This is a genomic window from Coralloluteibacterium thermophilum (assembly GCF_042654365.1).
Classification (GTDB): domain Bacteria; phylum Pseudomonadota; class Gammaproteobacteria; order Xanthomonadales; family Xanthomonadaceae; genus Coralloluteibacterium; species Coralloluteibacterium thermophilum.
On record NZ_JBHSGG010000014.1, the window covers coordinates 1 to 55,907 of the forward strand.

The window sequence follows — 55,907 nt, forward strand, 5'->3', positions numbered from 1 at the left end:
GGCACCCGAGCCCGCGCCCCAGCCGCCGCCGCCGCCGCCGCCGCCGCCGCCGGCACGACAGCCGGCCCCCGCGCCACCGGTCGTCGCCGACGAAGCCCCGCCGGAACCGGCGGAAGCGGCGCCCGCCGCGGAACGCGCGGAGGTCGAGCCGGTTCCGCCGCAGGCCGAGGAGCCGCCGACCCAGGCGCCGGCCCTGCAGGAGCCCGAGCCCATCGCCCAGCCGGAACGCATCACGCTCGAACCCGAGCTGGAGACCGTCCGCCCCGAGCCCTTGCCGCTCGATCTCGGGCCGGTCGCCTATCCGCCGCCCCTGGAGGTCGCGCTGCCCGAGCCCGCGCCGGCGGTCGAGCCGGAAACGGCCGAGGCCCTGGCCGCGCTCGAGCAGGCGGTCGTCGAGACGCCGGCGGAGCCCGCGCCGGAGCCCGAGCCCGTGCCCGCCGAGCCGGAGGCGACGGCGGACGCTCCCGAGCCCACGGCCGCGGAGCCGGAGGTCGCGGCCGACGTGCCCGAGGTCGAGCAGCCGGACGTTGTGTCCGAGCCCGTCCCGCCACTGGAGCTGACGGTCGAGCGCGAAGCGCCGCCACGGCCCGTTCCGCTCGACATCGCGGTCGAGGACGTGCCGGTGCGCACTGAGCTGGCGCCGCCGACGCTGGAGATCGCGCAGGAGGAGCCCGCGGAGCCGGCTCCGGCCGCACCCGCGGAGGCGCCCGCGCCCGACGAACCGGCGACGGCCGTCGTCGATGCGCCCGATCCGGAGGCGGCACCCAGCCCGGCCGCTGTGGCGTCCGAGGCGTCCGAGGCGCCCGCACAGATCGCCGCGGACGCGCCCGCCGCAGTGCCGGCCGAGGCGGAGGCGCCCGCACGCGATCCCGCGCCCGCGGCCGACGACTGGGACGCGGCGGCGCAGCCGCGCCCGGGCGTGTCCCTCAGCGAGAGCAGCCTGCCGCGCCTGTACACCAAGGACGGCGCGCTCAACGTGGACGGGACGCTGGCCGAGCGCATCGACGACGCGGCCGCGGCCGAGGCGGGCGTCACCGACTTCCACATCCCGAATCTGGACAAGGTCGGCACCTTCCGCCGCCCGCCGCCGATCGACTACGAGCCGACGCGCTTCGACGATTACTGGGTGCCGCACCGCAACCTGCTGGAGGAGTGGGTCGCACAGGGCATCAGGCAGGTCTCGATCCCGATCCCCGGGACGGGCTACCGCCTGGTGTGCGTGGTGTCGGTCCTGCAGTTCGGCGGCGGCTGCGGTCTCGCCTCGACGGGGCAGCCGCGCAATCCGCGTCCGCCGCCGGACGTGCCGGTGCCCAGCCTGCGTCTGCCCGACGCGCCGCCGCCCGGGGTCGTGCCGCCCGCCGATCCTTCGGTGTGCCGCGCGCTGCGCCAGGCGGTGCTCGGCGCGCGCAGCGCCTCGGAGCTGGAGTCGGCGCGTGCGGCGGCGATCGCCCGCGGCTGTACGTCCTGACCCCGAAACGGCGAAGGCCCCGCCGGAGCGGGGCCTTCGTCGAAGCCGGTCGTGCGTGTCGCGGTCAGCGCATGCGGCTGAGGTCGACCAGGCTGCCCTGCTGCGATGCGTAGTAGGCGGAGATCTCGCGGATGTCGCTGTCGCTCAGGTTCTGCGCGAAGGGCTGCATCTGCGGGTTCTGGCGCGCGCCGGAACGGTAATCGTGCAGCGCCTTCTCCAGGTAGTCCTGGTACTGCCCGGCCAGCTTGGGATAGCTCGCGTCCAGCGTCTCGTTGCCGGTCGCGCCGTGGCACTGGGCGCAGGCCTTGGCCTTCTCGGGGATGTCGGCCGGGAAGCCCTGGCCGAACGCCGGGGAGGCGGCCGCCAGCAGCAGGGCGGTCAGGGAAGCGTGGATGCGGACGTTCATCGGGCACCTCCGCCCAGGGTGGAGAGGTAGGCGGCGAGATCGGCGATGTCCTGGTCCGAGAAGCTCTCGGCCTGGGCGCGCATGGTCGGGTGGCGACGGTTGCCGTCGCGGTACTCGATCAGGGCGGCGGCGAGGTAGGCCTCGTTCTGCCCGCCGATCAGCGGCACGTGGTAGTGCGGGTAGGCGTTGCGGTAGCCCGCGACGCCGTGGCAGCCGCTGCAGGTGAAGGCGAGGACGTTTCCGCGCTCCACGTCGCCCACCACGGCGGGCGGCTGCTGCGGATTGCCCGGAGACTGCTCGACGATCGACTCCGCAGTCTCGACGGCGGCCTGGGCCTCGGCGGTCGTCGCGTCGTCTTCCTGGGCGCGCGGGGCGGAGAGGGCCAGCAGACACAAGGTCAGGCCGGCGGCGAGTTGCAAGGTTGGCTTCATCGACGGTGGTCCGGGACGTGGCGGTGCAAAACAAAGCGGCAAGTATAGCCGGCGTGCAACGGGTTTCCGCCAGCATCGGGCGGCGGGAGGCCCGGATCGCGCGGCCGTGCCGTGCGCGGGTGCCGGCCGGACGGGTGCGTGCCGCGACCGCGCGGCGATTCCGGCAGGCGCCCCACATCGCGGCCCGGCGCTGCCGGGGAGCCGCTTCGATGGCCTTTGCTCGAAAGCCCCGGAAGCCGGAACGCCGCATGGCGCCTCATCCGGGCGCGCGCCGCTCTGCCACGCGCGCGGTCCAGTGCGTGCGCCGCCCGCCGCGCAGGCGCCTTTCCGCAATGCCGCGGTGGGATACTCCCGGCCCCGCTTCCAGCCTCCCCGTGCCGGGTCCTGACCTTCGGCACATATCGGCGTGCTCGCAGGTCATTACTGTTTTACATGCCTACAACACCAAAACGATCACGAGCCCCCATGAACGCCACCCACCCATCCCGCTTCCGCCCGTTCATGCTCGCTGCCTGCTGCGGGATGGCGCTCGCCGCCTGTGGCGGCAAGGGCGGGGAGAACGCGCCCGGCGATGCGGCAGCCCCGGCCAAGGCCGCCGCGGCCGTGCCGGTCGAGGCGGCACTGGTCGCGCGGCGTCCCATCGCGGCCAGCTACATCACGACCGCCGCGCTGGAGGCGCCGGGCGAGGCGCAGGTGGTGGCGAAGACCTCCGGCGTGCTGCTCGAGCTGATGGCGGAGGAGGGCGACCGCGTACGCGCCGGACAGGTGCTCGCGCGCATCGACCCCGACCGCCCGCGGCTCGACGTGGCGCGGACCGAGGCCACCCTGCGCAAGCTCGAGAGCAACTACGCGCGCTCCCAGCAGCTGGCCGAGCGCGGCCTGGTCAGCGCCGACGCGAACGAGCAGCTCCGCTACGACCTCGCGGCCGCCCGCGCGGCCTACGAGATGGCGCGCCTGGAGCTGTCCTACACCACGATCACCGCGCCCATCGACGGCGTGATCGCGCAGCGCATGGTCAAGACCGGCAACCTGATCCAGTTGAACAGCGCGCTGTTCCGCATCGTCGACGACTCGGCACTGGAGGCGGTGCTCAACGTGCCGGAGCGCGAGATGGCGATCATGAAGCCCGGGCAGGCCGTCAGCCTGCGCGCGGACGCGATGCCGGGCCGGGTGTTCGAGGGGCGCGTGGCGCGGGTGAGTCCGGTCGTCGATGCCGGCAGTGGCACCTTCCGCGTGGTCGCCGCCTTCGACGGCGGCGGCGAGCTCCGGCCCGGCATGTTCGGCCGCATCGCGGTCACCTACGACCAGCGCGAGGACGCGCTGACGGTGCCGCGCGCGGCCCTGCTCGAGGACGAGGGAACGCCCGCCGTCTATGCGGTCCGCGACGGCAAGGCGGTGCGCACCGCCGTGGAGGTCGGCTACACCAGCAGCGACCTGGTGGAGATCCGCGGCGGTCTGGCCGACGGTGAGCGGGTGGTCACCGCCGGCCGTCTCGCCCTGCGCGACGGCGCCTCCGTCGAGGTGATCGGCGATGGCGGCCCCGCCCAGGTCGCCGGGGCGGAGCCGGCCGCGGCCGCCGCTGCAGCGGCCGGAGCGCCCCGGCAATGAGCCTGATCGAGACCTCCACCCGCCGCCGCGTGACGGTGGCGATGGCGACCGTCACCCTGGTGCTGTTCGGCCTGATCGCGCTGCGCGACCTCAAGGTCAACCTGCTGCCGGACCTGAGCTATCCCACGCTCACCGTGCGCACCGAATACACCGGCGCCGCGCCCTCCGAGATCGAGACCCTGCTGACCGAGCCGGTGGAGGAGGCGGTCGGCGTGGTCAAGAACCTGCGCAAGCTGCGTTCGGTCTCGCGCACCGGCCAGAGCGACGTCGTGCTCGAGTTCGCCTGGGGCACGGACATGGACCGCGCGGGCCTGGAGGTGCGCGACAAGCTCGAGACGCTCAACCTGCCGCTCGAGGCGAAGGCGCCGGTGCTGCTGCGCTTCAACCCCTCGAACGAGCCGATCATGCGGCTGGTGCTCTCCGCCGCCGCGGACGACCCCGCCACCCGCATCGCCACGCTGACGCGGCTGCGCCGCTATGCGGACGAGGAACTCAAGAAGCGCCTGGAGCCGGTCGGCGGCGTCGCTGCGATCAAGGTGTCCGGCGGCCTCGAGGACGAAGTGCAGGTGCTGATCGACCAGCAGCGCCTGGCCCAGCTCGACATCCCGATCGCCACCGTCATCGACCGTCTCCGGCAGGAGAACATCAACGCCTCCGGCGGCCGGCTGGAGGAGGGTTCGCAGCGCTACCTGGTGCGCACGGTCAACCAGTTCGCCAGCATCGAGCAGATCGGCGACATGCTGGTCACCACCCGCGCCCAGGGCGGCGGCAACAGCGCGCAGCAGGAGGCGGCGGCCGCCGCCGCGCGCGTGGCCGCGCTCACCGGTTCGCCCGACGCGCTCGCCGCGGCGGCCAGCGCGCAGTCGGCCGCGTCCAGCCAGGGCGCAGGCACCGCGGCCGGCGGCCTGCCGGTGCGGCTGCGCGAGATCGCCACGGTCGCGCAGGGCTACAAGGAGCGGGAGGCCATCATCCGGCTCGGCGGGCAGGAGGCGGTCGAGCTGGCGATCTACAAGGAAGGCGACGCCAACACCGTGACGGTGGCCGACGCGGTCTCGGCGGCCCTGGCCCGCGTGCGCGCCGAGCTTCCCGAGGACGCGACCCTGACGGTGGTCGAGGACCAGTCGATCTTCATCCGCAAGGCGCTGGCCGACGTGCGCTTCGACGCCCTGATCGGCGGCCTGCTGGCGATCCTGATCATCTTCTTCTTCCTGCGCGACAGCTGGAGCACGTTCGTCATCTCGCTGTCGCTGCCGGTCTCCATCGTCGCGACCTTCTTCTTCATGCAGCAGTTCGGGCTGAGCCTCAACGTCATGTCGCTCGGCGGCCTGGCCCTGGCGACCGGACTGGTGGTCGACGACTCCATCGTGGTGCTGGAGTCCATCGCCAAGGCGCGCGAGCGCGGGCTGTCGATCCTCGCCGCGGCGGTCGAGGGCGCGAAGGAGGTGAGCATGGCGGTCGTCGCCTCCACGCTCACCATCGTCGCCGTGTTCCTGCCGCTGGTGTTCGTCGAGGGCGTCGCCGGCCAGCTGTTCAAGGACCAGGCGCTGACCGTGTCCATCGCGATCATGGTCTCGCTGGTGGTCTCGCTGACCCTGGTGCCCATGCTGAGCTCGCTCAAGGGCCGGGCGCCGCTGGCCTTCCCGGAGGAGGCGCCGCGTGCGCCCTGGCAGCCGCGCGCGCGCTGGCTGCTGCCGCTCGCCCTGGTGCGCCGTGGCATCGGGTGGTTCGTCAGGACGGCCACCTTCGTCGTCGGCTACGTCGTCACCACGGTCTTCCGCGCGGTGGGGCGCGTGCTGGGCGGGGCGCTCGGCATCGCCGGCACCTGGGCGATGAAGCCCTACGACCGTGCGGCCGCAGGCTATGGGCGCCTGCTGCCGCGGGCGATGCAGCGCCCCGGGCTCGTGCTCGGCGTCGCCGGGGCCGCCTTCCTCGGCGCCATGGCGCTGGTGCCCACCCTGGGTCTGGACCTGATCCCGCAGCTCGCCCAGGACCGCTTCGAGATGACCGTGAAGCTGCCCTCGGGAACCCGCCTGTCCGAGACCGACGCGCTGATGCGCGAGGTGCAGGCGCGGCATTCGGGCGACCCGGGCATCCACGCGCTCTACGGCGTGGCCGGCAGCGGTACGCGGCTCGACGCGAACCCCACCGAATCCGGCGAGAACATCGGCAAGCTCACCGTGGTGCTGGCGCAGGGCGAGGGCAGCGACACCGAAGCGGCGCAGATCGAGCGGCTGCGGGAGACCATGGCCGACTACCCGCGCGCCGAGGTCAAGTTCGGGCGCCCGGAACTCTTCAGCTTCTCCAAGCCGCTGGAGATCGAGCTGCGCGGCAACGACCTCGACCGGCTGGAGCCGGCGGGCCGCAAGCTCGCGGCCATGCTCGCCGGGTCGGACCGCTTCGCCGACGTCGAGTCGAGCGTGCAGGAGGGCTTTCCCGAGATCCAGATCCGCTTCGACCAGGAGCGCGCGGCGGCGCTGGGCCTGACCACCCGGCAGATCGCCGACATCGTCGTGCGCAACGTGCGCGGCGAGGTGGCGACCCGCTACAGCTTCCGCGACCGCAAGATCGACGTGCTGGTGCGCGCGCAGGAGGGCGATCGCGCCTCCGTCGCCGACATCCGCCGCCTCATCGTCAACCCGCAGAGCGCGCGTCCGGTCACGCTGGACGCCGTGGCCGAGGTGGAGGCCACCACCGGGCCCAGCGAGATCCACCGCGCCAACCAGGTGCGCGTCGCGGTGGTGTCGGCGAACCTGCGCTACGGCGACCTCGGCACCGCGGTCGAGGAAGTGCGGCGCATGGTCGCCGCCGACCCGCTCGGCGCCGGCGTGAGCCTGCACGTGGGCGGGCAGGGCGAGGAACTGCAGGACTCGGTGCGTTCGCTGTTGTTCGCCTTCGGGCTGGCGATCTTCCTGGTCTACCTGGTGATGGCCTCCCAGTTCGAGTCGTTGCTGCATCCCTTCGTGATCCTGTTCACCGTGCCGCTGGCCATGGTCGGCGCGGTGCTGGCGCTGGCGATGACGCGCTCCTCGCTCTCGGTGGTGGTGTTCATCGGCCTGATCCTGCTCGTCGGCATCGTGGTCAAGAACGCGATCATCCTGATCGACAAGGTGAACCAGCTGCGCGAGGCGGGCGTGCCCAAGCTCGAGGCCATCCTCGAAGGCGCGACCTCGCGCCTGCGCCCGATCGCGATGACCACGTTGACCGCGCTGTTCGGCTTCATGCCGCTGGCGCTGGCGAGCGGCGAGGGCGCCGAGGTGCGCGCGCCGATGGCGATCACCATCATCGGCGGCCTCGCGGTGTCGACCCTGCTGACCCTCGTGGTCATCCCGGTGGTCTACAACCTGCTCGACCGCCGGCCGGACGAGTACTACGTGCGGCGTGCGGCGCCCATCGCGTCCTACGACGACGAGGGCGTGGTCGGCGAAGGCGTACGCGCATGAACGCGCCCGCCCCGCCCCCGCAGGACGGGCGCCCCGAGCGCGGCGGCTGGTCCGTCGCCGCGCTGAGCCTGAAGCGCCCGGTCACCGCGATCATGTTCTTCGTGACGCTGGTGGTCATCGGCCTGCTCGCCGCCCTGCGCCTGCCGCTCGAACAGTGGCCGGAGATCAGCCCGCCCTTCGTCGTGGTGGAGCTGCCGTATCCCGGCTCGAACCCGCAGGAGGTCGAGACCAACCTCGTGCGACCGGTGGAGGAGGCGCTGGCGACGCTTCCCGGCATCAAGCGTCTGCGCTCGTTCGCGCGGGCCGATGGCGGCACCGTGGTGGTGGAACTCAGCGACTGGGACCGCGACGTGCAGATTGCCGCGGCGCAGGCGCGCGAGAAGCTGGACGCGATCCGGGACGAACTGCCGGACGACCTGCAGCGCTATTACGTGCGCAACTTCTCGAGCACCGACCAGCCGGTGCTGCGCGTGCGCCTGGCCAGCAACCGCGACCTGACCACCGCCTACGACCTGCTCGACCGGGAGATGAAGCGCCGCATCGAGCGCCTGCCCGGGGTGGCGCGGGTGGAGATCTCGGGGGCGCCGCCGAACGAGATCGAGGTCGCGCTCGACCCGGACCGCCTCGCCGCCCACGGCATCGCCCTGAACAGCCTCGCCGAGCGCCTGCGCGCCACCAACTTCTCGGTGTCGGCCGGCATGATCGACGACGACCACGGGCGCCGCCTGCGCGTGCAGCCGGTGGGGGAGCTGCGCGATCTGGACGAGCTGCGCGGCCTGGTCGTCGCCGACAACGGGCTGCGCCTGGGCGACGTGGCCGAGGTGCGCTTCAAGGCGCAGCGGGTGGACTACGGGCGCCGCCTGGACGGCCGGCCGGCGGTGGGCATCGACGTCTACCGCGAACGCACCGCCAACCTGGTCGAGGTGTCGCGCGCGACCCTGCGCGAACTCGACGCCATCGCCGAGGAGCCCGCCTTCGAGGGCATCCGCTTCAACCTGATCGAGAACCAGGGCGACAACGTTACCAGTTCGCTCAAGGAGCTGGGCGAGTTCGGCGCGATCGGCATCCTGCTGTCGGTCGTGGTGCTGTTCTACTTCCTGCGCCACTGGCCGTCGACGCTGATGGTGACGCTGGCGATCCCTATCTGCTTCGTCATCACCCTGGGCTTCATGTACTTCTTCGGGATGACGCTCAACATCCTGACGATGATGGGCCTGCTGCTGGGCGTCGGCATGCTGGTCGACAACGCGGTGGTGGTGGTCGAGAGCATCTACCAGGAGCGCGAGAAGGTGCCCGGCGACCCCGCGCGCGCATCGCTCGTGGGCACGCGCAACGTCGCCATCGCGCTGTCGGCCGGCACGCTCTGCCACTGCATCGTGTTCCTGCCCAACCTGTTCGGCCCGTCCAACAACATCAGCATCTTCATGGTGCAGCTGGCGGTGACGATCTCGGTCTCGCTGCTGGCCTCCTGGCTGGTGGCCGTCAGTCTGATTCCGATGATCTCCGCGCGCCTGAAGACGCCGCCGGCGGCCGTCGCGCGCAAGGGCGCCGTCGCGAGACTGCAGTCGGGGTACGCGCGCCTGCTGCGCTTCACCCTGGAGCACCGGGGGCTGTCGGTCGCCGGGATCGTGCTGATCGTGCTGGTCAGCCTGGTGCCGGCGAAGATGACCCGGTTCGACATGTTCGCCGACGAGGGCGGCCGCGAGGCGCAGATCGGCTACAACTGGCGCGGCTCCTACTCGCTCGCGCAGATGTCGGAGGAGATCCGGCGCGTGGAGGACTGGCTGGACGCCAACCGCGAGCGCCTGGAGATCACCCAGATCTACTCCTGGTACAGCGAGCAGGGCGGCGCCGCGACCATGCTCCGGTTCGCGGAGAAGGGGCGCGACGTGAAGGCGATCATGGAGGACATCCGCGAGGGCGCCCCGAAGTCGGCGCGCATGCGGCTGAACTTCCAGCAGGGCGGCGACGGCGGCGGCGATCCGAACGCGGTGCGGGTGAGCCTGGTGGGCGATTCGCCCGAGGCGCTGCGGGAGATCGCCGAGTCGATCGTGCCCATGCTGGCGACGCGGCCGGAACTGCGCGACGTGCGTGCCGACGCCGGCGACGGCAGCAGCGAGCTGATGGTCCGGGTCGACCGCGAGCGCGCTGCGCAGTACGGCTTCGGCGTGCAGGAAGTGTCGAACTTCGTCGGCATCGCGCTGCGCGGCACCCAGCTCCGCGACTTCCGCCGCGGCGAGACAGAGGTGCCGATCTGGGTGCGCTTCGCGGGCGCCGAGCAGTTCCGCGTCGAGGACCTGTCCGGGCTGACCCTGCGCGCGGACGACGGCCGCAGCGTGCCGCTGCTGTCCCTGGTCGAGGTGGACGTGCGGCCCTCGGCGAGCCGCATCTCGCGCACCGACCGCCAGACCATGCTCGGCATCGACGTCAACCTGGCGGAAGGCGTCACCGTGCCGGACGCGCGCAGGGCCATGGAGGCGGTGCTGGGGACGGTCACGCTGCCCGACGGCTACCGCTGGACCTTCGACGGCGCCTTCCAGCAGAACGACGACGCCGGTGCGCAGATGATGTTCAACCTGCTGCTCGCCATGGTGATGATCTACGTGGTCATGGCGGCGGTGTTCGAGTCGCTGCTGTTCCCGGCCGCGATCATGTCCGGCGTGCTGTTCTCCATCCTCGGCGTCTTCTGGCTGTTCGCACTCACCGGCACCGTGTTCTCGGTCATGGCCTTCATCGGCATCCTGGTGCTGATGGGCGTGGTGGTGAACAACGGCATCGTGATGGTGGAGCACATCAACGCGTTGCGCCGCTCGGGGATGAGCCGCACCGACGCCCTGGTGGAGGGCAGCCGCGAGCGCCTGCGGCCGATCCTGATGACCATGGGCACGGCCATCCTCGGCATGCTGCCGCTGTGCGTGGCGACCACCCAGCTCGGTGGCGGAGGCCCGCCGTACTACCCGATGGCGCGAGCCATCGCCGGCGGCCTCGCGTTCTCCACCGTGGTGAGCCTGCTGTTCCTGCCGACGATCTACGCCATCCTCGACGACCTGAGCACGGGCACCCGGCGCATCCTCGGCCGGGCGCGTGCGCGCGCGCCGCTGGCGCCGCACGCGGGCTGAGGGCGGAAAGGGCGGGGAGCGCGTGCGCGTCGCTTCCCGCCGCTCGGACACCGGCGCGAGAGGCGCTGGGCAGGGGGCGGCGGGCCCGTGTGCACCCCGGAACACGCGCGGAAGGGGCGCCGAAGGGCGCGCCGCACCCGCGCCTCAGAACAATTGGCGCAGCATCGACAGGCCGCCGGTCCACACGCCGATCGCGGTGCCGAGGCTGGTCAGGAAGAAGTTCAGCAGAATGCGCGACACACGGTTGCGCCACCAGCCGCGGAGCGTGGCGACGTCGTCGCGCAGCGCCATGAAGTCTGCGTAGGTCGGCTTGCGCACCCAGGTCTCGACCAGGGCGCTGACCGTGCCAGAGGCGAGCGCGGGGTGCAGCGGCGTGAGCGGCGAGGCGACGAAGGCGGCGAGGATGCTCAGCGGATGGCCGCCGGCGATGGCGCAGCCGGCGGCACCGAGCAGTCCGGTCGCCAGGATCCAGTGCAGCAGCAGGGTCCCGCCGAGATCGACACCGCCCTGGAGGAAGCCCCAGGCGAAGCCGCCCACGACCAGGATCACCAGCGCGAGGGTGAACCAGGGGATGCGGCTGCCCTCCGGGATGGCGCGGAGCTCCTCGCGAACGGCCTCGGGGGCCCCGGTCTGCGTGCGCAGGTGCTCGCCCACGCCCTTGAGGTGGCCGGCCCCCAGGACCGCGAGCACGTTGCGCGCCCCGTGGCGCTGCGCATCCTCGCGCAGCGCGGCGGCCATGTAGGTGTCGCGCTCGGCGATCAGGCTGCGGTACAGCGCCGGGTTCTCGCGCGCGAACTCGCCGAAGCTGCTCTCGAGCATGTCGCCGGTCTTGAGCGCCTCGATGTCGGCCTCGCTGACCTCCTCGTCGCCGAACAGGCTGAGGAAGAGGCTGGCGCTCAGCTTGGCGCGGCCCCAGAAGCCCAGCTGCGCCATCGTGCGGCGGAAGGTGATGCCGACGTCGCGGTCGATCAGCGCCAGCGTCACGCCGTGCTCCTGCGCGCGCCGCGCCGCGGCCTTGAGTTCGGCGCCCGGTTCGACCCCGAGCTGCTCGGAAAGCCTGCGCTGGTAGGCAGCCAGTCCCAGGTTGGCGGCGAACACCGGCATCCTGCCGCTGCGGATCACCTGCACCAGGTCCAGCTTGGCCATGGCGTCGGGGTCGTCGAGTGCGCGGTGGCGCTGCTCGTCGAGTTCGACCGCGACCATGTCGTAGTGCGCCCCGTCCAGCAGCGCCTCGACGGTCTCCACGCTGCTGCGCGAGACGTGGGCGGTGCCGAGGAGTGTGTAGCGCACGCCGTCGCGTTCGACAATGGCATGCGGCTGTCCCTCGAGCGGAGCGTCGTTCCGGGCGGGGCCGGAGGGAGAGGCGGAACGGTCGTCGGGGCTCATGCGGTCTCGATGCGGGGGCGCGCGGACTGCGCGCCGTGGGCGACGATCAGTCGCGATAGCGGCGCAGGAGGTCGCCGTAGGCGTCGATGCGGCGGTCGCGCAGGAACGGCCAGATGCGGCGCACCTGCTCGCTGCGGCCCAGGTCCACCTCGGCGCGCAGGATCTGCGGGCGGTCGGTGGACGCCTCGGCGAGCACCTCGCCCTGCGGGCCGAGGACGTGGCTCGAGCCCCAGAAGTCGATGCCGGAGGCGCCGAGGGGGGAGGGTTCGTGACCGATGCGGTTGCACGAGAGCACCGGCAGGCCGTTGGCCACCGCGTGGCCGCGATGGCTCAGGATCCATGCCTCGCGCTGGCGCGCCTTCTCGTCGTCGGCATCGTCCGGATCCCAGCCGATCGCCGTGGGATACAGCAGCAGCTCGGCGCCGGCCAGCGCCATCAGGCGCGCGCCCTCCGGGTACCACTGGTCCCAGCACACCAGCACGCCGAGGCGGCCGACCGAGGTGTCGATCGGCTCGAAGCCCAGGTCGCCGGGCGTGAAGTAGAACTTCTCGTAGAAGCCGGGGTCGTCCGGGATGTGCATCTTCCGGTACTTGCCGGCGAGGCTGCCGTCGCTTTCCAGCACCACCGCGGTGTTGTGGTAGAGCCCGGCCGCGCGGCGCTCGAACAGCGACGCCACGATGACCACCCCGTGCTGCTTCGCGAGCGCGCCCAGGCGCTCGGTGCTGGGGCCCGGGATGGGCTCGGCCAGGTCGAACTCGCAGACGTTCTCGTGCTGGCAGAAGTAGGCGCCGTTGTGCAGCTCCTGCAGCAGGACCAGCCGTGCGCCGCCGCGGGCGGCCTCGGCGATGCGCTCGGCGATGACCGCGAGGTTGGCCTCGGCATCGCCGTGGTTGCGCTCCTGGACGAGCGCGACGGGCAGGGTGCGGTGGGACATCGGGAAGCTCCTGGGGCACGACCGCCGCAGGCGCGGCGGTCGGCGGTGATCGGGACGGTTCAGACCAGCCCGTGCGGCAACTGCATCGTGACGCAGTGCAGGCTGCCGTTCTGCCAGATCAGCGGGCGGCAGGGGACCGGGACGATCTCGTGGTCCGGGAAGGCATTTTCAAGCACGGCCTGCGCGGCGGCGTCGGCCGGATCGTCGTAGGCGGGCATCAGGACCGCGCCGTTGACGATCAGGAAGTTGGCGTAGGAGGCGGCCAGGCGGCGCTCGCCGTCCCGGATCGGGCGCGCCCACGGCAGCGGGAACAGCCGGTAGGGCCGGCCGTCGCGCGTGCGCAGGGCGGCGATCTCCGCGGCCATGGCAGCGAGCTCCGCATGGTGGCTGTCGGCCGGGTCGTCGCAGGCCTGGAAGACGATGGCGTCGGGCGCGGCGAAGCGGGCGAGGGTGTCGATGTGGGCGTCGGTGTCGTCGCCCTCGAGGTAGCCGTGGTCCAGCCACAGCACGCGGTCCACCCGCAGCGCGCGGCGGAGGATGGCGGCGACCGCGTCGCGGTCCGCCTCCGGGTGGCGTTCGTGCAGGCAGCGCCAGGTGGAGAGCAGGGTGCCTTGGCCGTCGGTCTCGATGGCGCCGCCCTCGAGCGCGAAATCGATGGTTTCCAGCTCCGCGCCGCCGAACAGCCCCTGCGCGTGCAGACCCTGTACGAGCTGGTCGTCGCGGGTGGCGTCGAACTTCCCGCCCCAGCCGGTGAAGCGGAAGTCGAGCAGGCGGAAGCGCCCCTCGCCGGCGAGGGTGATCGGCCCCGAGTCGCGCAGCCAGGTGTCGTCGTAGGGGATCTCGACGAAGCGCAGGCGCGCCTCGGCGACGCCCGCGGCAGCCAGCCGCCGCGCCGCGCGCGCACGGACCTCCGCGTCGGCGACGCAGACGATCACCTGCTGGCGAGCGGCGATGGCGGCCACCAGCTTCTCGTAGCTGCCCTCGACCGCCTCCAGGCGCTCGGCCCAGTCGGTGTCCTGGTGCGGCCACGCCACCACCACCGCGGACTGGGGCTCCCACTCCGCGGGAAAACGGAACGTCGTCATGAAGACCTTAGTAGGCGGGCTTGGGGCCGATCTCGTTGGCCATGGCCTGGTTGGCCACCACGTCGATCACCCGGTCGCGCTCGAAGTAGACGGTGAACTCGGGATAGACCCAGCGGTTGATGGTGGGCCACTGCGCCTTCTGTCCGCCGCGCGGCTCCAGCCTGCTCGCCGGGGCGCCGTAGCGGGCCTCGACCTGGGCGGCCGTGGTGCCGCGGCTCGGCATGTCGAGCGGCTTGGCCGCCACGCGATCGATCAGCAGGGTGTCGGCCTGCGCGGGCAGGACGACGGCGGCGGACACCATGAGACCAAGCAGGACGGCGCGAAGCATCGGCGATTCTCCGGAGGGGCGCGGGGTGGTTGCGGTGCGGCACGTTCTAGCAGAAGCGGCATGCCGCCGCCATCGAGCCGCGTCGCGGATACGAAAAAGGCCGCTTCCGCGGCCTCGTCGTGCTCACGGCGGCGCGTGGCCGCCGGAGGCTTCAGCGCTGGCGCGCCTTGAAACGCGGGTTCGACTTGCAGATCACGAAGACCTTGCCGCGACGGCGCACGACCTTGCAGTCGCGATGCCGGCTCTTGGCCGACTTCAGGGAGGACAGGACTTTCATGGCGCACTCTCGGCGGGTGTTGGCAAGCCCGCGAGTATAGCGGGAGATTCGGCCTGCGATCAACGGCATGCCCGGGCGCGCGCGGAGCGGGCGGTAGACTAGCGCCTCCTCCCTTGCAAGAAGGCGCCCATGAGCGATCCCGCCGTTCCCGTCCTGACCATCGACGGCCCCTCCGGTTCCGGCAAGGGCACCATCAGCCGCGCGGTCGCCGCGCGGCTGGGCTGGCACTACCTCGATTCGGGCGCGCTCTATCGCGCGGTGGGGCTCGCCGCCGGCTGGGCCGACATCGACTTCTCCGACCATGCGGCGCTGGTGCGCTGCACCTTCGACACCCGGGTCGAGTTCGTGGGCGAGGGCAGCGAGGAGCCCCGCGTCCTGGTGAACGGGACGGACGCCACCCCCGAGCTGCGGACCGAGATCACCGGCGCCGCGGCCTCCGCGATCGCCGCCATTCCCGAGGTGCGGGCCGCGCTGCGCGACCGCCAGCGGGCGTTCCGGCAGCTCCCGGGCCTGGTCGCCGACGGTCGCGACATGGGCACCGTCATCTTCCCCGAGGCCCGCTACAAGGTGTTCCTGACCGCCAGCGCCGAGGAACGTGCCGAGCGGCGATATAAGCAGTTGAAGGAGAAGGGGGTTTCGGTTACTCTCGCCGGTCTGCTGCGCGAGATTCTCGCCCGCGACGCCCGCGACGCCCAGCGTGCGGTGGCGCCGCTCCGGCCCGCCGAGGACGCGGTGCTGGTCGACACCACCGGTACGCCGGTCGACGTCGTGGTCCAGCGCGTGCTCGACCTGGTCGTCCCGACGGCCTGATCGGCCGTCGCCGGCGCCCGATGCCTGCATCGCACGCAGCAGACGCCCCCGGACCGTCGTCCGGTCAACCCACCAGCGGCGATCCCTCGCCGCACAACAGGTGGAGCGTGCGCCGAGCGGCGTCCGCTCCGTGTGTTCAACCGAGACATTCAACATGACCGAATCATTTGCCGAACTGTTCGAACAGAGCCAGGCCAGTCTGGCCAAGCTCAAGCCCGGCTCCATCGTCACCGGCACCGTCGTCGAGGTCCGCGACGACGTGGTGGTGGTGCACGCCGGCCTGAAGTCCGAGGGCATCGTCCCGATCGAACAGTTCCGGAACGAGCAGGGCGAGGTCGAGATCAAGGTCGGCGACCAGGTCAAGGTCGCGCTCGACGCGCTCGAGAACGGCTTCGGCGAGACCGTGCTGTCGCGCGAGAAGGCCAAGCGCGCCATGGTGTGGGACGAGCTCGAGCAGGCGCTCGAGGAGAACGCCACCATCACCGGCCGCATCAGCGGCAAGGTCAAGGGCGGCTTCACCGTCGACATCAAGGACGTGCGCGCGTTCCTGCCCGGCTCGCTGGTCGACGTGCGCCCCGTGCGCGATCCCAGCTACCTCGAGGGCAAGGAACTCGAGTTCAAGCTCATCAAGCTCGACCGCAAGCGCAACAACGTGGTCGTCTCCCGCCGCGCGGTGGTCGAGAGCGAGCACTCCGAGGAGCGCGAGGCGCTGCTCGAGCGCCTGCAGGAAGGCGCGATCATCAAGGGCGTGGTCAAGAACCTCACCGACTACGGTGCGTTCGTCGATCTGGGCGGCATCGACGGCCTGCTGCACATCACCGACATGGCCTGGAAGCGCGTGCGCCATCCGTCCGAGGTGGTCAACGTCGGCGACGAGCTCGACGTCCGCGTGCTCAAGTTCGACCGCGAGCGCAACCGCGTCAGCCTCGGCCTGAAGCAGCTGGGCGAGGATCCGTGGGACAACATCTCGCGTCGCTACCCGACCGGCGCCCGCATGCACGGCAAGGTCTCCAACGTCACCGACTACGGCGCGTTCGTCGAGATCGAGCCGGGCGTCGAGGGCCTGGTGCACGTGTCCGAGATGGACTGGACCAACAAGAACGTCAACCCGTCCAAGGTCGTGCAGGTCGGCGACGAGGTCGAGGTCATGGTGCTCGACGTGGACGAGGAGCGTCGCCGCATCTCGCTCGGCATCAAACAGTGCCAGTCGAACCCGTGGGAAGCCTTCTCGGCGATGCACAAGAAGGGCGACAAGGTCTCCGGCCAGATCAAGTCGATCACCGACTTCGGCATCTTCATCGGCCTGGAAGGCGGCATCGACGGTCTGGTGCACCTGTCCGACATCTCCTGGAACGCCACCGGCGAGGACATCGTCCGCCAGTTCAAGAAGGGCGACGAGCTCGAGGCAGTGGTGCTTGCGGTCGATCCGGAGCGCGAGCGCATCTCGCTGGGCGTGAAGCAGCTGGAGCAGGATCCGTTCGGCCAGTTCATGGCGGCGAATCCGAAGAACAGCATCGTCACCGGTACCGTCAAGGAAGTGGACGCACGCGGTGCGACCATCCAGCTCGGCGACGGCATCGAGGGCTACCTGCGCGCGAACGACATCGCCAAGGAGCGCGTGGACGACGCCACCCAGTACCTGAAGGTGGGCGACACCGTCGAGGCCAAGTTCATCGGCATGGATCGCAAGGGCCGCTCGCTGCAGCTCTCGATCCGCGCCAAGGACGAGGCCGACGTGCAGGAAGCGCTGGCCGAGTACTCGGCATCCAGCGCCGCTGCCGCCACCGGCACCACCAAGCTCGGCGCGCTGCTCCGCGAGCAGCTCGGCAACAAGTCCGAGTAAGGCTGCCGTTCCAAGCAAGACCGCCCGCGGCCCGGCTCAGCCGGGCCGCGGGACCTTCATGGCCGTGTCCACCCCATGTCCTCGATGACCAAGTCCGAACTGATCGAGACGCTCGCGCGTCAGCAGGCCCACCTGAAGGCCGACGACGTCGATCTCTCCGTCAAGACCCTGCTGGAGATGATGAGCAGCGCGCTCGCCAACGGCGACCGCATCGAGATCCGCGGGTTCGGCAGCTTTTCCCTGCACTTCCGGCCGCCCCGCATCGGCCGCAATCCCAAGACCGGCGAGTCCGTCGCGCTTCCGGGCAAGCACGTCCCGCACTTCAAGCCGGGCAAGGAACTGCGCGAGCGCGTGAACAACGCGCCGGTAGACGCTTCCCGCAATTAAACCGCCTCGGCTAGACTGCGCGGCAAGTTCTTGAGCGCAAAGGGCCTGGCGATGCGCATAGTGCAATGGATGGTCGCGATCCTGTGCGTCGGCATCGGGGTCGTCTTCGGCGCATTGAATTCCCATACCGTCGCCCTCGACTTCGGCCTCCGGCAGATCGAGGCCGCTCCGGTCGGGCTGTCGCTGCTGGTCGCGCTCCTGCTGGGCGCCATCGTCGGCGGCCTGGTGCTCGAACTGGGCGTGATCTGGCCGCTGCGGCGCAGGCTCCGCCAGCAGGCGTCGGCCACGGTTGCGGACGGCCAGTCTCCGGACGCCGCGGACCTGTCCGCACCGTGAACGGTTTCGTCTGGCTCCTGCTGGCGCTGCTGCCCGTGGCGGCGGCGAGCGGCTGGTGGGCGGGACGCCGCGGCGGCGTTCGCGTCCAGGGCCAGCGCGCGAGCACGCTGGCGAGCACCTATTTCCGCGGCCTCAACTACATCCTCAACGAGCAGCAGGACAAGGCGATCGAGGTCTTCCTCGAGATCGCCGAGGTCGACAAGGACACGCTCGAGACGCAGTTCGCGCTCGGTCACCTGTTCCGGCGCCGCGGCGAGGTCGACCGCGCGATCCGCCTGCACCAGGGCCTCATCGCGCGGCCGGGCCTGTCCGACGAGCAGAAGACGCGCGCCATCCTCGCGCTGGGCGAGGACTACATGCGTGCCGGCCTGCTGGACCGCGCGGAGACGCTCTTCAGCGACCTGGTGCAGTTGCGCATCCACGCGCCGCGGGCGCTCAAGCACCTCATCTCGATCTACCAGGCCGAGCGCGACTGGACCAAGGCCATCGAGCACGCACGCCGCTACGAGGCGATCGCCGACGAGCCGATGGGTCCCCTGATCGCCCAGTTCCACTGCGAGCTCGCCGAGCAGGCGCGGCTGCGCGGCGATGTCGAAGGCGCGCGCCGCGAGCTTGCCGACGCCTATGCGGCGGACAGCCATTGCGTGCGCGCGGGGCTGATCGAGGCGCGACTGGAGGTGGCTGCGGGCAACGACCAGGCCGCCATCCGTGCCTTCGAGCGCGCGGCGCGGCACGACGTCGACTATCTGCCCGAGATCCTGCCCCCGCTGCTGGCGTGCTACGAGCGCCGGGCCGAAAGCGCGCGTGCGCGCGCCTTCCTCTCCGAGATGATCGAGCACTACAGCGGGGTGTCGCCGATCCTCGCGCTGACCCGTCTTCTGGAGCACGAGGAAGGCCGCGCAGCGGCGCTGCGTTTTCTGACCACGCAGGTGCGCCAGCGGCCGTCGGTGCGCGGAGAGGGCGCGCTGATCGACCTGACGCTGAATGCCGGCGCGGATCCGGCCGCGGCGCTGCAGACGCTCAAGCAGATCAACGACCAGCTCATCGTGCGCAGCCCGACCTACCGCTGTTCGCGTTGCGGGTTCGGCGCGCGTTCCCACCACTGGCAGTGCCCCAGCTGCAAGAGCTGGGACACGATCAAGCCGGTCCGCAACATGGTGAGCGATTGACCGCGGCCGAGCCCGCTGCCGTCGCGCTGCCGCTTCTGGCGCTGCCCGTCGCCGCGGCCGTCTCGGCCGCGATCACCTGGACGGTACGGAGCTGGGCGCTGCGCAGGCGCATCCTGGACCTGCCGGGGCGGCGCCGCTCCCACGTCGTGGCGACGCCGCGGGCCGGCGGCATCGGCTTCGTCGTCGTCGCGCTGCTCGGCATCCTGGCAGGTGCCGCACTGCAGCCGGCGCACGCCGCGCAGTTCGCGGCCGTCGGCATCGGGCTGGCGATGGTCGCGGGCATCGGCGCGGCCGACGACGTCCGGTCGGTGCCGGCGCGCTGGCGTCTGCTCGTCCACCTGCTTGCCGCCGGGGTATGCTGCGCCGCCCTGATCGGCGTGCCCACCGACCTGCCGTCGCTGGCTCTGCTGTGCATCGCGGTCTTCTTCGTGACCGGCCTGGTCAACGCGTGGAATTTCATGGACGGAATCGACGGCCTCGCGGGATCGCAGGCGCTCCTGGTCGCGGCATTCATCGCGCTGCTCGCATGGCCCACCGCCGCGGCCTCCGTGGCGGCGGTGCTCGCGGCGGGCGTCGCCGGCTTCCTTCCCTTCAACGCACCGCGTGCGCGCATCTTCATGGGCGACGTGGGAAGCGGTGCGCTCGGGTTCCTGCTGGCCGCCCTGCTGGTATGGACCGTGCAGGACGGGCAGCTGTCGTGGCCTCTCGCGCTGTTGGCGGTGAGTGCATTCGGGCTTGACGCTGGCTTGACCCTGCTGAAGCGGATACTCCAGCGCCGCACCTGGTGGGAGGGGCACCGCGAGCACCTCTACCAATGGATGGCGCGCCGCTGCGCACGCCACTGGCCCGTGACGCGGGCCTATGCGCTCTGGACCGCGACGGTTTGCCTGCTCGCGTCGTATCTGGTGCAGCTTCCCTTCGAATGGCAGTTGAGCGTGAGCGTGATCGTCATGACTAGCGGTGCGGCCATCTGGATGTGGACGCGTCGCCGGCTCCGGGCCGGAGCGCGTCGGGTGGCTGGATGAACTTGCTGCGCGAGCGTTTCTCGCCGTGGGGGCCGCGGCTGGCGATCATCGTCCACGACCTCGCCTGGGCCGGCGCCTGCTGGGTCGGGCTCATGCTCCTGCGCTACAGCTACGCCGAGGGCGGTCCGTCCCTGGAGCATCTGCGTGGCCAGGTCCTGCTGGTGCTGGCCCTGCAGGGCCTGGTGTTCTGGCGGGTCGGCCTCTATCGAGGCCTATGGCGGTTCGCGAGCGTCCCGGACCTGATCAACATTCTCAAGGCGTCGGTGATCGGTGCGGTACTGATCCTCGTGGCGCTCTTCTTCAACTATCGCGCGGAGGAGCTGCCGCGGACGGTCCTCGCGCTGTATCCGCTGACGCTGGCCTTCCTGCTGGGCACCCCGCGCCTGCTGTACCGGACCTGGAAGGACGGCCAGATGCGGCGGACCGGGGGCGAGAGCCGCGTGCGCCTGCTCGTGCTGGGCGCCGGGCATGCGGGCGAGGCCCTGCTGCGCGACCTGCAGCGCGATCCGCGGTATGCGCCGATCGGGCTGCTGGACGACGACAGGCGCCTGCACGGCGCCAAGGTCCACGGCGTCCCCGTTCTCGGCGGCATCGACGGTCTCGGCGAGATCGCGCACGAGACCGCCGCCGGCATGCTGGTCATCGCCATGCCGTCGGCCACGCCCGAGCAGATGCGGGAGATCGTCGCGCGCTGCGACGAGACGGGCCTGCCGTTCCGCACCGTGCCCCGGCTCGACGACGTGCTGGAAGGCCGCTACGCGCCCGGCGAGCTCAAGGAGGTGGCGATCGAGGATCTCCTCGGGCGCGACCCGGTGCTGCCGGAGTGGGCGCCGGTCAGGCGCTGGATCGGTGGGCGCGCGGTGCTGGTGACCGGCGCGGGCGGCTCGATCGGCTCCGAGCTGTGCCGGCAGTGCGCCCAGCTGGGCGTGGCGCGCCTGATCCTGGTCGAGCGTTCCGAGCTCCTGCTCCTGAGGATCGCCACCGAGCTGCAGGAGACCCATCCGGATCTTCAGGTGCTGCCGGTCCTCGGCGACTGCGGCGACACCGCGCTGATGCGCCGCACGCTCCGCCGGACGCGTCCGCAGGCGGTCTTCCACGCCGCCGCCTACAAGCAGGTCCCCCTGCTCGAGGAGCACGTCCGCGAAGCGGTGCGCAACAACACGCTGGCGACGGCGACGATGGCGCGTCTTTCGCGCGAGACCGGCGTGGGAACCTTCGTGCTCATCTCGACCGACAAGGCGGTGAACCCGGTCAACGTGCTCGGCGCCTCCAAGCGGCTCGCCGAGCTCGCCTGCCAGATGTTCGCGCAGGGCGCGACCACGCAGTTCGTCACGGTGCGCTTCGGCAACGTGCTGGACTCGGCGGGCAGCGTGGTCCCGCTGTTCCGCGAGCAGATCCGCAGCGGCGGTCCGGTGACGGTCACCCATCCCGAGGTCACCCGCTACTTCATGACCATTCCCGAGGCCTGCCAGCTGATCCTGCAGGCGGCGGCGATGGACTCCCAGGAGGCGATCTACACCCTGGACATGGGCGAGCCGGTGCCGATCCGGGTGCTCGCCGAGCAGATGATCCGGCTCGCGGGCAAGCGTCCCGGCAGCGAGATCCCCATCGAGTACACGGGGCTGCGGCCGGGGGAGCGCCTTCACGAGACCCTCTTCCACGCCGATGAAGACTATCGCGGCACGGCCCACGCCAAGATCATGCAGGCGCTGCCCCGCCACATCGACCCGGTGGCGCTCAGGGCGGCGCTCGTGGCGGCGGAGGAGGCCGTGGCCCGCTGCGACGACGACACGCTCCGGCAACTGCTCCAGGACACCATGCCCGACTACCGGCCGGATGCCGCTGAAGGCAGCCCGAGCGCGAGCGCCGTCGTCACGCCATTCCCCCTGAGAAGAAAGGACGTGTCCACCCAATGACAGAAGCCCGAAGCAAGCGCATCCGCAAAGCCGTCTTTCCCGTGGCGGGCCTCGGCACCCGCTTCCTGCCGGCGACCAAGACGGTTCCCAAGGAGATGCTGCCGATCGTCGACAGACCGCTGATCCAGTATGCGGTGGACGAGGCGATCGAAGCGGGCTGCGACACCCTGATCTTCGTGACCAACCGCTACAAGCACGCGGTCGCCGACTACTTCGACAAGGCCTACGAGCTCGAGCAGAAGCTCGCGCGCGCGGGCAAGACCGAGCAGCTCGAGCTGGTGCGGCACGTGCTGCCCGACGGGGTCCGGGCGGTGTTCGTGACCCAGGCGGAGGCGCTCGGGCTCGGGCACGCCGTGCTGCAGGCCAAGCCCATCGTCGGCGACGAGCCGTTCGCGGTGCTGCTGCCGGACGACCTCATCTGGAACCGCGGCGGCGACGGCGCGCTCAAGCAGATGGCCGACCTGGCGGAGCGCGAGTCGGCCAGCGTCATCGCGGTCGAGGACGTGCCGCGCGCGGCGACCGGCAGCTACGGCATCGTCGCGACCGAGGACTTCTCGGACCGCTTCGGGCGCATCTCCGCCATCGTCGAGAAGCCCCGGCCGGAAGAGGCGCCGACGACGCTCGCGGTGGTCGGCCGCTACGTCCTCGACGGGAGCATCTTCGACCTGCTGGAGAACACCACCCCCGGCGCCGGCGGGGAGATCCAGCTGACCGACGCCATCGCCACGCTGCTGCAGCGGAAGCCCGCGCTCGCGTACCGCTTCATGGGCACGCGCTTCGACTGCGGCCAGCACCAGGGCGTGGTCGAGGCCAACATGCGCTTCGCGCTCGACAACCCCAAGCTGCGCGAGTCGACGCTGGCCGCCATGCGCCAGGCGCTGCTCGACGCGGAGAAGGGCATGGCCTGAGCCCTCGGCCCCGGGGCGGAAAAGACGGTTCCGCCAGAACGGACCATGAAGAACGGCGCCCCAGGGGCGCCGTTCTTCGTTCTGCTAGACAGGAAGAGGAGGCGCGTCAGAGCGCCTCGAAGATCCCGGCCGCGCCCATGCCGGTGCCGATGCACATGGTCACCATGCCGTACTTCTGCTGGCGTCGGCGCAGTCCATGCACGAGCGTCGCCACGCGGATCGCGCCGGTCGCGCCCAGCGGGTGGCCGAGGGCGATGGCGCCGCCCAGCGGGTTGACCTTGTCGGGATCGAGGCCCACGTCGCGGATGACGGCGAGCGCCTGCGCCGCGAAGGCCTCGTTGAGCTCGATCCAGTCCAGCTGCTCCTGGCGGATTCCGGTGCGGGCGAGGGCCTTGGGGATGGCCGCGATCGGGCCGATGCCCATGATCTCGGGCTTGACGCCGGCCACGGAGAAGCCGTGGAAGCGTGCCAGCGGGGTCAGCCCGTAGTCCTTGATCGCCTTCTCCGACGCGAGCAGCACGGCGGCCGCGCCATCGGACGTCTGCGAGGAGTTGCCCGCGGTGACGCTGCCGCCGTTGCGGAACACCGGCCGCAGACGGGCCAGCGCCTCGATCGTGGTGTCCGCGCGCGGGCCCTCGTCGGTGTCGACGGTACGGCTGCGTTCCGACACCGCGTGGCGTCCCAGGTCCGGCTGGCGCGACTGCACCTCGTAGGGGGTGATCTCCTCGCGGAACTCGCCGGCCTCGATCGCGCGGATCGCCTTGTGGTGCGAGGCGAGGGCGAAGGCGTCCTGGTCCTCGCGCGAGACCTTCCACTGCTCGGCGACCTTCTCCGCGGTGATGCCCATGCCGTAGGCGATGGCGACGTTCTCGTCGCGGTAGATCGCGGGGTTCATCGCGACCTTGTTGCCCATCATCGGCACCATCGACATGCTCTCGGTGCCCGCGCCGATCATCAGGTCGGCCTCGCCGAGGCGGATCTTGTCGGCCGCCAGGGCGACCGCCTGCAGGCCGGACGAGCAGAAGCGGTTGATGGTCTGCGCGCCGACGGTATCGGGGATGCCGGCCAGCAGCGCGCCGATGCGCGCCACGTTCATGCCCTGCTCGGCCTCGGGCATGGCGCAGCCGACGATGATGTCGTCGAGCCGCGCCAGGTCGATGCCGGGGGCCTGTGCGACGACCGCGCGCAGCACGTGCGCGAGGAGGTCGTCGGGGCGGGTGTTGCGGAAGACGCCGCGGCCCGCCTTGCCCACCGGGGTGCGGGTGGCGGCGACGATGTAGGCGTCCTGGATCTGCTTGCTCATGGAGTACTCCGGTTCGGTACGCGGCCCGATGGCCGCGCGCGGAAGAAGGGGTGTCGTTCGTTCCGCGCAGGTCAGTTCCGCAGCGGCTTGCCGGTGGTGAGCGTGTGCTGGATGCGCTCCTGGGTCCTGGCCATCTGGGCGAGCTCGACGAAGTGCCGGCGCTCCAGGTGGATCAGCCAGTCCTCGTCCACCAGTGCCCCGCGGTCGACGTCGCCGCCGCACATTACGGTCGCGATGCGCGAGGCGATCTCGAAGTCGTGCTGCGAGATGAAACGGCCTTCCAGCATGTTGACCAGCTGCGCCTTGAAGGTGGCGATGCCCACGTCGCCGGCGACCGGGATCTGCCGCGCAGGAAGGGGCGGGCGGTAGCCGGCGTCGGCGAGCGCGCGGGCCTGCCCCTTGGCCACGTGGAGGAGTTCGTGGGCGTTCATCACGACCACGTCGTCCGGCCGGGCCAGGCCCAGGGCCTGCGCCTCGCGCGCCGAGCCCGACACCTTCGCCATGGCGACCGTCTCGAACCACGGCTTGAGCGCGTCGAACACGTCGCCGCCGGGGCCCGCCTTGGCCGCCGCGCGCACCGCGATCTCCTTCAGCCCGCCGCCGGCCGGCAGCAGGCCCACGCCGGCCTCGACCAGCCCGACGTAGCTCTCCATGGCGAGCACGGTGCGCGCCGCGTGCATCTGGAACTCGCAGCCGCCGCCGAGAGCGAGGCCGCGCACCGCCGCCACCACCGGCACCAGCGCGTACTTGATGCGCTGGCTGGTCGCCTGGAAGTTCTCGACCATCTTCTCGAAGTCGGCCACCTTGCCCGCCTGCAGCAGGCCCAGCGCGCCCTTGAGATCGGCGCCGGCGGAGAACTGCTCGCCGTGCTGCCAGATCACCAGACCGTCGAAGTCCTTCTCGGCCAGCGCCACGGCCTCCTGCAGGCCGTCGAGCACGCCGTCGGAGACGGTGTTCATCTTGGTCTTGAAGGAGGCGACGGCGATGCCGTCGCCGTCATGCCACACGCGCAGGGCATCGGTCTCCATCACCGTCTCGCCCTGCGGCGCACGCTCCCCGAGCACCGGGTCGGGGAAGCGCTGCCGCGCGTAGACCGCGAGGCCGGAGCGGCCGAGCGGCCGGTCCGCCTCCGGCCCGTAGCTGCCGTCGGCACCGTGCACGCCCTCGCGGGCGCCCACCCAGGCGGGGAGCGGCGCGTCGGACATGGCCTTGCCGGCTCGGATGTCCTCCTCGATCCAGCCCGCCACCTGCTTCCAGCCGGCGGCCTGCCAGGTCTCGAACGGGCCGATCTTCCAGCCGTAGCCCCAGCGGATCGCCAGATCGACGTCGCGCGCGGTCTGCGCGATGTCCTTCAGGTGATAGGCGCTGTAGTGGAAGAGGTCGCGGAAGATCGCCCACAGGAACTGCGCCTGCGGGTTCGCGCTGCCGCGCAGGCGCGCGAACTTCTCGGCCGGATCCTTGATCCTGAGCAGCTCCGCGACCTCCGCGTCGGGCTGCGCGTCCGCGTCGCGGTAGTCCTGCTTCGCGAGGTCGAGCACCTGGATGGTCTTGCCGGCCTTGCGGTAGATCCCCGCGCCGGCCTTCTGCCCGAGCGCGCCCTTCTCGATCAGCGCCGCGAGCCACTCCGGCGTCCTGAAATAGCGATGCCAGGGGTCGTCCGGGAGGGTATCGGCCATCGTCCTGACGACGTGGGCGAGGGTGTCCAGTCCCACCACGTCCGCCGTGCGATAGGTCGCCGACTTCGGGCGACCGATGCCGGGACCGGTCAACGCGTCCGCGACGTCGAAGCCCAGGCCGAAGGCCTCGGTGTGGTGCATGGCGGAGAGCATCGAGAACACGCCGATGCGGTTGCCGATGAAGTTCGGGGTGTCGCGCGCGTAGACCACGCCCTTGCCGAGCGTCGTCACCAGGAAGGCTTCGAGCCCCTCCAGGACCTCGCGCGAGGTGGCCGACCCGGGGATCAGCTCGGCCAGGTGCATGTAGCGCGGCGGGTTGAAGAAGTGCACGCCGCAGAAGCGGGCGCGCAGGGCCTCGGGCAGCACCTTCGCGAGTTCGTCGATGCCGAGGCCCGAGGTGTTGGTCGCCAGCACCGCGTGCGGCGCGACGTGGTTCTCGATGCGTTCGTAGAGCGCCTTCTTCCAGTCCATGCGCTCCGCGATGGCCTCGATCACCAGGTCGCAGCCCGCGAGCAGGTCGAGGTGCTGGTCGTAGTTCGCCGGCACGATCCGCCGCGCGAGGTCCTTGTGGGCGAGCGGGGAGGGCGACAGCTTGGCGAGACCGGCGATGGCCTTCTCGACGACGCCGTTCGGGTTGCCCTCCTTCGCGGGCAGGTCGAACAGGATGGTGTCCACACCTGCGTTGACCAGGTGCGCGGCGATCTGCGCGCCCATGACACCGGCGCCCAGGACGGCGGCGCGGCGGACAGGAATTGCTTTAGGCATGTTTCTCAAGTCCTTGTTCTGGATCGGTTCTCAGGGTGCGGGGTGCCCGCAGGCCGGCCGCGGCGAACTGGATGAGCGCCTGCGCCGCGTCGCGGCAGTGGGCCGCTTCGGAGCGGCCGTCGGCGCGCTGGGTGATGCCGAAGTCGGCCATCGCGTAGGTGAGCGCGCCGGCGGTGAAGTCGAGGCGCCAGTAGAGGTCGTCGCGGTCGAGCTCCGGGAGAGCGACGGCGATCGCGCGGGCGAACTCGCGCAGCACGTGCCCGTAGTTGTCGGAGAGGAAGCGCCGCAGCCCGTCGTTCTTCTCGGCGTAGGCGCGGGCGATGATGCGGACGAAGGCGGAGCCGGAGCGGTCGATGGCCAGCGCCAGGGGCGGCTCGATGAAGGCGGCGAGGATGCCCTCGAGGTCCGACGGATCGCGCGCCACGGCCCTGTGCAGGGCCTGCAGGCGGCGCGCGCTCATGTCGTCCATGCGCCGCCGGAACACCTCGTTGACGAGGTTCTCCTTGGAGCCGAAGTGGTAGTTGACGGCGGCGATGTTGACGTCGGCGCGCCGGGTCACCTCGCGCAGGGAGGTGCCTGCGAAGCCCTGCTGCGCGAACAGCTCCTCCGCGGCGCCGAGGATGCGCTCCTTGGTGCTGAACTGGGGCGCCGCATTCACGGCCAGCGAACGTTCGATTCAAACATGTGTTTCATCGTACGCCCCGCGGCGGGACTGAATCAAATCGCCAAAAGAGCGGAACGGACCGTATGCGCCACGTCGACGATCCGCTAGAATTCCTCGCGAATTTCCGCTAAGCCTGCGATCCGCCGATACTTCGGCGGTTTCGTCGTCGGCGTCGCAAGCGGCGGGCCCACCAACACGTTGCAGGAGTTCGACCCGAACCATGGCGCAGGAACGCACCCTTTCCATCATCAAGCCCGACGCCGTCGCCAAGAACGTCATCGGCGAGATCTACACCCGCTTCGAGAAGGCCGGCCTCAAGATCGTGGCGGCGCGCATGGCGCAGCTGTCGCGGGAGGAGGCGGAGGGCTTCTACGCGGTGCATCGCGAGCGCCCGTTCTTCAAGGCGCTGGTCGACTTCATGGTGTCGGGCCCGGTGATGATCCAGGTTCTCGAGGGCGAGAACGCCATCGCCAAGAACCGCGAGCTCATGGGCGCGACCAACCCCAAGGACGCCGCGCCGGGCACCATCCGCGCCGACTTCGCCGAGTCCATCGACGCCAATGCCGTGCATGGTTCCGATGGCCCGGACACCGCCAAGACCGAGATCGAGTACTTCTTCGGTCGCTGAACCCGCTTCACCCGCGCCGGCATCCTGCCGGCGCGGTCTCCTCGAATCCGGTCCGCCCACGTGACTACGGTTTCCACCCGCACGAACCTGCTCGACCTCGACCGCGAGGGCATGGAGCGCTTCTTCGCCGACACCCTCGGCGAGAAGACCTTCCGCGCGCACCAGGTGATGAAGTGGATCTACCACCGTCACGAGACCGAGTTCGCGAACATGACCGACCTCGGCAAGGCGCTGCGCGCCAAGCTCGAGGAGCACGCCGAGGTGGTCCCGCCGAAGATCCTCTTCGAGAAGCCCTCGGCCGACGGCACCCACAAGTGGCTGCTCGGCATGGACGGCGGCAACGCCGTCGAGACCGTCTTCATCCCCGACCGGACCCGCGGCACGCTCTGCGTCTCGTCCCAGGTGGGGTGCGGCCTCAACTGCAGCTTCTGCTCGACCGCGACCCAGGGCTTCAACCGCAACCTGTCGGCGGCCGAGATCATCGGCCAGGTGTGGATCGCCGCGCGCCACCTGGGCAACGTGCCGCACGGCATCCGCAAGCTCACCAACGTGGTGATGATGGGGATGGGGGAGCCGCTGCTGAACTTCGACAACGTCGTGCGCGCGATGAGCGTCATGCGCGACGACCTGGGGTTGGGCCTCGCCAACCGGCGCGTCACCCTCTCGACCTCCGGTCTCGTGCCGCAGATCGACCGCCTCGGCGCGGAGAGCGACGTGTCCCTGGCGGTCTCGCTGCACGCGCCGACCGACGACCTGCGCACCGAACTGGTGCCGATCAACAAGAAGTACCCGATCGCCGAGCTCATCGCCGCCTGCCAGCGCTACGTCGCGCGCAAGCCGCGGTCCACGGTGACCTTCGAGTACACGATGATGCGCGGGGTCAACGACTCGGTGGAGCAGGCGCGCCAGCTGGTCAAGCTGATGCGCAAGGTGCCGAGCAAGGTGAACCTGATCCCGTTCAATCCCTTCCCCGGCACGCGCTACGAACGCAGCGACGACGCCACCATCCGCGCCTTCCAGGAGGTGCTGCAGAAGGCCGGCATCATCACCCTGGTCCGCCGCACCCGCGGCGACGACATCGACGCCGCCTGCGGGCAGCTCAAGGGGCAGGTGATGGACCGTACCCGGCGCCAGGCCGAGTTCAAGCGCAAGCTCGAGGGAGGCGACCGGCATGCGGCTGCGTGATCTCGCCGTAGTCGTGGCCGCAGCCCTGCTTGCCGCCGCGTGCAGCAGCAAGCCCTCCATGCTCATGGAGCCCAACTCGCGCCAGGTCCCGCCCGACCGGCCTGCGCCGCGCCAGCTCCGCTCGAACGAACGCGCCGACCCGCAGCGCGCGGCGGAGACCAACGTCGGCCTCGCGCGCGGCTATCTCGAGCGCGGGGAGCCCGAGGTCGCGCTGCAGCGGCTGAACCGCGCGCTGGAACTCGATCCCGGCTCGGCCGACGCCCACACCATGATCGCCGTCGTCTACGAGCAGGTCGGGCGTCCCCATCTCGCCGAGCGTCACTACGAGCGCGCCACCCGGCTGGCGCCGAACGACGGCGGGGTCCTCAACAACTACGGCGCCTGGCTCTGCCGCAACGGGCGCGCCGCCGAGGCGGACGCGTGGTTCGCGCGCGCGCTCGACGACCCCTTCTACCGCTCGCCGGGCGCCGCCCTGGCGAACGCGGGCGCCTGTGCACTGCAGGCCGGCAACCAGGCCCGCGCCGAGGAGTATTTCCGCAGGGCCGTGGAGCTGCGCCCGGACGACGCGCACGCGCTGGAGCAGCTCGCGCGGCTCAGCTACGCCCGCGGCGAGTACCTGAGCGCGCGCGCCTTCATCGAGCGCCGCAAGGGCGCCGGGCCGGCGACGGCGGACACGCTGGAGCTCGGCGGGCGGATCGAGGAGGCGCTGGGAGACATGCGGGCCGCACAGCGCTATCGTGAGCGGCTCCGGACCGAATTCCCCGAACACAACGCGACCGTACCGGGAGGTTGAGCCTTGCCATGAGTCTGGAACATCCGTCCATGTCGAACGAGCACCAGACCGAGCCACTCGGACTCCGGCTTCGACGCGCGCGGGAGGCGCGGGGTCTGAGTGTCGAGGACGCGTCCAGACAGTTGCACCTGCCGCGGCGGGTCATCGACCTGATCGACCGCAGCGAATGGGCCAGCCTGCCCGGCGGCATCCACCTGCGCGGCCAGCTCATGAGCTATGCGCGGCTGGTCGGCGTGCCGCGCGAGGAGGTCGACGCCGTGGCCGCGGCGCGGCCGCCGGAGCCGCCGCCGCTGGTGACGATGAGCCAGACCTCGCGCTTCCGGCGCACCCTCGACCGTTCCGCGCGCAACCTGGTGTACGTCGCCATCACGGTCGTTCTCGCGCTCCCGGTCTGGCTGGGCACGCGCGAGCACCTGAGCAGCCGCGACGCGGCGCTGACCCCGCTCGACCAGACCCCGGCCGAACTGCAGTCCGCCGCCACCGGGACACCGTCGGTGGTGACGCCCGTGGTCCAGCCGCCGCTGCTGGCCTCGCTGACCCCGTACCAGCGCAGCGCGCCGGTCCCGGTGCAGGATGCGCCGGACGAGGCCGAGCCCGGCGCGGCGGAGGCCGCACCGGCGGACGCGCCCGTCGCGGCGCCGGCGGACGGGCTCGTGCTGCGCGCCAACGGCGAGAGCTGGTTCGAGGTCGTCGGCCACGACGGCCAGCGCATCGAGCAGGGCATCCTGCGTCCCGGCGTCTCGCGCAGCTTCCCCAGCCGGGAGGTCGCGCGGGTCACCCTCGGCAACGCGCCGGAGGTGGAAGTGCTGAACGGCGGCAGGCCCGTCGACACGACGCCCTACCGCCGCGCGCAGGTCGCTCGGTTTAACATGTCCGCCGATGGCGTCGTGGCGCCGCCGAACGGCTGACGTCCACCGCGCGGCCGGACACGGCGCGCGCGGTCCCCATCGAATCATCGAGGCGTCGCGCGTCGTCGCGCGGCGCCGCTTACGAATGGAGCAACGGTCATCGAACTGCAAGACGAATTCGAACAGGGCGAACGCGTCCGCCAGTGGCTGCGGGACAACGCGGTCGCGCTCGTGGGTGGCGTGGCGGTCGGCCTCGCGCTGATCTTCGGCTGGCAGGGCTGGAAGGGGCACCAGAGCTCGCGTTCCGCCGACGCGGCGGCGCAGTACGACGCGCTGCGGCAGGCCGCGCGCTCCGAGGATCCCTCGGCGCTCGCCGACATGGCGCGGTCGCTGCAGGGCGAACACGCGGGCAGCCCGTATGCGGTGCTGGCCGCGATGCGCGTGGCCGAGGCCCAGCTCGAGCAGGGCGACGCCGCGGCCGCGCTCGCGACGCTGGAGAATGCGCCCCCGACGCGGGGCGACAGCGTGCTGAACGATCTCCTGAACCTCCGCATCGCCCGCCTGCGCCTGGCGACCGAGGACGCCCAGGGGGCGCTCGACGCCCTCGGACGTCTCCGCGCCCAGCGCTTCGCCGGACTCGCCGCGGAACTCCGCGGCGACGCCGAACGCGCCCTGGACCGCCCGGACGCCGCGCGCGAGGCCTATGCCGAGGCGCTGACCCATCTCGATGCCGCCGCACCGGTCCGGTCGCTGGTGGAACTCAAACTCACCGATCTGGGCGGCCAGCCCGTCGCCGCACCGGAGGCCTGAGCATGACCCGATCCGTCGAATCCACCGCCGCGAACCGCCGCTGGCGCGCGCCGCTCGCCCTCGCGCTGGTGCTGAGCGTGGGCCTGCCCGGCTGCACGACCGTCCGTGGCTGGTTCTCGAGCTCCAAGGAGGACCCGACCGCTCCGGCCGCGCTGACCGAGTTCGCGCAGACGGTGAACGTCTCCCGCCAGTGGTCGCGCTCCATCGGCAAGGGTGAGCGTCGCCTGGGCTCGCGCCAGCATCCTGCGGTCATGGGCGATCGCCTCTACACCGCGAACCAGGAAGGCCGCGTGCTGGCGATCGAGGCGGCCACCGGCCGCGAGATCTGGCGCACCGACACCGAGGTCGCCTTCACCGGCGGTCCCGGCGCGGGCGAGGGCGTGGTGGTGGCCGGTGGCCTCAAGGGCGAGGTCGTCGCCTTCGACGCGGGGACCGGCGCCGAGCGCTGGCGCGCGAGCACCTCGTCCGAGGTGATCACCGCGCCGCAGGTCTCCAGCGGCCTGGTGGTGGTGCGCAGCAACGACGGCCGCATCGCCGCCTTCGAGCTGTCCAGCGGCCAGCGTCGCTGGATCTTCGAGCAGGCGCTGCCGACCCTGACCGTGCGCGGCAACGCGGCACCGGTGGTGGCCGGCGGCATCGTGTTCGCCGGCTACGACAACGGCACCGTCGTCGCCCTCGACCTGCAGACCGGCCTGCGTCGCTGGGAACAGATCGTGGCGCAGCCCGAGGGCCGCACCGACCTGGAGCGCATGGCCGACGTCGACGGCGAACTGGTCGTCGCCGACAGCCTGCTCTACGCCACCAGCTTCAAGGGCCAGACCCTCGCCATGGCAGCGGAGTCCGGGGCCCCGCTCTGGAACCGCGAGCTGGGCAGCTACGCCGGCCTCGCTGCCACGGGCACGCGGCTGATCGCGGTGGACACCGCCGGCACCGTGTGGTCGCTCGATCGCTTCGGTGGCGAGGCCATGTGGCGCCAGGAGGCGCTCGCGCGCCGCTGGCTGACCACGCCGGCGGTGCAGGGCAACTACGCCGTGGTTGGCGATCTCGAGGGCTACCTGCACTGGATCGACCTGGGCACCGGCAACCTCGCCGCGCGCGTGCGCGTGCAGCGCGCGCCCATCCGCGCGACCCCGCAGGTCGGCCCGGACGGCACGCTGTACGCCGTCACCACCGACGGTCAGCTCGCCGCCTACCGGATCGACTGACGGACACCGCGATGCGCCCCCGCGCCCGCCATCCTCTCCCCGATCGCCCCGCATCCCTCGCGGGGCGGTCCGCAGATACTCCGCAAAGGTTCTGACTGTGCTGCCACTGGTCGCCCTCGTCGGACGGCCGAACGTCGGCAAGTCCACACTGTTCAACGCGCTGACGCGCACCCGCGACGCCCTGGTCCACGACCAGCCCGGCGTCACCCGTGATCGCCACTACGGTGTCTGCCGGCTGATCGAGGGCCGGCCCTTCGCGCTCGTCGACACCGGCGGCATCGAGGGGGAGGGCGAGGACCTGGCCGGCGCCACCACGCGCCAGGCGCGGGCTGCCGCGCTCGACGCCGATCTCATCCTCTTCATCGTCGACGGCCGCGAGGGCGCCTCGGGTCTCGATGCCGAGATCCTGGCCTGGCTGCGCCGCAGCGGGCGCGCGTTCCGCCTGGTGGTCAACAAGACGGATGGCGTCGACGTGCATGCCGCGCTCGCCGACTTCGCCCGCTTCGGGGTCGAGGACGCCCTGCCGATCGCCGCATCGCACCAGCGCGGCATCGACGACCTGCTCGACATCGTCGAGGCCAGCCTGCCGGAGACGGCGGACGCCGAGGAGAACGTCGACCTCGACCGCATGCGCCTGGCCTTCATCGGCCGCCCGAACGTGGGCAAGTCGACCCTGGTCAACCGCCTGCTCGGCGAGGAGCGCGTCATCGCCTCGGACGTGCCGGGCACCACGCGCGACGCCATCGCCATCGACCTCGACCGCGACGGCCGCAAGTACACCCTCGTCGACACCGCCGGCATCCGCAAGAAGGGTCGGGTCGACGAGGTGGTCGAGAAGTTCTCGATCATCAAGACCCTGCAGGCGATCGAGACCTGCCAGGTCGCGGTGGTGCTGATCGATGCAGGCGAGGGCGTCACCGAGCAGGACGCCACCGTGCTGGGCCACGTGCTGGACGCCGGGCGCGCGCTGGTGGTGGCGGTCAACAAGTGGGACGGGCAGAGCGAGTACCAGCGCAGCCAGACGATGGCGCTGCTGGACCGCAAGCTGTCCTTCGTGGACTGGGCCGAGCGCGTCACCATCTCCGCCAAGCACGGCAGCGGCCTGCGCGAGCTGTTCGCCGCCATCCACCGTGCGCATGCCTCGGCGACGCGCAAGTTCACCACCTCCGAGGTGACCCGTGCCCTGGAGATCGCCTACGAGGCCTTCCAGCCGCCGGTGGTCCGCGGGCACGTCGCCAAGCTGCGCTTCGCGCACCCGGGCGGCGAGAACCCGCCGACCTTCATCGTCCACGGCACGCGGCTGAAGACGCTGCCGGTGAGCTACAAGCGCTATCTCGAGAACTTCTTCCGCAAGCGCTACAAGCTGGTCGGCACGCCGGTGAAGTTCGAGTTCCGCGAGGGGGACAACCCCTACGAGGGCAGGAGGAACGAGCTCACCGAGCGCCAGATCAAGAGCCGCCGGCGCCTCATGCGCCACGTCAAGCGGCGTTGACGCGGGAGGGGGCGCGGCGGTGGAGCGGCGGCAGCTGACCCTCGGCATCCTCGCGGGTGGGGAAGGGCGGCGCCTGGGCGGCGTGGACAAGGCCTGGGCCGAGTTCGGCGGCGAGCCGCTGGTGCTGCGCCAGTGCCGCAGGCTGGGCGACGTGGCCGCACGCATCCTCGTCAGCGCCAACCGCAACCTCGAGCGCTATCCGGAGCATGGCCTCGCCGCGGTGCCGGACCGTCTCTCCGGCTTCCAGGGGCCGCTCGCGGGCATCGACGCCCTGCTGTCGGCGTGCCGGACGCCCTGGCTGGTGACCGTCCCGGTGGATGCCTGGGACGTGGACGGCGCCATCCTGCACGCCCTGCTCGCCGCCTGCGGCGACGCGGCCGGGGCCGTCGCAGTGGAGCCCGGCGGACCGCAGCCGATGCTCGCCGCCTACGCCGTCCGGCGTTGCCGCGGCCCGGTCGAATGGGCCCTGGCCGACGGGGAGAGGGCGGTGCAGCGCGTGCAGGCCGCCCTGGGCTTTCCGACGCTCGTCCTGGAGCGCGCCATCGGCAACCTCAACACCCCGGAGGCGTTCGCGCGGGCGCAGGCCGGGATGGCCGTGCGGGAATGACCGCCGGTTCGTGATCCAATGCGGGTTTCGCCGCAGGACGCCGCACCGCATGAGTTCCGAGTACCCCGTCCGCATCGCCTTCGCCCACGCCCTCGACCTGGTCCGCGCGGCGGCCCGGGCGCGCCCGCTGCCCGCCGAACGCGTGCCGCTGGCGCGCGCGCGGGGCCGCATCCTCGCCGGCGACGTGGTGGCGCCGCTGGACCTGCCGGGCTTCGACAATGCGGCGATGGACGGTTTCGCCCTGCGCGCGGCGGATGCCGCGGATCCTGCGGGACTGCGCCTGGTCGGCGAGCGGTTCGCCGGCCGGACAGCCGACCTGGCGGTCGGCCCGGGCGAGTGCGTGCGCATCACCACCGGCGCGGTGCTGCCGCCCGGCGCGGACAGCGTGCTCATGAAGGAGCAGGCGCGGCTCGACGGCGACCGTCTCCACCCCGGGGCGGTGGTGCGCGCCGGCCAGCACGTGCGCCGACAGGGCGAGGACGTGGCGGCGGGCGACACCGTCCTGCGCGCAGGCGAGGCGCTCAATCCCGCACGGCTGGCGCTCGCGGCGGCGCTCGGGCTGCCCGAGCTGGACGTCGCGGCACGGCCGACGGTGGCGGTGTTCACCACCGGCGACGAGCTGCGCCGCCCCGGCGAGCCGCTGCGGCGCGGCGAGATCTACGACAGCAACCGCGTGCTGCTGATGGCCCTGCTGACGGAGGCGGGCCTCGAACCCATGGCGCTGCCCGCCCTGCCGGACGAGCCCGGCCGCATGCGGTCGGCGCTCGCCGACGCCGCCTCCGCCTTCGACCTCGTGCTGACCTGCGGCGGCGTCTCCGCCGGCGAGAAGGACCACCTGCCCGCGCTGCTGCGCGAGCAGGGTCGCATCCATTTCTGGAAGGTGCGGATGAAGCCGGGCATGCCGGTGCTGTTCGGCGAATGGGATCGCGCGTTCGTGCTCGCGCTGCCGGGCAACCCGGTCTCGGTGCTGGCGACCTTCCTCACGCTGGGCCGGGCACTGGTCCTGGGCCTGCAGGGCGCGGCGCCGGCGGCACCGGTGCAGGCGCGCCTGGCGGCCGCCTGGAGCAAGCGCAACGAACGCCTGGAGTTCCTCCGCGGCAGGCTGGAGACCGATGCCGACGGGGTGCTGCGGGTCCGCCCGAATCCCGCCGACGGCTCTCACCGGATGCGCGCGGCCGCCGACAGCGACGCGCTGATCGTGCTGGACGAAGGCGCCCGCGACTATGCCGAGGGCACGCCGGTCGAGGTGCTGCGCTACTGAGCGCGCGGACGGAGCAGCCGCCGTCCGGAGCCGCTCCCGCGCCGCAGCGGCACCGTAGCGCGCCCGGTGCGCCGAGGGCCGATAATGCGCGGATGGACGAGCAGACGGTTCCCGAGATCGACCCCGCGGAGGCGCGCCTCCGGCAGGAACGCGGAGCGGTGCTGGTGGACGTGCGCGAGCCCCACGAGCATGCAACCGGACATGCCGAGGGGGCGCTGACCGTCGCGCGCGGCGAGCTGGAGGCGGCGCCCGCACACTGGCTGCCGGACCCGGGTGTCGAGGTGCTGCTGATCTGCCAGTCCGGCGGCCGCTCGCGCGCCGCCGCCGCCGTGCTGCGCGGGGCGGGCTATGCGCACGTGCTGTCCGTGGCGGGCGGCACCGAGCGCTGGCGGGCGGACGCGCTGCCGATGGCCATGCCTACGGGCGACCTGGACTTCTACGAGCGCTACGCGCGCCAGCTCCAGCTGCCGGAGTTCGGCGAGGCAGGGCAGCGCCGCCTGGAGGCGGCACGCGTGGTCGTGATCGGCGCGGGCGGACTCGGGTCGCCGGCCGCCTTCTACCTCGCCGCCGCCGGGGTCGGCACCCTGGTGCTGGCCGACGACGACCATGTGGACCGCAGCAACCTCCAGCGCCAGATCCTGCACACCAACGACCGCATCGGCGCGCCCAAGGTGGAGTCCGCCGCCGCGACCCTGTCCGCGCTGAATCCACGGGTGCGGATCGAGGTGGTGCCCGAGCGTGTCACCTCCGCCAACATCGAGCGCCTGCTTGCGGGCGCCGACCTGGTGCTCGACGGCGCCGACAACTTCCCGGTCCGCTACCTGCTCAACGACGCCTGCGTGAAGCTGGGCCTGCCGCTGGTTTACGGTGCCGTGCACCGCTTCGAGGGACAGGTCAGCGTCTTCGACGCCGGGCGCCGGCGCGGCGAGGCGCCCTGCTACCGCTGCCTGTTCCCGGAGCCGCCGCCGCCGGAGGCCGCGCCCAACTGCGCGGAGGCCGGCGTGCTCGGGATCGTGCCCGGCGTGGTCGGCCTGCTGCAGGCCACCGAGGCCATCAAGCTGCTCGCGGACATGGGCGAAAGCCTCGCGGGCCGGCTCCTGCATTTCGAGGCGCTGGGCATGCGCTTCCGCGAGACGCGCCTGCGTCCGGACCCGGACTGCCCGGTCTGCGCCCGCGGCCGGCCGTTCCCCGGCTACATCGACTACGCGGCGTTCTGCGCCGGCGCATAGCGCCGGCGGCGGGGATCACTTCTCCACGAACGCCCGTTCGAACACGTACTCCGCCGGCGTGCCGATGCGCGGCGAGGCCGTGAAGCCGCGCCCGTCGAGCAGGGTGCGGAAGTCCGCCAGCATCTGCGGGCTGCCGCAGATCATCGCGCGGTCGTGGGCGGGGTCGAGCGGCTCGATCCCGAGGTCGCTCATCATCCTGCCGCTGGCCATGAGGTCGGTCAGCCGGCCCTGGTGCGGGAACGCCTCGCGCGTCACCGCCGGGTAGTAGAGCAGGCGGCCGCCGAGGATCTCGCCGAGGATCTCGTGCTCCGGCAGCTCGCGCTCGATGTAGTCGCGGTAGCAGAGGTCCTGCACCCGGCGCACCCCGTGGCAGACGATCACCCGGTCGAAGCGCTCGTAGGTCTCGGGGTCCTTGATCACCGCGAGGAAGGGCGCCAGCCCGGTGCCGGTGCCGAGCAGGTAGAGGTTGCGGCCCTTGTGCAGGTCGCTGATCAGCAGGGTGCCGGTGGGCTTGCGGCTGATGAGGACCTCGTCGCCTTCCTTGATGTGCTGCAGGCGCGAGGTCAGCGGACCGTCGGGCACCTTGATGCTGAAGAACTCCAGCTCCTCCTCCCAGTTCGCCGAAGCGATGGAGTAGGCGCGCATGAGCGGGCGGCCGTCGACCGGCAGGCCGATCATGATGAACTGCCCGTTCTCGAAGCGCAGGCCCGCGCTGCGGGTGAGGGTGAAGCTGAAGTAGTCCTCGGTCCAGTGGCGGACGGCAAGGACGCGCTCGGTATCGAAAGGAGACATCGAAGCTCGCGATGGCGGCGGCGACGGCACGGCCGACGGAATCGACGATTGTAAGGCGCCGCGGCGGAGGCCGTCTTCAGGGGCCGTGGCTCCGGGCGACGCGGATGCTCACAGCCGGGTCGTGGACGCGCCAGCTCAGGCCGGCGGCGGTCTCGGCGACGGCGCGGTAGAGGGCCTCGTCCTGTTCGGGCGAGGTCGCCTCGCGGGTGTGGAGGACCACCTCGCCGAGCAGCAGCCAGCCGGATTCGCGCAGGCGGACCTCGGCGTCCGCCACCTCCGGCAGCGCGCGCAGCGCCGTCTCGAAGCGCTCCACCAGGTCGTCGGGCCGGTCCGGCCGGCCGATCAGCATCGGGCGGTGCTCCATCAGGGCGCCGAAGGCGCGGGCGGTGTTGCGCAGCCCGTCGAGCACGACGCTGGAGGCGACGACGAGGGCCGCCACCGCGTCCATCCACCAGATGCCGAGCCCGATGCCCAGCACGCCGACCGCGGCCGCGACGCCGGTCTGCCAGTCCGCCTTGAGCATCTCCGCGCTGCCGTGCAGGGAGCGGTCGTGCAGGGTCTTCGCGGGACCGTTGAGCAGGTGCCCGAGCCAGACCGCGGGCACCACCGCCCACAGCAGCGCGGCCCACATGAACCAGCCCTGCCAGACCTGGTGCCCGCCGACGAACACCGAGCCGATGCTGGGCCGCTCCCCGCGCACCAGGGTCGAGGCGCCCTCCCACAGCAGCAGGCCACCGACCGCGACGAGCGCGAAGGCGCTCACGAGGTAGGCCGCATCGACCGCGCCGAAGCGCCCGAACGGGAAGATGCGGTCGGGCTGGCGACGGCGCAGGCGGTCGGCGAAGAGATAGGCGATGGGCGGGACGAGCATCAGCATGTCCTCGATCCACGCCGTGCGCATCGCCTGGGACTCGCCGGCGGCCAGGCCCATGCCGACGATCACGGTGATGCCGTAGACGATCATCGCCACCTGCAGCCGCCACGCGCGGCGGGCCGCGGCGGTCACGTGCGGGGGCGCCTCGAAGCGCGCGATCGGCCTCACGGTGCGGACGCGCCGTCGCGTTCGAGGAAGGCTTCCACCGTCACGAGGAAGCGGTTCTCGCCGGCCGGCAGGGTCCAGGCGTGTTCCGCCACCGCGATCTCCGCGCCCGGCGCCGCGTAGCGCGTGGCGGGGTAGGGGCGGCTGACCGCGACGTGCGCGTTCCACGGCGTGTCGGCAGGGATCGCGCCGACCACCAGGTCCAGCTCGCGTCGCGCCAGGGCCTGCATGAGCTGCGACTCGCCGGCCACCGTCCAGGCCGGCTCCGCGTCCAGCGAGGCGGCGAAGCGCCGCACCGCGTCCAGCTCGGCGCCGCTCAGGCCGGGGCCGTCGCTCCATCCGGGCGCATGCACCACGCCCACGCGCAGGGTCGCCCCGGCGACGCGGGCGGTGGTGCCGTCGGGATCGTGGGGCAGCCCGCAGCCGGCGAGGGCCAGCAGGATGGCGAGACCGGCGGCGATGGCATGCGGCGGACGCATGCCCTCATCTTCCTGTGGTGTCGCGTCAGCGCCGTGTGTTGGCGCACGTCGTGCGGCCCGGGTCCGGCGCGCGTCCGGCGCAGCCGGGCCGCCCACCGGAGCGCACGACGGGCCCCGGTCACGCGGACCAGCCGCTCAGCGCGATCTTGCCGATGGCGGTGCCCGACTCCAGCCGCCGGTGCGCCTCGCGCAGGTTGGCGGCGTCGATCGGCGTCAGCCGGGTCTTCAGCGTGTGGCGTAGGCTGCCGTCGTCGATCCAGCCCGCGACCTCCGCGAGGATGCGGCCCTGCTCGGCCATGTCCGGCGTCCGGAAGCGCGCCCGGGTGAACATGAACTCCCAGACGTGGCCGATGCTCTTGGCCTTGGCGAGGGCGGTGGCGAGAGGCCGGGTGTTGTCGACGATGGTGACGATGCGGCCCTGCGGGCGCACGAGGTCGACCATCTGCTCCCAATAGGGGTCGGTGTCGGCGAAGTCGGCGATCCAATCGACGTACTGCAGCCCGAGCGCCTCGATCTGCGGACGCAGCGGCTGGCGGTGGTCGACGACGTGGTCGGCGCCGAGCTCCTTCACCCACGCCGTCGTCTCCGGACGGCTCGCGGTGGCGATGACCGTGAGGCCCGCGCGCCTGGCGAACTGGATGCCGAGCGATCCCACGCCGCCGGCGCCGCCGATGACGAGCAGGGTCTGCCCGGCGTGTCCGCCGCCGAGGTCGAGCTGCAGGCGCTCGAACAGCGCCTCGTAGGCCGTGAGTGCGGTCAGCGGCAGGGCGGCGGCCTCCGCGAAGTCGAGCGAGGCCGGCTTGCGCGCGGCGATGCGGGCATCCACCCGTGCGTACTGGCTGTTGCCGCCGGGGCGGGTGATGTCGCCCGCGTAGTAGACCGCATCGCCGACCGCGAATCCCTCGACCTCGGTGCCGGTGGCGACCACCACGCCCGCCACGTCCCAGCCCAGGACCCGCGGCGTCGCCTCCACGTCCGGCTTGGGTGCGCGGACCTTGGCGTCCACCGGGTTGACTGCGACGGCTTCGACCCGGACCAGCAGGTCGTTGGGCTCCGGCTGCGGCACCGGCAGCTCGACGTCTTCGAGCGAGGCGGGGTCGTCGATGGGCAGGTAGCGGGTGAGGCCGACGGCCTTCATCGTGGCGGGAAGCATGGCGCTCTCCTGAGTTGGCGGAGGGACACTGTAGGTCCCGCGTCCTGTGTTGATAATGGCGTCCCAAGCGCGAAGACCATCAACCAGGATTTGAAAATGCCAGTGCTCGACGAGATCGAACTCTTCGTCCGCGCCGCGGAAGCGGGCAGCCTCTCGCGCGGCGGTCGCCTGCTCGGGGTGGCGCCCGCCGCGGCCAGCGCCGCCCTCAAGCGGCTCGAAGCGCGGCTCGGGGTGCGCCTCATGGTGCGTTCCACCCGCAGCCTGCGGCTGACGCCGGAGGGCGAGACCTATCTCGCCCATTGCCGGCAGGCGCTCGATGCGCTCGCGGCGGGACGCGCGGCGCTCGCCGCGGGGGAGGGCGTGCGTGGCGAGCTGCGCATCTCCGCGCCCTCCGACCTGGGCCGGCACCTGCTGCGCGGCTGGCTGGACGCCTTCCAGCGTCGCCACCCGGGCGCCCGCGTCGTGCTGACGCTCTCCGACGCCCTGTCCGACCTCCTGCGCGAGCCCATCGACATCGCGGTGCGTCTGGGCGAACTGCCGGACTCGGGCCTGGTGGCGCTTCGCCTGCCGCTGTTGAATCCGCGGGTGCTCTGCGCCGCGCCGGCGTACCTCGCCCGGCACGGCGCACCCGACACGCCGCAGGCGCTGCGCGGGCACAACTGCCTGCGCTACCGGCTGGACGGGCGCAGCTACGGACGCTGGCGTTTCCGGCGCGGCGACGAGGTGGTGGACGTCGAGGTCGAAGGCGACCGCCAGGGCAACGACGGCGCCCTGGTGCGCGCGTGGGCCGTGGACGGGTTCGGCATCGCCTACAAGTCGCGGCTCGACGTGCTCGACGATCTCGCGGCCGGACGCCTGGTCGCGCTGCTGCCGGACTGGCAGGGCGAGTCGGCCCCGGTGAGCCTCCTGCTCCCGCACCGGCGCCACCTCTCGCCGGCGGTGCGCGCGCTGGCCGACTTCCTGCACGCCTGCGCGCGGCGCATGGAGGCCGGCGAGGGCGTTCCGGACGCGTCGCGCGGGGCGGGCGCCGTCGGCGAGCTATGATCGCGCCGAGTCGAGGAGACCTCATGGACACCATCTACGGGTTCACCGCGCGCGGGATCGACGGCAACGACATCGCGCTGGAGACCTTCCGCGGGCAGGTGCTGCTGCTGGTCAACGTCGCGTCGGAGTGCGGCTTCACGCCGCAGTACGAGGGGCTGCAGGCCCTGCACCGCACCTACCGCGACCAGGGCTTCGCCGTGCTGGGCTTTCCCTGCGACCAGTTCGGGCACCAGGAGCCGGGGAGCGATGCCGAGATCGCGGCCTTCTGCACCACGCGCTTCGACGTGGACTTCCCGCTGTTCTCCAAGATCGAGGTGAACGGCCCCGGAGCGCATCCGCTGTGGACCTGGCTGAAGCAGGAGCGGCCGGGCGTCCTGGGGACCGAGGCGATCAAGTGGAACTTCACCAAGTTCCTGGTGGGCCGGGACGGGCGGGTGCGCCGCCGCTATGCGCCGACGGTGAAGCCGGCCGAGCTCAGCGCCGACGTCGAGGCCGCGCTCGCCGAGGCGGGATAGGGGGGGGCACCCCGGCCTGCGCCGTCGCGGCCGCATCCGGCGCCGCCGGCCGCCTCGCAGGGCGGAAGGGCGCGATGCGCCCCGAGCCCACGGCGCCTGCATCCGCCGCCTGCGATGCTGTGCGCATGAAGGACCTACCGTCCCCACCCGCCGACACCATCTGGACGGTTGGCCATTCCGTGCTCGCCATCGAGGCGTTCGTCGCGCTGCTGCAGGGCGCGGGCATCGTGCGGCTGGCGGACGTGCGGCGGTATCCCGGGTCGCGCCGCCATCCGCAGTTCGGCGCCGACGCGTTGGCGCAGGCGCTCGCCGCCGCCGGCATCGAGTACCTGCCCATGCCCGCCCTCGGCGGCCGCCGACCGCCGCGGCCGGACTCGCCGAACACCGCGTGGCGCAACGCGGGCTTCCGCGGCTATGCCGACTACATGCAGACGCCCGCCTACGCGTCGGCGCGCGACGCGCTGCTCGCCGCAGCCGTCCGACCCACCGCGATCATGTGCGCCGAGACGCTCTGGTGGCAGTGCCATCGTGGACTCATCGCGGACGACCTGAAGCTGCGCGGCATCCGCGTGCTGCACCTGCGGCCCGGCGCCGCGGCCAGCGAACACCCGTGGACCGCCGCGGCGCGGGTCGTCGATGGCGCGCTCTCCTACGCGGCGCCCGAACCGGTGCAGCGCGGGCTCTTCTGAGCGCGCAGGTGAACCGCCGGGAAATCCTGCCCGCACCGCCGCTGAAGCGCAGCGCGGGCGGCGCGCGCGATTGCCTGCGGGTTCATCGCGCCGGCCGCATCGTGGCGGCCGTTTCCCACTGTCCCGTCCAGGCGCAGGAGCCCCTTCGTGAAGCGCACCGCAGCCTCCGTTCTCGCCCTCGTCGCGGCGACGGCCTGCTCGCCGGCCGCGCAGGCCCAGGCCCACGGCTGCCGGGACTGCGGGACGGTGACCGAGGTGGCGCGCAGCTACGACACGCAGCGCGAGGGGCGTGGCGTCCGGGGCGCTGCCGGCCTGTTCGGGGCGCTGCTCGGCAGCCTTGCCGACGGTGGCCACGGCATCGCCGGGCCGGGTGTCGTGCCGGTCGGCACCGCCGTGCGTGGCGCGCAGGTGCGAGAACCCCGGCCGCGGGATGCCTACCACGTGACCGTGCGCATGGACGACGGGCGCTACGCGTCGTTCGACCAGGCATCCGGCTACGGTCTGCGGCCCGGCGATCGGGTGGAGGTCCTCGACCGCGAGGCCATGCCCCTCGATCCGCGCGACGACGGCTACCACGTCGGCTACACGGCCTACGGCACCTACTGAGCGACCCTGGGCCTCGTCCCGAGCATCGGGCTCATCCATGAGCGACTGGCAGCGCAACCTGATCGACGACCCGGAGGGCATCGAGGCCCTCCTGGCGGACACCCACCGCATCGCGGTGCTGGGCATCAAGACCGAGGCGCAGATCGGCCAGCCCGCCTTCGAGGTGCCGGCCTACATGGCCCGGCACGGCTACGAGATCGTGCCGGTACCGGTCTACTACCCCGAGGTCGAACGCATCCTCGGCCAGCGGGTGTACCGCCGGCTCGCGGACATCCCCGGACGGGTGGACATGGTCGACGTGTTCCGCCGGCCGAAGGACATCCCGCCGCACCTCGACGACATCCTCGCGGCGCGCCCCGCGTCGGTGTGGTTCCAGTCGGGCATCCGCCACGACGCGGCCGCGGAGACCCTGGCCCGCGCCGGCATCCGCGTGGTGCAGGACCGCTGCCTGCTCGTCGAGCATCGGCGCCTCCGGCCCGGTCTCTGACCGCCCGGTGCGAGGCCGCCGTCAGCGGCAGATGCGGTAGGGGCCCCGGTCGAAGTGGAAGTGGTCGTGGTGCGCCGCGTTGTAGTCCGGCGACAGCACGCCGTTGAAGAGCCCGCAGGCGCCGTCGCGCAGCTCGCGGAGGAAGGCGGCGTCGGTCCCGTCGCCGTCCCAGTCGCGGGCGACGGTGATGCGGCGCCCGTTCTCCAGGCGCAGGCCTGCGAGGTCGAAGGCGTTCGCGCGCGCGTGCTCGCTGCGGCGTCCGCTCGCACGCCCGTAGACGTTGCGGCAGGCGTAGGAGCCGAAGTGCTCCAGCGCCGTCACCGGCGCGTCGTAGTGGCGCCGTGCCGCCGGCTGCAGGACGTGGCGCTCCCACAGCGCCAGCGAGACCGCCACCGGGCACTGCAGGCTGAAGGCATCGCCGACCGCGGGCTCGGAGCCGGCGCCGATGCGCACGGCGTTGCGCCAGCCGCAGCCGTCCTGGCCCTCGCGGTCGGCGATGGGCGTGGCGGCCAGCCCCGATTGCGCCAGGACCTGCGCGCAGGCGTCGGGGTCCTCCGCCAGCCTTCGGATCTTGAAGCCGGTCAGGATGTTGGGCGGGTCGTCCAGCGCGAGCGGCGCGTAGGGGTGGTAGCGGTCGGGGATCGCGATCCAGCCCCGCTGCAGCGCGAGCCAGGCCAGCGCGACGAGCAGGACGAGCAGCAGGAGGGCGCGCATTCAGAAGACGAGGGCGAACACGAAGATCCCGAGCATGACGAAGGCGATCGCGATCTTGGCCACTGCCCCGATCGCCATGCCGAACCAGGTCGCCATGCCCACCTGCGAGGCCGTGCCGAGCCGCCGCCCGTGCAGGAATTCGCCGGCGACGGCGCCGACGAACGGCCCGAGGATGAGGCCGGGCAGGCCGAAGAACAGCCCGACCAGGGTGCCCACCGCGCCGCCCCACAGGGCCAGCCGGCTCGCGCCGTAGCGCTGCGCGCCCAGCAGCCCCGCGACGAAGTCCAGCAGGAAGGCGAGCGCGGCGAGCAGCCCGAGGACCACCAGCGCGACCGGTCCGACGCGGGTGAAGTCCTCGGCCCAGGCGCCGACCAGCATGCCCACGAACATCAGCGGCGTGCCCGGCAGCACGGGCAGGATCAGGCCGGCGATCCCCAGGAGGATCAGCAGGCCCGACAGCAGGTAGAGGAGGAGGGTGGCGTCGATGGCGGAAGCTCCGGGCTGGGCGTGCGCACGATGCGCGAACGGCGGTGGCGGGGACGTGGAGCGGAGGAGGAACACGGCGTCTTGGCGCCCGGCCTGCCAGGCTGGCGCCACATCCAGAAAAAAGGAGCATGCCCATGAACGACCGGACCGCCACGCTCAACGAGCTCATCGACGTCCTCGAGGACAGCCGCGACTTCTACCGCGACGCCGCGCAGGAGGCCAAGCACGCCCAGTACCGGCAGCTGTTCGAGCGCTTCGCGCAGACCAAGGCGAGCATCGCGGCCGACCTCAAGACCAAGGTCGCCGCGCGCGGCGGCGAACCGTCGGACGGCAGCGTCTCGGGTGGCCTGCGCAAGGCGTGGAGCGAGCTGCGGGTGAAGCTCAGCGGCGATTCCGATGCCGAGTACATCGCCCAGCTCGAGGCCTTCGAGGACCGGATCGTCCATGCCTTCCGCGACGCGGTGAACGACAGCGACGATGCCGAGGTGCGCGCCATCGCGCAGCGCTACCAGCCGCAGGTGGAGCAGGACCATGCGCAGATGCGCGACCTCAAGCACTCGCTCGGCAAGTAGGGTCTCCCGTGGTACGACGGGCGGCGCAAGGGCCGTCCGTCGTGTTGCACGACCGTTCGACCGCCAGGAAGTGCCGTTCGTCAGGTTTGCGCGTCTCCGGGCGCCCCATACTCGCTTTTCCCTGAACATGAGGTTAGCATCGCGCGCGCTGTGTTTGCCGGCGTCACTGTGGACCGTGGCCCGAAGCGGTAGCTCCAAGGAATCCGCCTCGTTGCATCCGTGCCCCGGCACGAACGCTCCTTGCGACCAGCACGATGACGGCCACTACGGCGTCAGAAATCCACCCATCGATGTAGTTGTAGGAGTCATGCAATGTCGGATCGTGAAACTGGCACCGTGAAGTGGTTCAACGACGCCAAGGGCTTCGGCTTCGTCAGCCGCGAGAGCGGCGAGGACGTCTTTGTCCACTTCCGCGCCATCCAGGGCACCGGCTTCAAGTCGCTCAAGGAAGGCCAGAAGGTGAGCTTCAAGGTGGTGCAGGGCCAGAAGGGCCTGCAGGCGGACGAAGTCCAGCCGCTCTGATCGCCCGCATCGTGCGGACATGAAAAACCCCCGGAGCGATCCGGGGGTTTTTTCTTGCCTTCGCGACGGCCGCTGCAGCGCGGCCCGGGTCGCCCGGACGGGAAGCCTCTCCGCCGCTACGGACGGCCCGCGGCGATGCGCTCGCCGCGGGCCGTCTGCGTCACTGCGCGGCGCAGTCGAGGCGGTGGTCCGCTTCCGTGCCCACGGCCACTTCCGCCAGCCCCAGTTCGAGGCCTGCGCCGGCCCGGACGACGAAGGGACGGTCGAGCCGCGCGAGGTCGGCGCCTGCGTCGCGCAGACAGGCCAGGGGCACGCCCGCGGTCGTCCATTCGCCGCGCGGCAGCCCGGCCAGCCACTCGCCGACCTGCAGCTCGCCGCTGCAGTCCTCGCCGCAGCCCACGAGGAGCGCCGCGCGCCCGTCCTGCGGCAGCGCATCCACGCGCAGGGTCGCCACCAGCATCGCGCCGGCCTCTGCGTCCTGCCCGAGGTCGATCGGCGACGCCGTGATCAGCTCGGCGGTGGCCTCGCCGCTCCAGGTGAGCAGGCGGGCGCCTTCCTGGGTCTGGTAGTCGATCGCGCTCAGGGCGAGATGGCCGTCCGGGCTGGACACGCGCGGGTGCAGCACGTCGGCCCCGCGTCCGTCGCCGCCGGTGACCACCAGGCGGATGCCCGGGCCCGGGACGCCGCGCTCGAACAGCGTGCCGTCCTGGCCGGCGTCGGCGCTGATGCCGGGATCCTCCGGCAGGCGTTCCAGGTTGCCGTCGTCGGCATAGGTCAGGCCGTGGCCGAAGGGGAACAGCGGGTCGTAGCCCGGCTGGCCGACGTTGTTGTCGTACTGGTCGGCACGGCGCGGCCAGGAGAAGCTCAGGGTGCCCTTGAAGTCGTGCTGGACCGCCCCGGAGGCGTCGCGCAGCAGCACGTCGGCGACACCGCCGCCTTCGGAGCCGGGCAGCCAGGCCGCGACGAAGGCGTCGGAGGCGTTGATCTCGCGGTTCATCCACAGCGGGCGGCCGCTGATGAACACCGAGACCACCGGGATGCCGTCGGCCTTGAGGCGGCGGATCAGTTCGAGGTCGGTGTCGTCGCCGGGCTTGTACAGCAGGTTGGGCAGGTCGCCGAGGAACTCGGCGTAGGGGTCCTCGCCGAACACCACGATGGCCACGTCGGGCTTCTCGCTGTAGCTGCCGTCGACGGCGTACTCGGCGCTGCCGCCCGCCGCCTGCACCTGGGCCTGCAGGGCTTCCCAGATCGTGTCGGCGTTCGGGTAGTCCTCGCGCTTGGTGCCGGTGCCCTGCCAGTTCAGCGTCCAGCCGCCCGACTGCTTGCCCATGTCGTTGGCGCCGTCGCCGGCGACCAGCACGCGCTGGTTCGGCGCCAGCGGGAGGATGCCGTCCTGGTTCTTCAGCAGGACCAGCGATTCGCGGACCGCCTGCCGCGCGACCGCGCGGTGCTCGGGCGCGCCGAGCAGCTCGAACCTGCCGCCGAGCGCACGTTCGGACGGCCTGGGCGCGTCGAACAGACCCATGCGGAACTTCACCCGCAGGATCCGGCGCACCGCGTCGTCGAGGCGCTCCATGGGGATCGTGCCCGCCCGGACGTGGGCCAGCGTGCTCTCGTACAGCCCGCGCCAGCTGTCCGGCGCCATGGCCATGTCGAGGCCCGCGTTGAACGTGGCCGCGCAGTCGGTATTGGTGCAGCCCGGCAGCTGCCCGTGGCCGTTCCAGTCGCCGACGATGAAGCCGCCGAAGTTCATGCGGTCCTTGAGCACGTCGGTCAGCAGGCCCTTGTGGCCGTGCAGCTTCTCGCCGTTGAAGCTGTTGAACGAGGCCATGACGCCCTGGGCGCCCGCGGCGATCGCCGGTGGATAGCCCGCATTGTGGATGTCGCGCAGGTCGGCCTCGGTGACCTGGGTGTCGCCCTGGTCCTTGCCGCCGGTGGTGCCGCCGTCGCCGACGAAGTGCTTGACCGAGCTCATGACCCGGGTCTCGCCCAGGAAATCGTCGTCGCCGGGCCTGCCCTGCAGGCCCTCGACGAAGGCGCCGGCGAAGTGGGCGACCAGCTCAGGGTTCTCCGAGTAGCCTTCGTAGCCGCGGCCCCAGCGGTCGTCGCGCGGGACCGCGACGGTCGGCGCGAAGGTCCACTCCATGCCGGTGACGCGTGTCTCGATCGCGGTGATGCGCGCGATCTCGCGGATGAGCTCGACGTTGCGCGTCGCGCCGAGGCCGACGTTGTGCGGGAACAGGGTCGCGCCCACGACGTTGCTCTGGCCGTGCATGGCGTCGATGCCCCAGATGATCGGGATCGGCTTGCCGCCGCCGCTGGTGTCCATCGACGCCTCCCAGAAGGCGTCGGCCAGCGCGAGCCAGTCCTCCGGCGGCGCGTCGTAGCGCCCGCCCGGATCGGAGTTGCCGCCGGCCAGGATCGAGCCCAGGCGGTACTTGCGCACGTCGTCGGGGGTGATGTCGGCGATGTCGCCCTGGATGATCTGGCCGACCTTCTCCTCCAGCGTCATCGTCGCCATCAGGTCGGCGATCTTCCGTTCGAGTTCGGCGTCCTCGGCGAACGGCCAGGCCGGCTGCGGCCAGTTTTCGGGCACCACCGTGCTGCTGAGCGCCGCGCCGGAGGCGGCCGGGTGTCCGGATGCCTGCGTGTCCGGCGTCGCATCGGTCCGGGAGCAGGCGGGCAGGGCCACCGCGAGCGCGATCAGCGCGGGCAGCAGGGCGGTGCGGCAGGTGGAAAGACTGCGGCGGGAGGATGGTCGCATCGAGATCGGTCCCCGGTGATCGGGGCGGGCGCGAGGTTCGGCCCGCCGGATGGAGGAAGCTGCGGCGGCTGCCATGACAGCGTTGTCAGCGAACGCTAGGATACCCGGCGCGCGCAGACAAGGCTTGCTGCACGGCACACACGCCCTTGCCGCATCCGCGGCAGAATGCGGGCTCATGGGGTCATGATGGCGGGATCGAACACGATGCGCGTGCGGATCGACGACGTGGCAAAGGCCGCGGGCGTATCGATGAAGACGGTGTCGCGGGTGCTCAACGAGGAGCCCAACGTCTCCGACGAGACGCGCCGCAAGGTGCAGGAGGCGGTCGAGAAGCTGCGCTACCGCCCGCTCGCGTCCGCGCGGCTGCTCGCGGGGCGGCGCTCCAATCTCGTCGCGATGCTCTACGACAACCCGTCGAGCAACTACCTGATGGAGGTGGAGCTCGGCGTGCTGGATGCCTGCCAGTCGCAGCACTACAACCTCATGCTCGCGCCGCTGGACTATCGCGCGCGCGACATCGTCGCCAAGGTCGAGTCGCTCGTGGTGCAGTCGCAGCTCGACGGCGTGGTGCTGACCCCGCCTATCACCGACGACCGCGCGCTGCTCGCGCGCCTGGACGAGATCGGCGTGCCGTACGCCAGCGTCTCGGCGCAGGAGCGCAACCGGCGGATCGGCGTGTTCGTCGACGAGGAGAGCGCGGCGCGCGACATGGTGCTGCACCTGGTCTCGCTGGGGCACCGGCGCATCGCGCACATCAAGGGACATGCCGCGCACGGCGCCAGCCGCTGGCGCCTGGCGGGCTACCGCGCGGGCCTGCGCGAGGCGGGCATCGCCTACGATCCCGAACTCGTGGTCGCCGGCAGGTTCTTCTACGAGTCCGGCTACGAGGCCACCAACCGCCTGCTCGACCTGCCGCAGCGGCCGACCGCGATCTTCGCTGCCAACGACGACATGGCGGCCGGCAGCATCTGCGCGATCTGCGAACGCGGCCTCGCGGTGCCGCGCGACATCTCCGTCTGCGGCTTCGACGACATGCCGGTGGCGCGCTTCATCTATCCGTCGCTCACCACCGTGCGCCAGCCCAGCCGCGACATGGGGCGGCTGGCCGGGCTGGAGGTGATCAAGGCGATCCGCGAACGCGGTGCAGGCGAGAACATCGAGCTGCCCTACACACTGCAGCTGCGGCGGTCGACGGGGGCGGTGCCGGGCTGATCGCGAGGCGACGAGGCGTCAGCGCTTGGCCAGGCGCTCCATCAGGCGCTGGCGCAGATGGGCGGCGCCCGACGCGTCGAGGGGCGCGAGGACGCCGCGCGCGGCCTCGGGAATGTGCGCAGCCGTTGCAGCATCCGCTTCGAAGACGTAGTGGTCGAAGAGCGTCCGCCATGCGGCACGTTCGTGGGCCGGCAGGTCGCGCAGGGTCAGCAGCGCCGCCATGAGCGCGCTCATCGGCGTCTCCATCCACGCTGGAGAACGCCGCCACCAGTAGTTGACCAGGACGTTGAAGCCATCGGGCGCGTCGATGGCGTGCCACCACATGCTCGGGATCACGATCGCGTCCCCCGGGCCAAGCTCCGCCACGAGCGCGTGCCGCCACGCCTCGGCGAACCGCGGAAAGCGTTCGAGGTCGGGCGCGGCGGCGTCGACCAGGCTGACGGGCTGTCCGGCAGGCGTGAAGTCCAGGGGCCCGATGTACAGGTTCCCGATCTGCTCGGGCGGGAAGAGCGTGAAGCGTCGCCGGCCGGCGACGACGCAGGCCAGGTTGTCGGGGACGTCGTGGTGCGCGGGCACCCGGGTGCGATTGCCGATCCAGATGCTCGCGAGCGGATCGCGCGGGCCGAGGTCGAGTCGGTTCTCCAGGCCGAAGCCGGGAAAATAGGTGTCCAGCGTCGTCGCGCCGAGGTAGATCATCGGCGGTGCCTCGACGTCGAGGTACTTCGCCAGGGTGTTCAGCGCGACGCTCGCCGGGACCTCCTCCCTCCGGAAGTTGAAGCCCTGCATCGACGCGTCGTAGAAGATCCGGCCACCGCATTCGTGCGGTGCCACGGTGGCGACGGCGGGCACCGCGTCGTTCGCGAGCCGGCGGAGGTAGGTCGCGGCCGCGAGGTGGGACCGCATCGCGGCCCGGACTGCGGGCCACGTCCGCGTCAGCCCGCGGACGACGAGCGGAGAAGTGGCATCGAGGAGCGCGGCGAGCGGTGCGTCCGGCGGTGCCTCGGGGATCGCTGCGGGCGGGGGAAGGGTGCGATGCATGTCGCCAGCCTGCCAGGGTGTCCCGGGACCGGTACCCGCTGCGCCGTGCCGGCGGTGCAGCGGGTGGAGCCGGCGCTTGCGGGGGACGTCCCTGTCCCCGTGCGGATCAGAACCTTGCGCGGAAGCCGAGCATGTAGCGTGGGCCGGTCTGCGTGGCGTAGAACACCTGGTTCTCGCTGCGGCCGTGCGAGCGCGTGGTCTCGTCCGTCAGGTTGATCGCTTCGGCATGGATCGAGAAGTGGTCGTTGACCTGGTAGCTGACGTTGACGTCGAGCTGGCCGTAGGACTCGACGTAGACCGGGTTCGGGCGCCAGCTGTCGTAGGTGCTCGAGAGGAACTTGTCGCGCCAGTTGTACGCTGCCCGGATCTGCCACGGCCCCTTGTCGTAGAAGGCGACGAAGTTGGCCGAGTCGCTCAGGCCGACCAGGGCGAACTGGTCGCCCAGGTTGTAGTCGTCGTAGGTCAGGTCCGAGTCGACGATCGTGTAGTTCGCGGCCAGGCCGAAGCCGGTATCGCCGAACACGTGCTGGGCATTGAACTCCCAGCCCTTGAGCGAGGAGGACTCCTTGTTCACCGGGACGCTGACGCGGAAGACGGCGAGCGGATCGCCCGGCTGTCCGGAGATGCGGCCGTTCGCCACGTCGACGCCGGGGGCCCCGGCAAAGTTGTCGAAGATGTAGTCGCGCACGCAGCCGCGGAAGCCGGTGCTGCCGGGCGTGCAGCCGTTGGCGACGGCCTCGTTGTAGTACGTGCCGCCCACCGGCGTGCGGATGTCGAACGGCGAGATCTCCATCATCGACGTGCCGATGTAGTTGTCGATGTTCTTCCGGAACCAGCCGACCGACACGTAGCTCGACTCGGCGTAGTACCACTCGACCGACAGGTCGAAGTTCTGCGACTCCAGCGGCTTGAGGCCCGGGTCGCCCTGGGAGCCGGTGCCACCCTCGAAGGAGGCGAAGGAGTCGAGCGTCTGCCCGCCCTGGATGTGGTTCCACTGCGGGCGGCCGATGCTGTGGCCGTAGCTGCCGCGCAGCACGACGGAGTCGGTGACTTCGAGGCTGAGGTCCAGGCTGGGCAGCCAGTAGTCGTAGCTGCCGCGCAGCTCGGTGAAGTCGGGGTCGCCGAACTGCACCGCGAACTCGTTCTCGCCGGTCCAGGTCAGGCCGGTCGCGATGGGGACGAGCGCGCGCGAGACGACGTCGGTCTGTTCGTAGCGCACGCCGATCGACGCGTGCAGCGGCATCTGGAGGTCCCAGGTATTGTTCCACTGCAGGTAGGCGCTCTTGGACTTCTCGGTGGCGCGGCGATCGGTGCTGAAGTCGGGCGGCGGCAGGTAGGCCGCCGCGTCGCCACCGCGCGCGGCGATGGCGGCGTCGCGGACCCGCGCGAAGTCGAACATGAAGAACTGGCCGAACATCGCGCCGCTGCCGGGGAACTGGTCGAAGTAGCGGCTCATGTCGTCGGCGATCCAGAGATCGTCGGCGTAGTCGGCCGCACGGCCGCCGAAGCCGCCCCAGTCGTCGCGCTGCGTGAAGCCGTAGGCCGAGCGGTTTTTGACCTCGGTGAAGGCCGCGCCGAACTGCAGGCTGGAGTAGTTCTCGAAGTCGAAGCGGCCGCGGAGCTGGCCCTGCTCGACCTCGGACTTCATGTAGCTGTTGCGGAACGAGGAGCCGGTGACCATCATCCGGTCGGCGCCCACCTGGGTCATCCCGGGAGGAAGCTCGACGCCGAGGATGGGGAAGTCGCCGCTGAAGTCGACGGTCGTGTCGCCGCGGACGAACGCAGCCGTGCCGAGGGCGTTGTTCGAGCCCCACGGGCTGTCGGCGCCGGACTCCGCAGTGGAGGTGTGGTAGTCCAGCTCCAGCGCGAGAGCATCGGTGACCTCCCAGGCGACGTTGAAGCCGAGCGACTTGTTCTCGTTCTTGGTCGCGAAGTGCGCACCGGCCATCGCCAGGTCGGAGCCTTCGAGCAGGCCGTCGACCTCGGTGAAGTCGACGAACTCGGTGTAGGAGATCGGCGAAGCGATCGGACCGCCGGTCCAGGACGTGCGCGACGCGGCCTGGTTGAACCAGGTCGACAGCTCGTGGCGCCGGTGCTGGATGCGGTTCTCGGAGTAGGTGTAGTCCAGCGTCGCGGTGATGCGGTCGGTCGGCGCGAACTGCAGCGTCGCCTGCCCGTTGGTGCGCTGGCGCTGGATGCCGTTCAGGCCGTAGATCAGGTTCTGCGGGATCGAGTAGATGTCGTCGGCACCCGGCGGATTGGTCGCGTTGGCGGCCTGGTCGGGTAGCGCGAGCGGGCCCTCGTCGCCCGGGAACGCATACCAGCCGCCGCCGACCGCGGCCTCGTTGTAGCCGGAGTCGCGTTCCTGGTAGCTCGCGCTGACGGCGAGGCCGAAGCGGCCGTCCTCGGACACGGTGCTGAAGATGCCGGACATCTCGCCGGTCATGGAGCTGCCCCGCATGCTCTTGGGCAGGTTCTCGTTCGAGGTGTCGTGGACGGTCTTCATGCCCACGCTGACCTGGTCGCCCATGTCGAACGGCCGGCCGGTCTTGATGTCGATGGTCGCGCCGATGCCGCCGGTCGGCGTAGCCGCGCGGCTGCTCTTGTAGACCTCGATGCCCGAGACCGCCTCGGAGGCGAGGTTGGCGAAATCGAACGCGCGGGAGTTCGATGCGTTCGTGGCCTCGATGCTCGACGCCGGCATCTGGCGCCCGTTGAGGAGCACCAGGTTGAAGTCGGGACCGACGCCGCGCACGGTCACCCGCGAGCCTTCGCCCGCCGAGCGGTCGATCGACACGCCGCTGATGCGCTGGAGCGACTCGGCGAGGTTGGTGTCGGGGAACTTGCCGATGTCCTCGGCGACGATGCCGTCGACGATGCCCTGCGCGTCGCGCTTGAGGTTCATCGACGAGGTCAGGCTCTGGCGGATGCCGGTGACCGTGATGGCGTCGAGGGTGGCGGGGTCGGAGGCTCCGGTCGTATCGGTGGCGTCCTGCGCCGCGACGGGCTGGGCCAGCGCGAGCAGCAGTGCGGTCGTCAGGACGCGCTTCTTGGGCGCGGTGTGCGGCTGAATCATGGACATTCCCTCCCCAAAGGCTCACGCGTCTCGATGGACGTTCTTGTTTCGTCGGATCGTCGGGCGGTCCGTACGTGCGGCGGCATTGGATGCTAGGCTGACAGCGTTGTCAACCGCGCCAGGCTTCGCTTTCCGGAGCGCCAGGGCATGCTGCGGTGCAGCGATTTCCCGGCCCGTCGCGAGCCCCGGCACGCGCGCGGGCCGGACCGTTGGCTCATGATCCGTCGCCGGGCGCCGGCGACGACAAGAAACGAAAAGCGAAAGGGGAGGAAACATGGCGACAACCCGAAACACGGGCGAGAACACGCGCCTGATCGTGCTGGTCAGCATCGTGGCCACGATCGGCGGCTTCCTGTTCGGCTTCGACAGTGGCGTGATCAACGGCACCGTCGACGGCCTGCAGCGGGCCTTCGATTCGGACTCGGTGGGCACCGGCTTCAACGTCGCGTCGATGCTGCTGGGTTGTGCCGTGGGCGCGTTCTTCGCGGGGCGCCTCGCGGACGTCTGGGGCCGCCGCACGCTGCTGATCGTCGCCGCGATCCTGTTCCTGGTCTCGGCATGGGGCTCAGGCGTCGCAGGCGGCTCGCTCGAGTTCGTGATCTACCGCATCGTCGGCGGTCTCGCGGTCGGCGCCGCCAGCGTGATGTCGCCGGCCTACATCAGCGAGGTCGCCTCGGCGCGCTACCGCGGGCGCCTGGCGACCCTGCAGCAGATCGCCATCATCTGTGGCCTGTTCGCCGCCTTCCTCAGCAACTACCTGCTGGCCAAGGTCGCCGGCTCGTCGGTGTCGCCCTCGTGGCTGGGCTTCGAGGCGTGGCGCTGGATGTTCTGGGTGGAGATCCTGCCGGCGTCGGTGTTCCTGCTGGCCCTGCTGATGATTCCCGAGAGCCCGCGTTTCCTCGTGGCGCGCCGGCGCATCGCGAAGGCCGAGGGCGTGCTCGCGCGGCTCTACGGCGCGGAGCAGGGCGCGCGCAAGCTGGCCGAGATCAACGCTTCGCTTGCCGCCGACCATCGGCCGCGGTTCGCCGACCTGATCTCCAAGGCCACCGGGCGGATCCGGCCGATCGTGTGGGTGGGCATCGGGCTTGCGGTCTTCCAGCAGCTGGTCGGCATCAACGTCGTCTTCTATTACGGCGCAGTGCTGTGGCAGGCGGTCGGCTTCTCCGAGAGCGATGCGCTGCTGATCAACGTCATCTCCGGTGCGCTCAGCATCGGCGCCTGCGCGGTGGCGCTGGTGCTGATCGACCGCGTCGGCCGCAAGCCCCTGCTGTGGATCGGCTCGGTCGGCATGGCGGTCAGCCTCGCCGCGATGACCGTCGCCTTCGCCACCGGCGCGCTGGGGGAGGGCGGGCGACTGGTGCTATCCGGCGGCATGGG

The 55,907-nt window shown here is 71.5% G+C and carries 49 protein-coding genes and 1 pseudogene (1 of these 50 running past the window's edge); 31 read left to right on the forward strand and 19 right to left on the reverse strand.

Features of this window, described 5'->3' with window-relative positions; genetic code table 11:
* On the forward strand, positions 1-1,468 hold a 1,468-nt coding region (locus ACFO3Q_RS04800), incomplete at its 5' end, for a hypothetical protein (RefSeq protein WP_377003500.1).
* Between the two features lie 64 nt (positions 1,469-1,532).
* On the opposite strand, the gene ACFO3Q_RS04805 is transcribed toward ACFO3Q_RS04800, so the two are convergent.
* A complete protein-coding gene (locus ACFO3Q_RS04805; RefSeq protein WP_377003501.1) occupies positions 1,533-1,874 on the reverse strand; it encodes a c-type cytochrome in 342 nt (113 codons plus the stop codon).
* Entirely contained in the window at positions 1,871-2,305 is a 435-nt protein-coding gene (locus ACFO3Q_RS04810; RefSeq protein ID WP_377003502.1) for a c-type cytochrome, read from the reverse strand. Before ACFO3Q_RS04810 ends, ACFO3Q_RS04805 begins: the two co-directional genes overlap by 4 nt.
* A 465-nt stretch (positions 2,306-2,770) precedes the next feature.
* Between ACFO3Q_RS04810 and ACFO3Q_RS04815 the strand changes: the two genes are divergently transcribed.
* Genes ACFO3Q_RS04815 through ACFO3Q_RS04825 form a run of 3 tightly spaced genes read left to right on the forward strand, consistent with a single transcriptional unit; the run spans position 2,771 to position 10,472 of the window.
* A complete protein-coding gene (locus ACFO3Q_RS04815; protein ID WP_377003503.1) occupies positions 2,771-3,913 on the forward strand; it encodes an efflux RND transporter periplasmic adaptor subunit in 1,143 nt (380 codons plus the stop codon).
* Positions 3,910-7,353 carry an efflux RND transporter permease subunit gene (locus ACFO3Q_RS04820; protein ID WP_377003504.1) on the forward strand — a complete coding sequence of 1,148 codons (3,444 nt, stop codon included), beginning with the start codon at positions 3,910-3,912 and terminating at the stop codon, positions 7,351-7,353. The genes ACFO3Q_RS04815 and ACFO3Q_RS04820 overlap by 4 nt, the downstream gene beginning before the upstream one ends.
* Positions 7,350-10,472: an efflux RND transporter permease subunit gene (locus ACFO3Q_RS04825; RefSeq protein WP_377003505.1), complete on the forward strand. Its 3,123-nt coding sequence runs from the start codon at positions 7,350-7,352 to the stop codon at positions 10,470-10,472. Before ACFO3Q_RS04820 ends, ACFO3Q_RS04825 begins: the two co-directional genes overlap by 4 nt.
* 144 nt (positions 10,473-10,616) lie before the next feature.
* Here ACFO3Q_RS04825 and ACFO3Q_RS04830 read toward each other — a convergent pair whose 3' ends face one another.
* The 5 genes from ACFO3Q_RS04830 to ykgO all read right to left on the reverse strand — a co-directional run bounded on the left by ACFO3Q_RS04830 (position 10,617) and on the right by ykgO (position 14,482).
* Entirely contained in the window at positions 10,617-11,858 is a 1,242-nt protein-coding gene (locus tag ACFO3Q_RS04830; protein ID WP_377003506.1) for a TraB/GumN family protein, read from the reverse strand.
* Positions 11,859-11,904: 46 nt separating this feature from the next.
* A complete protein-coding gene (locus ACFO3Q_RS04835) occupies positions 11,905-12,792 on the reverse strand; it encodes a carbon-nitrogen hydrolase (RefSeq protein ID WP_377003507.1) in 888 nt (295 codons plus the stop codon).
* Positions 12,793-12,851: 59 nt separating this feature from the next.
* Positions 12,852-13,877: an agmatine deiminase family protein gene (locus ACFO3Q_RS04840; RefSeq protein WP_377003508.1), complete on the reverse strand. Its 1,026-nt coding sequence runs from the start codon at positions 13,875-13,877 to the stop codon at positions 12,852-12,854.
* Positions 13,878-13,884: 7 nt separating this feature from the next.
* Entirely contained in the window at positions 13,885-14,205 is a 321-nt protein-coding gene (locus tag ACFO3Q_RS04845; RefSeq protein WP_377003509.1) for a hypothetical protein, read from the reverse strand.
* A 151-nt stretch (positions 14,206-14,356) separates the two neighbouring features.
* Entirely contained in the window at positions 14,357-14,482 is a 126-nt protein-coding gene (gene ykgO, locus ACFO3Q_RS04850) for a type B 50S ribosomal protein L36 (protein ID WP_029213509.1), read from the reverse strand.
* Positions 14,483-14,611: 129 nt separating this feature from the next.
* Between ykgO and cmk the strand changes: the two genes are divergently transcribed.
* From cmk to galU, 8 genes and pseudogenes are all read left to right on the forward strand, one after another.
* Positions 14,612-15,292 (forward strand): (d)CMP kinase, encoded by a 681-nt coding sequence (cmk, locus tag ACFO3Q_RS04855; protein WP_377003510.1) that lies wholly within the window; start codon positions 14,612-14,614, stop codon positions 15,290-15,292.
* Between the two features lie 154 nt (positions 15,293-15,446).
* Entirely contained in the window at positions 15,447-17,135 is a 1,689-nt protein-coding gene (gene rpsA / locus ACFO3Q_RS04860) for a 30S ribosomal protein S1 (RefSeq protein WP_377003511.1), read from the forward strand.
* A 33-nt stretch (positions 17,136-17,168) separates the two neighbouring features.
* A pseudogene (locus ACFO3Q_RS04865) lies at positions 17,169-17,522 on the forward strand (integration host factor subunit beta); the annotation flags it as partial.
* A gap of 69 nt (positions 17,523-17,591) precedes the next feature.
* Positions 17,592-17,858 (forward strand): lipopolysaccharide assembly protein LapA domain-containing protein, encoded by a 267-nt coding sequence (locus ACFO3Q_RS04870; protein ID WP_377003512.1) that lies wholly within the window; start codon positions 17,592-17,594, stop codon positions 17,856-17,858.
* Positions 17,855-19,027, forward strand: coding sequence for a lipopolysaccharide assembly protein LapB (gene lapB, locus ACFO3Q_RS04875; protein ID WP_377003513.1), 1,173 nt, complete (start codon positions 17,855-17,857; stop codon positions 19,025-19,027). Before ACFO3Q_RS04870 ends, lapB begins: the two co-directional genes overlap by 4 nt.
* Positions 19,024-20,052 carry an MraY family glycosyltransferase gene (locus ACFO3Q_RS04880; protein ID WP_377003514.1) on the forward strand — a complete coding sequence of 343 codons (1,029 nt, stop codon included), beginning with the start codon at positions 19,024-19,026 and terminating at the stop codon, positions 20,050-20,052. The genes lapB and ACFO3Q_RS04880 overlap by 4 nt, the downstream gene beginning before the upstream one ends.
* A complete protein-coding gene (locus ACFO3Q_RS04885; RefSeq protein WP_377003515.1) occupies positions 20,049-21,968 on the forward strand; it encodes a polysaccharide biosynthesis protein in 1,920 nt (639 codons plus the stop codon). The genes ACFO3Q_RS04880 and ACFO3Q_RS04885 overlap by 4 nt, the downstream gene beginning before the upstream one ends.
* Positions 21,965-22,876: a UTP--glucose-1-phosphate uridylyltransferase GalU gene (gene galU / locus ACFO3Q_RS04890; RefSeq protein WP_377003516.1), complete on the forward strand. Its 912-nt coding sequence runs from the start codon at positions 21,965-21,967 to the stop codon at positions 22,874-22,876. Before ACFO3Q_RS04885 ends, galU begins: the two co-directional genes overlap by 4 nt.
* Before the next feature lie 106 nt (positions 22,877-22,982).
* Here galU and ACFO3Q_RS04895 read toward each other — a convergent pair whose 3' ends face one another.
* The 3 genes from ACFO3Q_RS04895 to ACFO3Q_RS04905 form a co-directional block, all read right to left on the reverse strand.
* Entirely contained in the window at positions 22,983-24,179 is a 1,197-nt protein-coding gene (locus tag ACFO3Q_RS04895) for an acetyl-CoA C-acyltransferase (RefSeq protein ID WP_377003517.1), read from the reverse strand.
* 71 nt (positions 24,180-24,250) lie between these two features.
* The gene (locus ACFO3Q_RS04900) at positions 24,251-26,620 is read right to left on the reverse strand and encodes a 3-hydroxyacyl-CoA dehydrogenase/enoyl-CoA hydratase family protein (RefSeq protein ID WP_377003518.1); all 2,370 of its coding nucleotides are present in this window, start codon (positions 26,618-26,620) and stop codon (positions 24,251-24,253) included.
* A complete protein-coding gene (locus tag ACFO3Q_RS04905; protein ID WP_377003519.1) occupies positions 26,613-27,278 on the reverse strand; it encodes a TetR/AcrR family transcriptional regulator in 666 nt (221 codons plus the stop codon). Before ACFO3Q_RS04905 ends, ACFO3Q_RS04900 begins: the two co-directional genes overlap by 8 nt.
* A gap of 226 nt (positions 27,279-27,504) precedes the next feature.
* Here ACFO3Q_RS04905 and ndk point away from each other — a divergent pair, with 226 nt between their 5' ends.
* The 10 genes from ndk (at position 27,505) to moeB (ending at position 37,342) form a co-directional block, all read left to right on the forward strand.
* Positions 27,505-27,912 carry a nucleoside-diphosphate kinase gene (ndk, locus tag ACFO3Q_RS04910; protein ID WP_377003520.1) on the forward strand — a complete coding sequence of 136 codons (408 nt, stop codon included), beginning with the start codon at positions 27,505-27,507 and terminating at the stop codon, positions 27,910-27,912.
* A 21-nt stretch (positions 27,913-27,933) separates the two neighbouring features.
* On the forward strand, positions 27,934-29,097 hold the full coding sequence (rlmN, locus tag ACFO3Q_RS04915; RefSeq protein WP_377003638.1) for a dual-specificity RNA methyltransferase RlmN: 1,164 nt from the start codon (positions 27,934-27,936) through the stop codon (positions 29,095-29,097).
* Positions 29,084-29,890: a type IV pilus biogenesis/stability protein PilW gene (gene pilW, locus ACFO3Q_RS04920; protein WP_377003521.1), complete on the forward strand. Its 807-nt coding sequence runs from the start codon at positions 29,084-29,086 to the stop codon at positions 29,888-29,890. Before rlmN ends, pilW begins: the two co-directional genes overlap by 14 nt.
* A gap of 29 nt (positions 29,891-29,919) precedes the next feature.
* Positions 29,920-30,798 (forward strand): helix-turn-helix domain-containing protein, encoded by an 879-nt coding sequence (locus ACFO3Q_RS04925; RefSeq protein WP_377003522.1) that lies wholly within the window; start codon positions 29,920-29,922, stop codon positions 30,796-30,798.
* A 147-nt stretch (positions 30,799-30,945) separates the two neighbouring features.
* The gene (locus tag ACFO3Q_RS04930) at positions 30,946-31,548 is read left to right on the forward strand and encodes a YfgM family protein (RefSeq protein ID WP_377003639.1); all 603 of its coding nucleotides are present in this window, start codon (positions 30,946-30,948) and stop codon (positions 31,546-31,548) included.
* Positions 31,549-31,550: 2 nt separating this feature from the next.
* Complete coding sequence (gene bamB / locus ACFO3Q_RS04935; RefSeq protein WP_377003523.1) at positions 31,551-32,753, forward strand: outer membrane protein assembly factor BamB; 1,203 nt, start codon at positions 31,551-31,553, stop codon at positions 32,751-32,753.
* A gap of 97 nt (positions 32,754-32,850) precedes the next feature.
* Positions 32,851-34,245: a ribosome biogenesis GTPase Der gene (der, locus tag ACFO3Q_RS04940; protein WP_377003524.1), complete on the forward strand. Its 1,395-nt coding sequence runs from the start codon at positions 32,851-32,853 to the stop codon at positions 34,243-34,245.
* A 19-nt stretch (positions 34,246-34,264) separates the two neighbouring features.
* Positions 34,265-34,852, forward strand: a complete 588-nt coding sequence (gene mobA, locus ACFO3Q_RS04945) for a molybdenum cofactor guanylyltransferase (RefSeq protein ID WP_377003525.1) — start codon at positions 34,265-34,267, stop codon at positions 34,850-34,852.
* Between the two features lie 49 nt (positions 34,853-34,901).
* Positions 34,902-36,113, forward strand: a complete 1,212-nt coding sequence (locus tag ACFO3Q_RS04950; RefSeq protein ID WP_377003526.1) for a molybdopterin molybdotransferase MoeA — start codon at positions 34,902-34,904, stop codon at positions 36,111-36,113.
* 92 nt (positions 36,114-36,205) lie between these two features.
* Positions 36,206-37,342: a molybdopterin-synthase adenylyltransferase MoeB gene (gene moeB / locus ACFO3Q_RS04955; protein ID WP_377003527.1), complete on the forward strand. Its 1,137-nt coding sequence runs from the start codon at positions 36,206-36,208 to the stop codon at positions 37,340-37,342.
* 15 nt (positions 37,343-37,357) lie between these two features.
* On the opposite strand, the gene ACFO3Q_RS04960 is transcribed toward moeB, so the two are convergent.
* The 4 genes from ACFO3Q_RS04960 to ACFO3Q_RS04975 form a co-directional block, all read right to left on the reverse strand.
* A complete protein-coding gene (locus tag ACFO3Q_RS04960; protein WP_377003528.1) occupies positions 37,358-38,134 on the reverse strand; it encodes a ferredoxin--NADP reductase in 777 nt (258 codons plus the stop codon).
* 76 nt (positions 38,135-38,210) lie between these two features.
* Positions 38,211-39,176 carry a cation efflux transmembrane domain-containing protein gene (locus ACFO3Q_RS04965; protein WP_377003529.1) on the reverse strand — a complete coding sequence of 322 codons (966 nt, stop codon included), beginning with the start codon at positions 39,174-39,176 and terminating at the stop codon, positions 38,211-38,213.
* Positions 39,173-39,652, reverse strand: a complete 480-nt coding sequence (locus tag ACFO3Q_RS04970; RefSeq protein ID WP_377003530.1) for a hypothetical protein — start codon at positions 39,650-39,652, stop codon at positions 39,173-39,175. The genes ACFO3Q_RS04965 and ACFO3Q_RS04970 overlap by 4 nt, the downstream gene beginning before the upstream one ends.
* Positions 39,653-39,770: 118 nt before the next feature.
* Positions 39,771-40,790 (reverse strand): zinc-binding alcohol dehydrogenase family protein, encoded by a 1,020-nt coding sequence (locus ACFO3Q_RS04975; RefSeq protein ID WP_377003640.1) that lies wholly within the window; start codon positions 40,788-40,790, stop codon positions 39,771-39,773.
* 111 nt (positions 40,791-40,901) lie between these two features.
* On the opposite strand from ACFO3Q_RS04975, the gene ACFO3Q_RS04980 reads away from it, so the two are divergent.
* The 5 genes from ACFO3Q_RS04980 to ACFO3Q_RS05000 all read left to right on the forward strand — a co-directional run bounded on the left by ACFO3Q_RS04980 (position 40,902) and on the right by ACFO3Q_RS05000 (position 44,146).
* Complete coding sequence (locus ACFO3Q_RS04980) at positions 40,902-41,849, forward strand: LysR family transcriptional regulator (protein ID WP_377003531.1); 948 nt, start codon at positions 40,902-40,904, stop codon at positions 41,847-41,849.
* Between the two features lie 23 nt (positions 41,850-41,872).
* Positions 41,873-42,364 (forward strand): glutathione peroxidase, encoded by a 492-nt coding sequence (locus ACFO3Q_RS04985; RefSeq protein WP_377003532.1) that lies wholly within the window; start codon positions 41,873-41,875, stop codon positions 42,362-42,364.
* Positions 42,365-42,489: 125 nt separating this feature from the next.
* On the forward strand, positions 42,490-43,053 hold the full coding sequence (locus tag ACFO3Q_RS04990; protein ID WP_377003533.1) for a DUF488 domain-containing protein: 564 nt from the start codon (positions 42,490-42,492) through the stop codon (positions 43,051-43,053).
* Between the two features lie 147 nt (positions 43,054-43,200).
* On the forward strand, positions 43,201-43,659 hold the full coding sequence (locus ACFO3Q_RS04995) for a hypothetical protein (RefSeq protein WP_377003534.1): 459 nt from the start codon (positions 43,201-43,203) through the stop codon (positions 43,657-43,659).
* A gap of 37 nt (positions 43,660-43,696) precedes the next feature.
* Positions 43,697-44,146 (forward strand): CoA-binding protein, encoded by a 450-nt coding sequence (locus ACFO3Q_RS05000; protein WP_377003535.1) that lies wholly within the window; start codon positions 43,697-43,699, stop codon positions 44,144-44,146.
* Positions 44,147-44,167: 21 nt separating this feature from the next.
* On the opposite strand, the gene ACFO3Q_RS05005 is transcribed toward ACFO3Q_RS05000, so the two are convergent.
* Positions 44,168-44,860, reverse strand: a complete 693-nt coding sequence (locus ACFO3Q_RS05005) for an extensin-like domain-containing protein (RefSeq protein ID WP_377003536.1) — start codon at positions 44,858-44,860, stop codon at positions 44,168-44,170.
* Positions 44,861-45,346: a DUF456 domain-containing protein gene (locus ACFO3Q_RS05010; protein ID WP_377003641.1), complete on the reverse strand. Its 486-nt coding sequence runs from the start codon at positions 45,344-45,346 to the stop codon at positions 44,861-44,863.
* Between the two features lie 134 nt (positions 45,347-45,480).
* On the opposite strand from ACFO3Q_RS05010, the gene ACFO3Q_RS05015 reads away from it, so the two are divergent.
* Together ACFO3Q_RS05015 and ACFO3Q_RS05020 are read left to right on the forward strand one after the other, a co-directional pair.
* Positions 45,481-45,918 (forward strand): PA2169 family four-helix-bundle protein, encoded by a 438-nt coding sequence (locus ACFO3Q_RS05015; RefSeq protein ID WP_377003537.1) that lies wholly within the window; start codon positions 45,481-45,483, stop codon positions 45,916-45,918.
* A 312-nt stretch (positions 45,919-46,230) separates the two neighbouring features.
* On the forward strand, positions 46,231-46,440 hold the full coding sequence (locus tag ACFO3Q_RS05020) for a cold-shock protein (protein WP_377003538.1): 210 nt from the start codon (positions 46,231-46,233) through the stop codon (positions 46,438-46,440).
* A gap of 160 nt (positions 46,441-46,600) precedes the next feature.
* Here ACFO3Q_RS05020 and ACFO3Q_RS05025 read toward each other — a convergent pair whose 3' ends face one another.
* On the reverse strand, positions 46,601-49,204 hold the full coding sequence (locus ACFO3Q_RS05025; protein WP_377003539.1) for a glycoside hydrolase family 3 protein: 2,604 nt from the start codon (positions 49,202-49,204) through the stop codon (positions 46,601-46,603).
* A 183-nt stretch (positions 49,205-49,387) separates the two neighbouring features.
* On the opposite strand from ACFO3Q_RS05025, the gene ACFO3Q_RS05030 reads away from it, so the two are divergent.
* Positions 49,388-50,416 (forward strand): LacI family DNA-binding transcriptional regulator, encoded by a 1,029-nt coding sequence (locus ACFO3Q_RS05030; protein WP_377003540.1) that lies wholly within the window; start codon positions 49,388-49,390, stop codon positions 50,414-50,416.
* 18 nt (positions 50,417-50,434) lie between these two features.
* Here the strand turns inward: ACFO3Q_RS05030 and ACFO3Q_RS05035 are convergent, their stop codons facing one another.
* Complete coding sequence (locus ACFO3Q_RS05035) at positions 50,435-51,454, reverse strand: cupin-like domain-containing protein (protein WP_377003541.1); 1,020 nt, start codon at positions 51,452-51,454, stop codon at positions 50,435-50,437.
* Between the two features lie 106 nt (positions 51,455-51,560).
* Positions 51,561-54,530: a TonB-dependent receptor gene (locus ACFO3Q_RS05040; protein ID WP_377003542.1), complete on the reverse strand. Its 2,970-nt coding sequence runs from the start codon at positions 54,528-54,530 to the stop codon at positions 51,561-51,563.
* 274 nt (positions 54,531-54,804) lie between these two features.
* On the opposite strand from ACFO3Q_RS05040, the gene ACFO3Q_RS05045 reads away from it, so the two are divergent.
* A protein-coding gene (locus ACFO3Q_RS05045; RefSeq protein ID WP_377003543.1) for a sugar porter family MFS transporter crosses the window boundary here: on the forward strand, positions 54,805-55,907 show its 5' portion. 307 nt of this gene lie beyond the right edge of the window; 1,103 of the gene's 1,410 nt are visible here — the first part of the coding sequence; its start codon is at positions 54,805-54,807; the stop codon falls past the right edge of the window.

Bases quoted from the DNA above. Each gene is read 5' to 3' on its own strand.
- ACFO3Q_RS05000 (WP_377003535.1), top strand. From the start codon at position 43,697: ATGAGCGACTGGCAGCGCAACCTGATCGACGACCCGGAGGGCATCGAG.
- cmk (WP_377003510.1), top strand. From the start codon at position 14,612: ATGAGCGATCCCGCCGTTCCCGTCCTGACCATCGACGGCCCCTCCGGT.
- ACFO3Q_RS05005 (WP_377003536.1), bottom strand. From the start codon at position 44,860: ATGCGCGCCCTCCTGCTGCTCGTCCTGCTCGTCGCGCTGGCCTGGCTC.
- ACFO3Q_RS04840 (WP_377003508.1), bottom strand. From the start codon at position 13,877: ATGACGACGTTCCGTTTTCCCGCGGAGTGGGAGCCCCAGTCCGCGGTG.
- ACFO3Q_RS04845 (WP_377003509.1), bottom strand. From the start codon at position 14,205: ATGCTTCGCGCCGTCCTGCTTGGTCTCATGGTGTCCGCCGCCGTCGTC.
- ACFO3Q_RS04835 (WP_377003507.1), bottom strand. From the start codon at position 12,792: ATGTCCCACCGCACCCTGCCCGTCGCGCTCGTCCAGGAGCGCAACCAC.
- ACFO3Q_RS05020 (WP_377003538.1), top strand. From the start codon at position 46,231: ATGTCGGATCGTGAAACTGGCACCGTGAAGTGGTTCAACGACGCCAAG.
- ACFO3Q_RS05030 (WP_377003540.1), top strand. From the start codon at position 49,388: ATGATGGCGGGATCGAACACGATGCGCGTGCGGATCGACGACGTGGCA.
- ACFO3Q_RS05040 (WP_377003542.1), bottom strand. From the start codon at position 54,530: ATGATTCAGCCGCACACCGCGCCCAAGAAGCGCGTCCTGACGACCGCA.
- ACFO3Q_RS05035 (WP_377003541.1), bottom strand. From the start codon at position 51,454: ATGCATCGCACCCTTCCCCCGCCCGCAGCGATCCCCGAGGCACCGCCG.
- galU (WP_377003516.1), top strand. From the start codon at position 21,965: ATGACAGAAGCCCGAAGCAAGCGCATCCGCAAAGCCGTCTTTCCCGTG.
- ykgO (WP_029213509.1), bottom strand. From the start codon at position 14,482: ATGAAAGTCCTGTCCTCCCTGAAGTCGGCCAAGAGCCGGCATCGCGAC.
- moeB (WP_377003527.1), top strand. From the start codon at position 36,206: ATGGACGAGCAGACGGTTCCCGAGATCGACCCCGCGGAGGCGCGCCTC.
- ACFO3Q_RS04980 (WP_377003531.1), top strand. From the start codon at position 40,902: ATGCCAGTGCTCGACGAGATCGAACTCTTCGTCCGCGCCGCGGAAGCG.
- ACFO3Q_RS04985 (WP_377003532.1), top strand. From the start codon at position 41,873: ATGGACACCATCTACGGGTTCACCGCGCGCGGGATCGACGGCAACGAC.
- ACFO3Q_RS04810 (WP_377003502.1), bottom strand. From the start codon at position 2,305: ATGAAGCCAACCTTGCAACTCGCCGCCGGCCTGACCTTGTGTCTGCTG.
- ACFO3Q_RS04825 (WP_377003505.1), top strand. From the start codon at position 7,350: ATGAACGCGCCCGCCCCGCCCCCGCAGGACGGGCGCCCCGAGCGCGGC.
- ACFO3Q_RS04805 (WP_377003501.1), bottom strand. From the start codon at position 1,874: ATGAACGTCCGCATCCACGCTTCCCTGACCGCCCTGCTGCTGGCGGCC.
- ACFO3Q_RS04895 (WP_377003517.1), bottom strand. From the start codon at position 24,179: ATGAGCAAGCAGATCCAGGACGCCTACATCGTCGCCGCCACCCGCACC.
- rpsA (WP_377003511.1), top strand. From the start codon at position 15,447: ATGACCGAATCATTTGCCGAACTGTTCGAACAGAGCCAGGCCAGTCTG.
- ACFO3Q_RS04950 (WP_377003526.1), top strand. From the start codon at position 34,902: ATGAGTTCCGAGTACCCCGTCCGCATCGCCTTCGCCCACGCCCTCGAC.
- pilW (WP_377003521.1), top strand. From the start codon at position 29,084: ATGCGGCTGCGTGATCTCGCCGTAGTCGTGGCCGCAGCCCTGCTTGCC.
- ACFO3Q_RS04900 (WP_377003518.1), bottom strand. From the start codon at position 26,620: ATGCCTAAAGCAATTCCTGTCCGCCGCGCCGCCGTCCTGGGCGCCGGT.
- ACFO3Q_RS04870 (WP_377003512.1), top strand. From the start codon at position 17,592: ATGGTCGCGATCCTGTGCGTCGGCATCGGGGTCGTCTTCGGCGCATTG.
- ACFO3Q_RS05015 (WP_377003537.1), top strand. From the start codon at position 45,481: ATGAACGACCGGACCGCCACGCTCAACGAGCTCATCGACGTCCTCGAG.
- bamB (WP_377003523.1), top strand. From the start codon at position 31,551: ATGACCCGATCCGTCGAATCCACCGCCGCGAACCGCCGCTGGCGCGCG.
- ACFO3Q_RS04830 (WP_377003506.1), bottom strand. From the start codon at position 11,858: ATGAGCCCCGACGACCGTTCCGCCTCTCCCTCCGGCCCCGCCCGGAAC.
- ndk (WP_377003520.1), top strand. From the start codon at position 27,505: ATGGCGCAGGAACGCACCCTTTCCATCATCAAGCCCGACGCCGTCGCC.
- ACFO3Q_RS04970 (WP_377003530.1), bottom strand. From the start codon at position 39,652: ATGCGTCCGCCGCATGCCATCGCCGCCGGTCTCGCCATCCTGCTGGCC.
- ACFO3Q_RS04990 (WP_377003533.1), top strand. From the start codon at position 42,490: ATGAAGGACCTACCGTCCCCACCCGCCGACACCATCTGGACGGTTGGC.
- ACFO3Q_RS05025 (WP_377003539.1), bottom strand. From the start codon at position 49,204: ATGCGACCATCCTCCCGCCGCAGTCTTTCCACCTGCCGCACCGCCCTG.
- ACFO3Q_RS04925 (WP_377003522.1), top strand. From the start codon at position 29,920: ATGTCGAACGAGCACCAGACCGAGCCACTCGGACTCCGGCTTCGACGC.
- ACFO3Q_RS04885 (WP_377003515.1), top strand. From the start codon at position 20,049: ATGAACTTGCTGCGCGAGCGTTTCTCGCCGTGGGGGCCGCGGCTGGCG.
- ACFO3Q_RS04815 (WP_377003503.1), top strand. From the start codon at position 2,771: ATGAACGCCACCCACCCATCCCGCTTCCGCCCGTTCATGCTCGCTGCC.
- ACFO3Q_RS04820 (WP_377003504.1), top strand. From the start codon at position 3,910: ATGAGCCTGATCGAGACCTCCACCCGCCGCCGCGTGACGGTGGCGATG.
- ACFO3Q_RS04975 (WP_377003640.1), bottom strand. From the start codon at position 40,790: ATGAAGGCCGTCGGCCTCACCCGCTACCTGCCCATCGACGACCCCGCC.
- ACFO3Q_RS04960 (WP_377003528.1), bottom strand. From the start codon at position 38,134: ATGTCTCCTTTCGATACCGAGCGCGTCCTTGCCGTCCGCCACTGGACC.